Genomic DNA, 46,072 nt, shown 5'->3' on the forward strand with positions numbered 1-46,072 from the left:
AATGAGGCAATCATGTTAACACTCACTTTTTTGGGCACATCAGCAGGGATACCCACCCAACACCGCAACGTCACCGCGCTTGCTGTATCACTCATCAATCCTTATAGCAAAGCAAAAAATGTCCCTTGGATATTGGTGGACTGTGGGGAAGCCACGCAGCATCAATTACTCAAAACCCCATTGTCCGTGATGCAGCTAGAATTGATTTGTATCACCCATGTGCATGGCGACCACTGTTATGGCTTGCCAGGTTTACTGGCAAGTATGGCGATGAGTGGTCGCAAACACCCATTAACCGTCATCGCCCCGCAAGCCATTGCTGATTATCTTGCCGCCGTGCAAGCCACGACAGCGCTGATGATAAGTTTTGACATTAATTTTATCGCCATTGAAAATAGAGTGCAGGGGGATAGTTACCCACCCATCATGCTGGATTTGACAGACGACCATCAGCTACAAATTGACGTGATTGCGCTATCACACCGTATCCCTAGCCATGCCTTTAAATTCACCCAGCGACTATCCAAAAAAACCTTATTGACCCAAAAACTCACCGAGCTTAACGTGGTAGATAAACGGCTATGGGGCAAACTTAAATACGGTATTGACGTCAATCTAGATGATAACACCTTGCTAAAATCCGCGGATTTTGTCACCACCACGCTGCATAAAACTGTGCTGATAGTCGCAGGCGACAATGACTCACCTGAGCTATTAGCCGATGCCATATCAGATACCGATGTGCTAGTACACGAGGCGACCTATACCCAAGCAATCGCTGAAAAACGAAAAGTAGCCCCTAACTATTTTGACCCCATGCATTCAACCGCCAAGCAAGTAGCTGAGTTTGGGCAGTTGTCACAGTTAAAAAACCTAATTTTGACCCATTTTAGCGCGCGTTTTCAACCTTTTGATAAACCTAGCAGTAAAACTTTGAATATGTCACATATTCGGGCAGAAGTGGCTGCCAATTATCAAGGTAATTTTTGGCTTGCGCAAGATTTTGATGAATTTGAAATCGACAATGGCAAGGTTAAAAAACGAAATACGCAAATAAACTAATCCTCAGAAAGCTATCTTGTTAAAAGAAAATTTTGTAAAATTTTTTATTGATAACTTTTTTTTATACGCACCAGTCAAATTTACTTGTTATTCCGCCTAGAATTGTTTTGCATAATTAATTATATTTATGGTAATTTAATTATCATTTTTTTAATTTATAACTGTCTAAGCTAATCGTCAGTTGTGGGTTAAAAATCCCACCGAACCGCTTGAGGAGAGTGTATGCAAATTGGTGTACCAAAAGAAACTGCATTATATGAAAATCGGATTGCGATTACCCCCGATACCATTAAAAAGTTCATCAAGTTGGGTCACAGTATTGTGGTCGAACGCGATGCAGGTAAAGGTTCGTTTATTACCAATGATGCGTTGGAACAAGCAGGGGCACAAATTGTTGAGGATGCGATCTCAACAAGTGATGTGGTGCTCACGGTCAATAGCTTGCCGATTGAAAAAATCAACCAGCTAAAACAAGAAGCGATTGTCATCGGCATGATGAATCCGTATCGCAATGCCAATTTGCAGGACTATGCCAATCGCCACGCCAAAGTATATGCCATGGAGCTATTGCCCCGAACTTTGTCGCGGGCACAGAACATGGACGTGCTGTCATCTCAAGCTAACTTGGCAGGTTATAAAGCGGTGATTTTGGCTGCCAACCAGTTTGGTCGTCCTTTCCCCATGTTTATGACATCGGCAGGTACGGTGAAACCTGCGCGTATTGTCATCCTAGGCGTGGGCGTTGCGGGTCTGCAAGCGATTGCCACCGCGCGTCGTTTGGGTGCCGTTGTAGAAGCCAGTGACTTACGTCCCACCGTGCGTGATCAAGTGGAGTCAGTCGGTGGTAAATGGCTCGATGTCCCCATGAGTGACGAGGAAAAAGCCAAAGCCAAAGACACAGGCGGCTATGCCTGGACACCGTCTGAGCAATATATCAAAGACCAAGCCGCGGTTGTCGATAAAGCGGTCAGCCAAGCAGATATCGTGATTACCACGGCTCAAATTCCGGGTCGCAATGCCCCGCGTTTGATACACCAAGCTACCATCGATAAAATGAAATCTGGCTCAATTTTACTGGATATGGCAGTGGAAACAGGCGGTAACGTAGAAGGCTCAGTGGTCGGACAAAATATCATCACCCCAAACGGTGTCACTATCATGGGTGTGCCCAATATTCCATCAACCTTGGCGGCGCAGTCATCGGCATTGTATGCCAATAATTTATATAACTTTTTTGCAACCTTGATGGATGACAATAAAGTGTTTGCGCTCAATCCAGAAGATGAAATCCAAAAAGCCTTGCTGGTTACTAGCCAAGGTCAAGTATTGTTAGCCAGTCGCTAACCTAATTTTCATTTAATTTTACCTATCGAGGTTAGGAGGTTTTATGTTATTGACCCTATTAGCGTCTGCGACATCTGCCACCCCATTTGTGGCAATCTTTAGTATCTTTGTTTTGGCTATTTTTGTGGGTTATTACGTGGTTTGGGGGGTAACGCCTGCACTGCATACCCCACTCATGGCAGTGACCAATGCATTATCCAGTATTGTCATCGTCGGTGCTATGCTGCAGACCGTCAGCATCGATGGCGATATGTTTACCCCAACAAGTCTTTTGGGGGCGTTTGCGGTATTTTTAGCCAGCATCAATATTTTTGGTGGTTTTTCGGTGACGGAACGTATGCTAGCGATGTTTAAATCAAAAGATAAAAAAGCCAAAGCTGAGCCAAACAAAGAAGGAAATGCTTGATGAATGAGAATTTGAATTGGGTCGCCCAACATGCTGATTGGTTTTATTTGATTGGTGCGGTGCTATTTATTTTAACCTTACGGGGTTTATCAAGCCCAAAAACAGCCATCCGTGGTAACCGATTCGGTATGATAGGTATGGCGATTGCCATTATCACTACCTTTTTCTTGGCACCCAGTCCGGTATTTGTCTTAATTGTTGGCGCGATGGTGCTAGGCGCTGTGGTCGGCACTTGGAAAGCACGTACTGTTGCCATGACGCAAATGCCAGAAACCGTGGCTTTGATGCACTCTTTAGTGGGTCTATCGGCAGTTGCCATTGCACTAGCGAGCGTGTTGCATACAGGCGTCGAGCATAGCACCATCGCGCGGTTTGAGTTGTTTGTGGGCTGTTTTATTGGTGCAATTACCTTCTCAGCGTCAATGTTTGCTTTTGGTAAATTGGCGGCAAAAAGCTGGGCAAAGACGCTTAAAGGCACTTGGGTAAAACCTGTCCAAGCGTTATTGTTCATCGCGATGTTAGCATTTGGTATTATGTATTTTACCACCCAATCCATGCCAGCGTTTTATGCCATGACCATTCTGGCTATTATTTTTGGCTGGATGTGGATTGCGCCGATTGGTGGCGGTGATATGCCTGTGGTGGTATCGCTACTCAACTCATTCTCTGGGTGGGCAGCAGCCGGTATCGGTTTTACCCTTGGCAATTCAATGCTGATTATCGCAGGGTCGCTGGTGGGTTCATCTGGGGCGATTTTGTCCTACATTATGTGTAAAGCCATGAACCGTTCACTGCTCAACGTATTGTTTGGCGGTATGTCAAGCAGCTCAGCCGCCGCGACAGAAGAAGATACGGGACCCAAAACTTACCGTACAGGCTCACCTGAAGATGCCGCCTTTATGATGGAAAACTCTAGCAGTGTCGTCATTGTGCCAGGGTATGGTATGGCGCAAGGCCGTGCCCAAAATGCGGTAAAAGAGCTTTATGAAATGCTTAAAGAAGAAGGCGTGGACGTACGTTTTGCGATTCACCCTGTGGCAGGTCGTATGCCAGGTCATATGAACGTACTATTGGCTGAAGCAGATGTGCCGTATGAAGACATTCTAGAAATGGATGAAATCAACTCGGATTTTGCGGGTACAGACGTTGTGCTGATTATCGGTGCCAATGACGTGGTCAACCCAGCGGCAAAAGACGATCCAAACTCACCGATCTTTGGTATGCCAATTCTTGAAGCAAACAAAGCGCAAACCGTGATGGTCATCAAACGCTCGATGAGTGCCGGCTACGCAGGTCTTGACAATAGCTTATTCTACATGGACAAAACCATGATGATCTTTGGCGATGCCAAAAAAGTGGTAGAAGACATGATTCGTCATATCAATGGCACAGGTCACTAAGTTTTTCTAACTTCAATCAACCCTGACTAATCAGTTTAGTCAGGGTTTTTTATTTGCTATAATCAGGCGGATATCACAAGGAAAATTCATGAATTTATTACTTCGTTATCTTATCTTATGTTTGATGCTAAAATCCGATAAAGCAAAGTCATCTAAACCAAGCTATAGCGATGCGATCGTCCGCCATTATCGGATTTTGCCACATGATATGGGGTTTCGTCACCATGTGCCTAATTATCGCTACTTAAGCTTTATTGAGCTCAATATCCAACAGTGGTTAATGCAGCAACGCCCAACGGACAAGCTAGGTTGGGTGATTGCATCGCAACAATTAACTTACATCAAAGAAAGCTTTTTGTTTGATAAATTGACGCTTCGCAGTCAATTATTGGCTTGGGATAAAAAATACCTGTATTTTCGCCACGAGTTTTGGGTGAAAAATGACTTAAATGTGGTGGCATTGACCAAAATTGTATTGATGCTAGATGGGCAAGTGCAACCGACCAGCGTCATTGTACAGCAAGATGAACAAACTCATCCTGTCATCAAAACCTGGCAAGACAATCTTAACGAAATCAAAAAACTCACCGCCATCAAGTAACTGGAGAAAAAATATGTCCCTCAAATGGAACGACACGTTGGAAATTGCCATTCAACTTTCTGAAAAATACCCTAATGAAGACGTACAATATATTCGTTTTACCGATTTGCATCGGTATGTGACACAGTTAGAAGAATTTAGCGATGACCCAACCAAATCGACCGAAAAGCAACTAGAAGCGATTCAAATGGCTTGGCTAGACGAACTAGATTAAGCTGAATGCTAGATTCTTCTTCATGCTAGCATGCTAGATTGTTAAATGAGCAGCAGCCAAATTAATTTACCCATGAAAAATGACCCGCGTTTGCTTAACGCGTCAGCCAAAAAATAACGGTTTTTGACATCATTTGACTTGGGTAAATAACCATTTGGCTTGGTTAAATAATCATTTGCCAGCCCAACAAAGATTGCTAGCCCAGCAAAATTAGCCGTATCGCTGGGTTATTAGCATGCAGTATTTGGGTTAACAGTATTTAGTTTAACAATAAGTTTTGTAATATTTGCTCATAAATTGCGGCAAGTTTGCCCAAGTCTTCAACTTCTACACACTCATCAATCTGGTGGATGGTGGCATTACGCACGCCAAGCTCAACCACTTCAGGCGACCTATTTTCAACATTCAAGGTTGCGATAAAACGACCATCTGAGGTGCCGCCTGTGGTTGAAAGCTCTGTATCTGTCCCCGTCACGGCTTTAATCGCGGATTGACAGGCGCCGACGAGTTTGCCTTGCGGCGTCAAAAATGGGTTGCCCGATAATTTCCAATTGATGTGATAACTGGCTGCACCGTCTTGAAAATGCTTGTCAAAAATCGCATGGGTGGTCGCTTTAAGTTTCTCATCGTTGGTCTCAGTTGAAAAACGAAAATTAAACTCGGCGCTTAAAGTTGCAGGAATCACATTGTTAGCCCCAGTGCCTGCATGAAGGTTTGAGATTTGCAGGGTGGTCGCGGGAAAATACGCATTGCCATTGTCCCAAGTTTGGCTACAAAGCTCGGATAAGGCTGGCAAAGCGTAATGAATGGGGTTTACTGCCAAATGCGGGTAGGCAACATGGCCTTGTTTGCCTGTCACAGTCAAAACGGCGCCAAGCGAGCCACGGCGACCATTTTTGATGATATCGCCCAAGGTGTGAGTACTAGAGGGTTCGCCAATCAAGCAATAAGTTATTGGCTGGTTGCGCGATTGCAATGTTTCCACCACTTTGACTGTACCGTTGACCGAAGGACCTTCTTCATCAGCGGTGATTAGAAAGGCAATTGAACCGTGATGATTGGGGTGCTTGGCGACAAAGTTTTCAACAGCGACAGTAAATGCCGCAATCGCTGTTTTCATGTCTGCAGCACCACGCCCATACAGTATGCCATCTTTGATAGTAGGTTCAAATGGCGGATAAGTCCATTGGCTGACATCGCCCGTGGGCACGACATCGGTATGTCCTGCAAAACATAATACGGGCGCCTGTGCCTGCCCACGACCTTGACGGATTGCCCATAAATTTTTGACTTCTGCTTCGCGTCCTGTTGCGCCTTTTTCACCAAAGTATAAAAACTCACAATCAAAGCCGAGGTGGTTAAGCCGCTCAGCCAGTATATTTTGGCAGTCAAGGTCAGTTGGCGTCACTGATGGCTCGCGCATCAGCTGTAAACTTAGTGCTAAGGTTTGCGCTTGAAGGTGGTCTAAATCAGTGGCGTTACTGGCATAATCAGTCATCGTCGTTTCCTCAAAATCTCTCAAAAAGCTCGCTTATTTGCGCTGCATATTAGCATAAATTAGCGCCTTAGCGGGTCGCATTGTTCGCAATCGCTCAGGATTTTGGCTACAATACGCTTTTTTTCTCGCTATGCTTTTTTCTTATTGTGCTTTTTTGTGTTTTTTGCGAATGTTACTGGGGACGTGTGATACCGATGAATATCTCTACTTTTTTAATGGGCATGAGCGTGTGCTTTTCGTTAATTTTGGCGATTGGGGCGCAGAATGCATTTGTGCTTAAACAAGGGCTAAAACAACAATTTGTGTTTATCGTGTGTTTGATTTGCGCGTTATCCGATGCGGTGTTGATTACGGGTGGCGTGTTTGGTTTTGGCAAGCTGATTTCGCAATTTCCGCTCATTATCTCCATTGCCAAGTACGCAGGGGCGTTGTTTTTAATTGTGTATGGTGCCCGAAGTTTTATTGCGGCTTATCAATCAGACCAATCGCTCGTGGCGCAGGGTGAAGAGGTGGGTAATTTAAAACAAGTGATTGCCATGTGCTTGGCGTTTACTTGGCTCAATCCCCATGTGTATTTAGATACAGTGATTTTGCTTGGGACGATTGCGTCACAGGTTACCGATAAACTGGCGTTTGCGTTGGGCGCAATTTTATCTTCGTTTATCTTCTTTTTTAGTTTGGGTTATGGTGCGCGTGTGCTGCAGCCGCTATTTGCCAAACCACTGTCTTGGAAAATTCTTGATATTCTCATCGGGATTGTGATGTGGGGGATTGCGGCAAGTTTATTACTGGCTAATTAGCCCATCTTTTCTCATCCAAGTGGCAATGGAGAAGCGTTCACGATGGGTAATTGCGACTTGATGGACTAAGTTACTATTAAAAATCACCAATCTGTTACCTTGGGGCTGTAATTGTTGTTGTCTGTCATGCTGGTCGATGACGACAATTTCACCGCCATCGTGCGCGCCCCAACCTTCATTGAGATAAAAAACTGCCGATAACACACGTTCATCACGCCCTTGCGGGTTGTCTGAATGCCACTGATAACCAAACCCTGCAGGGTAGCGGGCATAATGGGCTTCACTACGGCGAATGCCGGTGTATAAGGTTTGATTAAAAAATTGCGCCAGCTCATTAATCGCTTGTAGATACTGCATACCAATCGGGCAGTGCTCATCAATCCAGCGGGTGCTATCTCCGCGAATGCTAGTGATTCGCTCACCCTGCGTCAAATTGGCGGCTTGGTAATCAATCAGGCCACTCTCTTTTTGTAACGCCTGAAAAAAATTGACGTCAAAACAGTCATCTAGCATGATAAATCCGTCATCAACCAGACCGTCAAGCTGTGCGTCATTTATTTTTTCAAACCAGTTGGGCAGGATAAAATTCAACTCTGGCATATGCGCTGTGTTTCCTCCAGCATTGTTTAAACATTTAACTGGGCAATTTTTAGCAAAAACTTCTAGCAAAAACTTCGCCAATTTTTGATAGCTATGCTACCATACCTGCTAATTTGTTTACGAAAAATTTATTATGAATTATCAACACAGCTACCACGCAGGCAACTTCGCTGATGTGGTAAAACACGTTTTATTACTCCAATTACTTGAGATGATGAGCGCCAAGCCAAAACCTTATTATATTTTGGATGCGTATGGTGGTCGCGGTTTGTATTCACTTGCTAGCGATGAGGCGAAAAAAACTGGTGAAGCCATCCATGGCATTACCAAACTGCTAGCGCAAGACAATAGCCAAGCGCCACAGGCGGTGCAAACTTATCTACAAGATATTGGCTACGCCAAAAAATTCTATGATAAGCATGTGTATCCAGGTTCGCCTTGGTTTATTGCCCATCACATCGAAAAACAACAAGACGCTCACCCAGAGATTAACAATCGCGCTGAAGCGTTTGAATGGAAAGCAAGCGAGTTTGATGCGCTCAACTACCAACTGCACCAATTGCCCATTGGCGTGCAACATCGCAACGCCTATGAAGGGATTTTGGCGGTGCTACCACCGCAAGAAAAACGCGGGTTGATTCTAATCGATCCTCCCTTTGAACAGGAACACCGTGATTTTAGCGCATTGGTAGATTTGTTGGTTAAAGCGCATAAAAAATGGTCAACCGGGGTGTTGGCTCTTTGGTACCCCATCAAAAACAACGATGCGGTTGAGCTGTTTTATAAAAAAATGAAACGTACTGAAATCCGCCGTCAGTTGGTGCTTGAGCTGAATATTTTCCCACCCGATTTGCCGATGGGTTTAAATGGGACGGGCATGTTGGTGATTAACCCACCGTGGCAATTTGATGCTAAAGCCGAAGAGATTTTGCAATATCTACAGCCAATTTTGCAGCATCCTGAAAGCCCACAAATGAGCGTGGAGCAGCGCACCAAAGTACAATGGTTGGTTGGCGAATAATTTCACACTTGGCGGGTTAAGTAGTCATCAAACCCGCCAAATTTCGCAATTTGTTACCGAGCTCGATGCACCTAGCAACAGACGATTTATTACAGACGACCTGCAAGAGACAACCTGCAAGGATAATCAATGAATAACGATAATAACCAACCAACCCTTATCAAGACGCCCATCGACGCATTACAACAGCCGCAACAGCACACTAAAGATATCAATCCAATTCAGCTTGAGCATCAGCGAAACCGTGAATTGGCAGAAACTGATGACTATGATGGGCTCACCTTTGAAGTCATTGAAAATGCGCGTGTCGCTGATAAAACGATTGCGCAAAAAGGCGTTTATTTAATTCCCAATTCATTTACGCTATTGTCGCTGCTTGCGGCATTTTATTCGATTACCCAAAGCGCGTTGGGGGAAGGGCATTATATGCGTGCCTGTGTGGCGATTTTTATCTCGGCATTGCTAGATGGGTTAGATGGTCGGGCGGCAAGGCTGTTCAATGCACAAAGTCCCTTTGGCGAGCAGCTAGACTCGCTAGCCGACTGTATCGCGTTTGGACTGGCGCCTGCGTTATTGATTTATCATTATGCGTTAGAGCCATTGGGGCGTATAGGTATCGCTTGCGCCTTTGTGTATGCTGCCTGTGCCGCGCTGAGACTGGCGCGTTTTAATGTACAAATTGGTGTCGTTGATAAAAAATACTTTGTCGGGGTAGCAAGTCCGTTAGCCGCTATTTTAGTCACGACGTTTGTGATGGTCCATATGGATTGGCAAGTTGAATTGCCGGCGACCAGTCCCGCTTTTCAAATCTTGGCAGCCATTTGGGTGGTCATTGCCGGCTTTTTGATGGTAAGTAATTTAAAATACTATAGCTTTAAAGAGTTTGATAAAAAGCGTGTCCCGTTTGTGGCATTGATTTTGATTGTGTTTGCGCTCGGTATCGTGCTGTATAATATTCCTGCAGGATTGCTCGCGATTAGCGTGATTTACGCCTTATCGGGCCCAGTAACTGCGGTTTGGAGCAAGCTTAAACGCGAACCTGTTTAGCGCTACTTTAGGTTTTTTTGTTTCAGTAGCAAATTTTTTTAGAAACGGATGTTCAAATAGTATAAAAACTGGCATGATGAGTCTATCGCTTTCATGCCCGTTTTTTTTGGGTAACATGATGCGTTGTTCAAGGATATGAACCATTAATTTCCTCATAAGGAGTATGAGATGCACCGTCAGTCTGATTTAATCCACCCTGCTTTTAGCCTAACCAAAATTTTTATCTCGGTGTGGCTGGCTTCAACTTTAGCCGCTTGTGGTAGCGACAATGATTCTGCTACAACGCCACCTACCAAAACAGGCGTTGCCTCACTGCCCACAGGTAATTTAATCAAAGATCCATTAACGACCAAAAATCTCACCGCCAGCGCCTTAACCCAGTTATTTAATACCACAGACCCCGATTTTAGCAAAGTTGCAGCCACGCCCAAGTGCGGTGTACGTGTTGAATACATGCAATATGATACCGTTGATGTCAAAGGTAATAAGACCGATGCGACAGGTGCTGTGTTTATTCCAACAGGCACAGATGCAAGCTGTAGTGGCAATCGACCCATTGTACTCAATGCCCACGGTACGGCAACGACCAAAGCCTATAATTTTGCAGAAGTCGGTAATGCCAATAATGAAGCAGGTCCAGCCGCGACATTGTTAGCGGCTTTGTTTGCAGGGCAAGGCTATGTGGTTATCTCACCCAATTATGCAGGGTATGACAAATCAAGCCTAGCTTATCATCCGTACCTCAATGCCCAGCAGCAGTCACACGAAATGGCAGATGCGTTAAAAGCAGGCAGGGAAGTGGTACGCCGCACCGGCAGTGCAACCAATGTCGCTGACAATGGTAAATTGTTTATCACAGGTTATTCTCAAGGTGGCTATGTCACCATGGCAACCACACGCTATCTTGAAACGCTCAAAGAACCTGTGACAGCCGCGCTACCAATTTCTGGACCCTATGCCATGGAAGCCTTTGGTGATGTGGTATTTGGTGGCAAAGTCATGCTCGGTGCGACGTTTTTTGCCCCGCTGATGGCTCGCAACTATCAAGAGCAGTATGGCAATATTTATGCCAAACCCAGTGACATGTTTGCGCCAGCCAATGCTGATGAGATCGCCTCGCTACTGCCTAGCACCAGTATGACTGATATGCAGCTCATTTTAAGTGGCAAATTGCCTGCCTCAGCGATGTTTCAAAAAGCCCCAACGGGCAATGCAATGCTCGATGCGTTATCACCGTCTGACCCAGCATTTAGCTTTGGCTTTGACACGACGCATTATTTAGTAAAAAATGACTACCGATTAGGGTACTTGGCAGATGCCCAAAAAAATGTCGATTGGGCAGTGCCTTATTTACAAGGTTATACCAACTATAGCCCAGTGCCTGCCACACTGCCTGAACATCCCCTACGTAAAGCGTTAAAAGCCAATGACTTACGCGGCTATTTACCCACAATGCCTGTTATTATGTGTGGTGGTAACCAAGATCCGATGGTTTTCTTTGACGTCAATAGTAGCTTGATGAAAACGCTATGGGACACAGATACTAATAAAACTAGCGCGACCAAGTTAGGTATTATTGATATTGATATCACCAATCGTGCCACGCGTCAAAAACCGGTTTATCAAACGTTAGGTTTTGATACCGTCAACAATAATAGCATCCAGTCTCAATCAGAAAAAATGCAGGCAGGATTTGCTAGGAAAGTGCAAAATATTGCAGCGAATGCTGCCGCCAACGGGGGCAATCCATCACAAGCCGTTGCTATGCAATATCATGGTTTAGTCACGCCGTATTGTATGGGTGTGGCACAGACATTGTTTAGCCAGTTCTAAGTTTAGTCAGTTCTAAATTTGCGATAGCCTGAAACTATAGCCAATTAACCAACACGCACTTAACTGATACCCATTTAACAAAGCCTGTTTATCAACAGGCTTTGTCATTAGACAGTTTATTTTATAGATTATTACAATAGTTGATTAAGATAGCTGGTAAAGTTTGGGCAGTTTACTATGGGGGTAAAATAACACCGGTCAAAGCATGATATTTTGATATTACCGTCGACATTTGGCGGTGAGTTAACTGCTAAATCATGCGTTTTATGCTATAATTATTCCTTTTACTATCCTAAAAATATTACGTCATCTGTGTTACTTTTCTAAAGGTTTTGATTGGGGTTTTTTGCAAATTTTGGTCAAAATTGCGCGTCGCCTTTACATTGCGCAGCGCTTTTAAGTTAGCCATCGCGTTGAAAAGTAAAATAAATAAGATGACTCATATATAAGTAGCTTGATAAAAGGAGGGTGCATGTCCACCGATTCCGTTAGCCCCATTGGCATCGTCGATGAATTAAAACAATCTTATCTCGACTATGCCATGAGCGTAATTGTCTCCCGTGCTTTACCTGATGTGCGTGATGGGCTCAAACCTGTTCATCGCCGTGTGTTATACGCGATGCATGAATTATCGAACGACTTTAACAAACCTTACAAAAAATCGGCGCGTGTGGTCGGTGATGTTATCGGTAAATATCACCCGCATGGCGATACGGCAGTTTATGACGCGATTGTACGTTTGGCGCAGCCTTTCTCAATGCGCTATATGCTTATCGATGGCCAAGGTAATTTTGGCTCAGTGGATGATGACCCTGCCGCAGCGATGCGTTATACCGAAGTGCGCATGCAAAAACTTACCCACCAAATGCTGGGTGATTTGGATAAAGATACCGTGGATTGGGAGCCAAACTATGATGGCTCGGAGCAAATGCCAAGCGTCATGCCAGCGCGTATTCCAAATTTGCTGGTCAATGGTGCCACAGGGATTGCGGTGGGTATGGCGACCAATATGGCGCCACATAATCTGACGGAAGTGATTAATGCGTGTTTGGCCTATGCCGATGACCCGCACATCTCTGGTGAAATGCTCATGCAGTACATCACCGGTCCTGATTTCCCAACAGGCGGTATTATTTATGGTCGCTCAGGCATTGTCGATGCTTATCGCACCGGTAAAGGTCGCCTGCATTTGCGCGGTAAATATCACATCGAACCGATGAGTGAAACGGGCGCCAATAAAGAGCGTGAACGTATTGTATTTACCGAGATTCCATACCAAACCAATAAAGCAAAACTGATTGAAAAAATCGCAGAATTGGTACGCGATAAAAAACTTGAAGGCATTAGCGAGATTCGTGATGAGTCAGATAAAGACGGCATGCGTATCGCCATTGACTTAAGACGCGGTGAAAACGCGGAAGTCATCGTTAACAATCTATTTATCCAAACGCCTTTGGAATCAAGTTTTAGTATCAACATGGTTGCCTTAGATGAAGGTCAACCTAAAATCATGACATTGCGTGATTTAATTGCCGCCTTTGTACGTCACCGCCAAGAAGTTGTGACTCGCCGTACTATTTTTGAACTCAAAAAAGCGCAGGCGCGTGGTCATTTACTCGAAGGACTTACCATTGCCCTTGCCAACATTGATCGCATTATTGACACTATCAAGGCATCGGCAAACCGCCAAGAAGCCCGCGATAACTTACTGACCAATACTTGGCAGTCAGGTGGCGTGATTGCCATGTTAGAGGCAGCAGGCAGTCATTCGATTCGCCCTGATGTGATTGAAGGCGAAGACCTAAACGCCCCATATGGACTGATTGATGACAACCAAAATTATCGTCTATCGCCCGACCAAGTCAATGCTATTTTGGATATGCAGCTGCACCGTTTAACAGGGCTAGAGCAAGACAAGCTACAGCAAGAATTCAAAGAAATCTTGGCAGTCATTGCGCAATTGCAAAGCATTTTGGATAACTTTGACCAATTAATGCAAGTAATCAAAGACGAATTAATCCAAATTCGTGATGATTTTGGCGATGCACGCAAAACCCAAATCGTCGATAGCCGCAGTGACTTTAGCCGTGCTGATTTGATTCCTGAACAAACCGTTGTGTTGACAGTTTCACGTACCGGTTATGCCAAAACCCAGCCTATTAGCGACTATATCGCCCAAAAACGCGGTGGTAAAGGCAAGTCAGCCACTGCCATGAAGGCAGACGATGTCATTGACCATATGGTGGTCACGTCCACACACAACAACGTGATGATTTTTACCGATCGGGGTCGTGTGTTTGGGTTACAAGTGTTTGAAGTGCCTATTGCCAGCCGTGGTTCGCGTGGCCGTCCGATGGTCAATTTGATTGCGCTTGATGCCGATGAAAAAGTCACCGCTATCTTGCCTGTGACCGAAGACAACAAGCAAAATGACAATAGCTATGTGTTTTTTGCAACCGCATCGGGCATGGTAAAACGCGTCCAATTGTCACAATTTAAAAACCTTCGTGCCAACGGACTTCGCGCTGTGGAACTCAATGACGGCGATAACTTGATTGGCGTTGCCATTACCGATGGCGAGCAAGACATCATGTTATTTTCCAATGAAGGTAAAGCCATTCGCTTTAATGAAAGTAAAATCCGTGCGATGGGTCGTACCGCAAAAGGGGTACGCGGTATGCGGGTGACGCTACTGGCCAATCAAGGTATTGAAGACGAGGACGCTGAGCTTGAAGACGATAGTCACGATGACCAAGACAATGACAGTGTCGTTGCGGTTAGCCGTGTGGTGTCGTTGGTTGTTGCCCCACAGCAGGGCGAGATTTTATGTGCTTGTGAGCGGGGCTTTGGCAAACGTACCCCTGTCTCTGATTTCCCTGTCAAAGGTCGGGGTGGTAAAGGCATTATCGCCATCAAAACCACGGCGCGTAATGGCGAGCTGGTGCAGGCATTAGCGGTAACCGATGCCGATGATATTGTGCTGATTTCTGATGCAGGCACGCTGGTGCGTACACCTGTCGGGCAAATCGCGCAAACAGGTCGTAATGCGCAAGGGGTCACCCTGATTCGTATTTCACAAGATGAATCATTGGTATCTATTGCTTTGGTTGAAGGCGGTAGTGAAGACGAGCTGGACGAAGATAGTTTAGAGGCAGCATTGGCTGACAATATGGCGCAAGATGGTACTGATTTATCAGACAGTGCGGGTTTGCAAGACATCGAGTTGTCTGAAGCGCTGCAGCAAGATGGTTTACTAGAAGCCGATGCACAACAGCTAGATGACTAATTTGTAGCCTTGCTATTTGTAACCTCGCTTTATCAAACCAGCTTATCAATCAATAAGCTGGTTTTTTTCGCTGAATTCTACAATTTCGCAACAGCCAACAAGTTTAAAGCCTTATAGAATTTAAAGTTAGCTTGTTCCAACAATCCTATTACATTAAAAGACGAGTATACCCATGTCAAAACTGCATCTACACCACCTTGAAAAATCACGTTCATTCCGAATTCTTTGGCTATTAGAAGAGTTAGAACTGCCTTATCAGTTAACCAAGTACGAACGCCATCATGGTTTGGCGCCCAAGTCTTTGCAAAAAATTCACCCGATGGGTAAGGCGCCTATCCTGCAAGACAATGGAAAAACGCTGATTGAATCTGCCAATATCATTGAGTATTTGATTGATAACTATGATCAGTTAAGCGACCAGCAAGATGCACCATCAATCTTACAACTAGTGCTGAATAAGAATTTTCGCCCGGATTATGGCAGTGAGGCGTATGAACAGTATCGATATTGGCTGCATTTTACCGAAAGCTCGTTGATGCCCTTGCTTATTATCCGACTGGTATTTGCTACCATGATAAAAAAGTCACCGATAGGTATCAAGCAAGTGGCAAAATTACTCAAATCAGGGATAGACAAATCTTATCTGAATCCTTCATTAACTGAACAGCTCAAAATGTTAGATAAGCATTTGGGTAGCAATGAATGGCTTGCTGGCAACCAATTTAGCGGCGCTGATATACAGCTTGAATTTGGCATAAACGCCATGGTAGAAACCCATAGTTTAGAGGCAAAATACGCCAATATTCACAATTGGCTAAAAAAATGCCAAGCTCGCCCAGCTTATCAAAAAGCGGTTGATAAATGTTGATAGTTGACTGTCAAGCGATTTAACGCTTTTATTGCTTTACTTTGTCAATAAATTTACTATTCGGTCAGAAAAAACAGTTGTTTTTTTCACCTTTATTTCATAGCTAAATACCTATTAAAAATTAGCGAAAATACATAAATATTGTTTTCATGTAAAATATTGCTATCGCTATTTATAACAATGTTTTGTGCCTAATAGTTGAATACTTTGAGTCGTTTACAACCTAGCTCCATTCTAGGTTATTTCCATGGATGGATGCCATTGCCAGAAGGAACGAAAAATGCAATATCAGTATTTTAAAGACCCTGATAGTCAAGAAACCCAAGAATGGCTTGACGCCTTTGATTCGGTGATCAAGTCAGTGGGAAAAAAACGTGCCACTTTTTTACTAAAGGCCATCTATGATAAGGCGGTACAAGAAGGGTTACGCGTTAACCGTCTTGACACCGCTTACATCAACACTATTCCTGTAGAAGATCAACCCTCGTATCCCGGTGATTTAACCCTAGAGCGTAAAATTCGCGCTATCATTCGTTACAATGCGGTGGCGATGGTGATGCGTGCCAACAAAAATGACGATGACTTGGGCGGTCACTTAGCGACGTTTGCCTCAAGCGCGACGTTATACGAAACAGGTTTTAACCATTTTTGGCGCGCAGCGAGTGAGAGCTTTGGCGGTGATATGATTTATTATCAAGGTCACGGTTCGCCAGGGATGTATGCTCGCTCATTTTTAGAAGGTCGATTGACTGAAGAGCAGCTAACGAATTTTCGCCGTGAAGTAGGCGGCAAAGGGCTATCTAGCTACCCACACCCTTATTTGATGCCTGACTATTGGCAGTTCCCAACCGTATCGATGGGTTTAGGCCCAATCATGTCGATTTATCATGCACATGTGCACCAATATCTTGAAAATCGCGGCTTGATTCCAAAAGAAGGTCGCAAGATTTGGGCATTCTTGGGTGATGGTGAAACCGATGAGCCAGAGAGCTTAGGTGCTATCTCACTAGCCGGTCGTGAGAATTTAGAAAATCTGATTTGGGTGATTAACTGTAACTTACAGCGTCTAGATGGTCCGGTGCGTGGTAACGGTAAAATCATCCAAGAGCTTGAGTCCGTGTTTCGCGGTGCAGGCTGGCGAGTGATTAAAGTGATCTGGGGCGGTAAATGGGATACGCTACTAGACAAAGACCATACGGGCGCACTCAAACACCGTATGCTTGAGACCCTCGATGGTGAATACCAAGTGTATAAAGCGCGTGATGGTAAATTTGTCCGTGACTATTTCTTTGGTAAATACCCAGAGCTTGCCGAAATGGTCAAAGATTGGACCGACGAAGAAATTCAAAATTTAGACCGTGGTGGTCACGACCCGATGAAGGTATATGCCGCATTTAGCGAAGCCATGAAAGCCAAAGGTCAGCCCACAGTGATTTTGGTTAAAACCGTCAAAGGTTATGGCTTATCTAACCAAAGCCAAGCGGTCAACAAAACCCACCAAATCAAAAAACTCGAAATTGATTCGTTAAAATACTTCCGTGACCGTTTTGATTTGCCATTTACCGATACGCAGCTCGAAGAATTGCCGTTTTATCGTCCTGATGAAAATTCTGCTGAAATCCAATACCTCAAAGGTCGCCGTCAAGCACTGGGCGGACATTTGCCCAATCGCCGTAGTGGTCATATTCCACTCGATGTCCCAGGGTTGGAGATTTTTGACAAATTACTTCAAGGTAGTGCAGGTAAAGAACAATCTACTACCATGGTGTTTGTACGCCTGCTAGCGGCACTGCTAAAAAATAAAGCGCTGCAAGAGCGTGTGGTGCCGATTGTGCCTGATGAAGCCCGTACTTTTGGTCTTGAAGGTATGTTCCGCCAATTGGGTATCTACTCGGCATCGGGTCAAAATTATACCCCTGAAGACCATGAAGCCTTAATGGGTTATAAAGAAGCCAAAGACGGTCACATGCTGGAAGAAGGCATCAATGAAGCGGGCGCGATGAGTGCTTGGATCGCGTTAGCGACCAGTTATTCAACCAATGCATTGCCGATGATTCCTTTTTATATTTATTATTCGATGTTTGGTTTCCAACGCGTCGGTGATTTAGTCTGGGCGGCAGGCGATATGCAAGCGCAAGGCTTCTTGCTTGGCGGTACCGCAGGTCGTACCACACTGAATGGCGAAGGCTTACAGCACCAAGATGGTCATCAGTTGATTTTATTTAACACGGTGCCAAACTGTGTCACTTATGACCCATGTTATGGTTATGAGCTAGCGGTTGTGGTACAAGATGGTCTGCGCCGTATGTATGGTGAAGGCGAACGGGTTTTCTATTATATCACCTTAATGAATGAAAACTACGAGCAACCAGCCATGCCAGCAGGGGTAGAAGAAGGCATCAAAAAAGGCATGTACTTGCTCAAAGATAATGGTTCAAAACAAGTGCAATTGCTAGGTTCAGGCGTGATTTTACGTGAGGTTGAAAAAGCCGCACAAATTCTAGCTGAAGAATTCAATATCAATGCCAACGTGTGGAGTGTTACAAGCTTTAATGAACTCACTCGTGAAGGCATGGCATGTGATGAGTACAATCGTCTGCACCCATTAGATGAACAGCGTACACCTTGGGTTACTGAGCAACTTGCGCAGCATGAAGGTATTGTAGTCGCCGCCACTGATTATATGCGCATTTTCTCCGAACAAATCCGCGCCTACTTACCAGACAGTCGTCCGTATGCTACCTTAGGTACCGATGGTTTCGGTCGTTCGGATAGCCGCAGCCAATTACGTAGTTTCTTTAAAGTGGACGCCGCGCACATTGTGGTAGCAACGCTCAAACTATTGGCAGATGAAGGCGAAGTTGATGTGCGTTTGGTCAAAGATGCCATTAGTAGCTTGGGTATTGATGCCGATGCTTCACCTGCTTGGTATCCTCAAGTACAAATCGACCATTCCCCAGATGCACCAGCGATTTTAGGCGCGCATCCAAAACCTGTACCAACCTTGGTTGAAGAGGATGATGAAGCGATTTCGACAGACGGCAAAGCAGAAGATAAAGCCGATGCGCCAATGCTTAACGACAAACCTGAATAATAGAAATCAATAGTAGGTAATCAGCCACGTATTAGCGGCTGATTACCTACTTAGTAGAAATAAAAATTTAAGGATAAACCCATGGAAATCAAAGTTCCCGACTTAGGCGTTGATAGCGCTGAAGTCAGCGAGATTATGGTCAAAGTCGGCGATGTCATCAATGTGGACGATAACATTGTCTTATTAGAATCTGACAAAGCCTCTGTAGAAGTACCTGCAACATCAGCAGGGACTATCACAGCGATTAATCTTCAAATCGGTGATAAGGTCAAAGAAGGTGATGTGATTCTCACCATCGACAGTGCAGGTAATAGCCAATCAAACACTGCACCTGTAGAGCAGCCTGCGCAACAGACAGACCAACAAGCAGCCCAATCTAGCGAAGCCAAAGAAATTAAAGAAGCTAAAGAAGCTAACGCGAGTTCATCGCAAGCGCCGTCTATGGCTGCGCCAAATCAATCACAGCCCACATCTACATCAGCTGAAGCAACCTATACATTGCCAGATTTGGGCGTCGATACCGCAGAAATTAGTGAGTGGTTGGTCAAAGAAGGCGATACTGTCACTGCTGAACAACCGCTAGTATTGGTTGAATCCGATAAAGCCTCGGTCGAAGTACCAGCACCTGTCAGCGGAAAAATTATCAAATTTTTAGTCAATGCAGGGGATACGGTCAGCAATGGTCAAGATTTTATCGTGATGGCCTCCCAATCAGCTACGCAACAGCCATTAGCCAGTGACGCATCAGAACAAGCCGCCAGTCCAGCCAATTCAGCGACAAACCAAAATGTGCCACCCGCTCAAACGGTATCATCCGCTCAATCATCCACACCCGCTGGTAAACAAACCTTTGGTTTGCCTGATCTCGGGGTAGAGTCGGCACAGATTAGTGAATGGATGGTCAAAGTAGGCGATGAGGTCACAGCCGAACAACCCTTGTTGTTGGTAGAATCTGATAAAGCCTCGGTGGAAGTCCCTTCGCCAGTCGCCGGTAAAGTGGTTGAATTACTGGTTAACGCTGGCGATACCGTTACCAATGGTCAAGACTTTGTTGTGATTGAAGCGGCGGGGTCGGTGCAATCAGCACCAAGTTCAGCATCACAGCCGCAAGCGACCACCAATACTACTCAGCAAGCAGTCGCTAAAACGCAAAATGCCTCATCAACTGCAACCAATAGCGCTACCACGACAGCTAGCCAGTCAAGTTCACAGTCAAAACTGTCTGAAGCGCAAATTAATGCTAAAAACGCCGCGGTTTATGCAGGTCCTGCGGTGCGCAAACTTACGCGCCAATTGGGTGTTGATGTCAGTGAGGTGACTGGCACGGGCGCTAATGGGCGTATTGTCAAAGAAGACGTGTTTGCTTATGTCAAAAATACAATAAAAGCAGTTAGCACACCCGCAGCAGCAAATAATATATCTGCGCCATCATCGGCTCGCTCAGGATTACCTAATTTACCCGATATGAGTAAAACGGAAATTTGGGGAGAAATTGAGCGCCAAGATTTGACCCGTCTACAAAAAGTCTCAATTCCGCAGCTTAATTACAATACCTATTTGCCACAAGTGACCCAGTTTGATTTGGCAGATATTACCGATGTTGAAAAATTGCGTGGCGACCTAAAAGATGAGATGAAAAAAGAAGGGGTGAGTCTAACCATTCTGGCTTTCATCATGAAAGTAACCGCTTACGCGCTGATGCAACATCCAAAATTTAACAGCCATTTAAGCGATGACAATACCCAAATTATCATCCGTAAATCTGTGAATTTAGGCTTTGCCGTAGCAACCGAGGATGGTTTGACAGTCCCTGTCATTCAACGTGTAGAGCAAAAAGGTATCAAACAACTAGCGATTGAAATCGGTGAGCTTGCCAAAAAAGCGCGTGATAAAAAACTATCTGCCAAAGAGTTAACCGGCGCGTCATTTACGATTTCAAGTCAAGGCAATCTTGGCGGTACTTACTTTACGCCACTGGTCAATTGGCCACAAGTTGCGATTTTAGGCGTGAGTGAATCTAGCATTCAGCCACGTTGGAATGAGACAAAAGGCGAGTTTGAGCCACGTTTAATGCTACCGTTGTCATTATCGTATGACCACCGTGTGATTAATGGTGCGGATGCTGCGGTATTTACCCGCTATATTGCAAAATTACTAGCAGATCCACGCCGCGTGTTGTTATAAATTGCAGCGTCAAAAGAACCTAGCGTGTTATATCCATGCTAGGTTTTTTTTGACACCAAAAAAAGCCCTTAGTCAAAACTAAGGGCTTTTTTAATACCAACAAGTTTATTTTTCGGTTTTTGCTAAGAAGAACCAAGTGTCTAACACCGAATCAGGGTTCAGTGAAACAGAAGTAATACCTTGTTCCATTAACCACATGGCTAGGTCTGGATGGTCAGAAGGACCTTGTCCGCAGATACCGATATACTTGCCTTGTGCGTTACAGGCATCGATAGCCATTTTGAGTAGTTTTTTAACCGCTGGGTCACGTTCATCAAATGATTGAGATACGATACCCGAATCACGGTCAAGACCAAGGGTTAACTGGGTTAAATCGTTTGAGCCGATTGAGAAACCATCGAAGTATTGTAAAAACTCTTCTGCCAACAAGGCATTGGTTGGCAACTCACACATCATGATGACGCGTAAACCGTTTTCACCACGTTTAAGACCATTTTTCTCAAGCAGTTCTAGTACCTTACGTGCTTCTTCTGTGGTACGTACGAATGGAATCATAATCTCAACGTTGGTTAAGCCCATTTCATCACGAACACGTTTTAATGCACGACATTCTAATTCAAAGCAGTCACGGAAGTTTTCTGATACGTAACGGCTTGCACCACGGAAACCGAGCATGGGGTTTTCTTCAGAGGGCTCGTATAGTTTACCGCCGATTAAGTTTGCATATTCATTCGATTTAAAGTCAGACATACGTACGATAACTTTCTTATCTTTGAACGCGACGGCTAGGGTTGAAATACCTTCAACTAATTTATCAACGTAGAAATCAATCGGTGAAGCATAACCTGCCATGCGCTCTTGAATTGCTTGTACGATTTCGCGTGGTAGGGTGTTCATGTTAAGCAGTGCCTTTGGATGCACGCCAATCATACGATTGATGATGAATTCTAAACGTGCTAGACCCACCCCTTCATTAGGGATTTGTGCAAATCCAAAGGCGCGGTCAGGGTTACCCACGTTCATCATAATTTTAAATGCCAAGTCTGGCATTGACTCAATTGAGTTGTTTTGGATTTCAAAGTCCAATTGACCTTCGTAGATATAACCGGTATCACCTTCTGCACAAGATACAGTGACGGCTTGACCATCGGTCAATAGGTCAGTGGCGTTACCACAACCTACGATGGCAGGTACGCCCAATTCACGCGCGATAATTGCCGCGTGACAGGTACGACCACCACGGTTAGTGATGATAGCAGCGGCACGTTTCATGACCGGTTCCCAGTCTGGGTCAGTCATATCAGAAACAAGGACGTCACCTTCTTGTACTTTATCCATTTCATGGATTGAGTTTACCACGCGTACAGTACCTGCGCCGATACGTTGACCAATTGAACGACCTTCACAGATGACATCGCCTTTTTCTTTAAGGATGTAACGCTCCATGACATTTTGACTTTCACGGCTTTTTACTGTCTCTGGACGGGCTTGCACAATGAATAATTTGTTGCTATCACCGTCTTTTGCCCATTCGATATCCATCGCATGACCATAATGTTTTTCGATGATTAACGCTTGTTTGGCAAGTTCAACCAACTCTTCATTGCTCAGTGAAAATTGGTTGCGTTCTGCTTTGTCCACTGGGACTATTTTGACTGATTTGCCCGCAGAGTGCTCGTCTGCATAAACCATTTTTTGTTGTTTGCTGCCGAGGTTGCGGCGAATAACCGCAGGTTTACCGGCATTTAATAAGGCTTTTGAAATGTAGAATTCGTCAGGGTTCACCGCACCTTGCACGACCATTTCACCCAAACCATGGCTTGCGGTGATAAATACCACGTCATTAAAACCACTTTCGGTATCAATGGTGAACATCACACCTGAAGTGCCTGTCTCTGAGCGTACCATGCGTTGTACGCCAGCTGATAATGCAACACCTGCGTGCTCAAAACCTTTGTGAACGCGGTAAGCGATGGCACGGTCATTGTATAAAGAAGCAAAGACTTCTTTAATAGCAATCAAGATATTGTCAATACCACGGATATTGAGGAAAGTTTCTTGTTGACCAGCAAAGGAGGCGTCTGGTAAATCTTCAGCAGTCGCTGATGAACGAACCGCAACAGCGATGTCTTCGCCTTGGCTCATCTCGGTAAAGGCATCACGGATTTCTTGTTCAAGATCTTTAGGTAACTCTTGCTCAATAATCATGTCACGGATTTTTTTACCCGTGGCAGTCAATGCCGCAACATCATCCACATCCAGACCTTGGAGCGCGTCTTTGATTTTGTCTTGAAGACCTGTACCGATTAAGAATTTGTTAAAAGCTTCAGACGTTGTTGCAAAACCACCTGGTACGCTTACCCCTAAATCTGTTAGGTGACTAATCATTTCACCTAATGAAGCGTTTTTACCGCCTACTTTGTCAATGTCGTTTTTGCCTAACTTGTCGAGTGAGATAACTTGTGCGTTCAAGGTGATAACTCCGTGAAATAAAGATTATTTTGAAAAGATTATAACGGTATTTCGTAGAAAATTCATCTTAAAAAATCATTTTCTAGCAAAAAATTTATAATTTTAGAAAAACGGTCAGCTATTAACAATTCAACTAAAATTTTGCTTGGATATCTTTGAGTTTAAGGGGATAAAAAACTTAGATAAGCCTTCAATGACAATAACTGATGGCTAATTAAGGCAAATTAAGCATCGATTTGTTAGATTAAAGCCTACAAGTCACGTATAATAACAAACTCTCGACCTGTAAGACAAACGCCTGTGAGACAAACAATAGTGTCTGCGCTGATAACGACATTAATAGATGACATTGATTGCCAAAGACGCAGTGAATGAGTGAGGTTAACCCTCACTGTCAGTTTAAGCCAGTATCAGTTTAAACCAGTGTTAATTTAAATTAGTATGGACGCTTCTTGTCATTTTTTTGGATAATTTTTCATGACCATTGAGCAAATCAAAGCCACGATTCAAAATAAAGACGCCTTAAATTTTGCAAATTCGCAGTCGTTACGAAGTGTGTTTTTTATCTCCGATGGTACCGCGATTACGTCTGAAACCCTAGGTCGCTCTATTTTAAGCCAATTTCCCACGGTACCATTTGAGACCCGGGTTATTCCTTATGTTGATACCCTTGATCGCGCCGATGAAGCGGTCAATCAAATCAATCTTGCCCACCAACGTGATGGGGTAAAGCCGTTAGTCTTTGATACCATCGTTGACCCTGTGATTCGTGAGCGAATCAACGGTGCAGATGCCTTTAACTTAGACATTTATGAAGGCTTAATTAGTAAAATTTCCGATGAAATCAAAGTGCAACCTGCACCGCATACCGGTCATGCCCATGGGGATGTCGATTCTGAGAACTATAAATCGCGTATCGATGCGGTACATTTTGCTTTAGATAATGATGATGGCGCGCGTACCACCCATTATGATGCGGCAGATATTATTTTGATTGGGGTGTCACGTTCGGGCAAAACGCCCACCTCTTTATACCTAGCGTTGCAATTTGGTATTCGTGCGGCGAATTATCCGTTGACTGAAGATGATTTATATGAAAATTCGTTGCCCAAAGCGTTAAAGCCCTACCGTGATAAATTGTTTGGGTTGGTGATTGACACGGATCGACTGGTAAAAATTCGTAACGAGCGCCGTGCAGGTAGCCGCTATGCAAGTTATCAGCAATGTCAGCAGGAATTGCGCGCCATTCAAGGTATCTATATTTCTCAAGGGATTCCAAATATTGATGTATCCACGATGTCGATTGAAGAAATCGCGACGCGTATTCTACAAATGACGGGGTTAAAACGTCGAATTGGTTAATGTAATCTCTTAACATACGGTTAATTTATCGTATTTTATATTTAATTTAAAAATTTTTATTCATTATCTTTTTTATTCATTATCAAGGCTTAAAATATGGGAGCTAATATGCCAAAAAAACAGATTAATGACAAAGTCACTCAAATTCCCCCTACAAACAATGACAATGAAAACATCTGTGATTCCAATACGCAGTCAATTATTGAACCCCAAGAAAATATTACCGAAATTTTGGCAAAACCAACCAAAACCGAAATTTCGGATTCTGATAAAAAAGCCAATACCGTCAGTATCAGTGAAGACGATGATAAGGTCAAACATTTTGATGATGCATCGGTGCATTTTGATTTAATTAGTCCGCTAGATAATACCCGTATCAATTTAAAGCGTTACAAGCGTCAAGATGCCGTTAGCCATGCCTATGATTATGATGCTATTGTGATTGGCGCAGGACCCGCGGGTGAAGCAGCAGCGATGAAAATCGCTAAATCTGGGCAAAAGGTTGCCGTGATTGATCCACGCAAACAAGTGGGCGGTAACTGTACGCACGTAGGCACGATTCCAAGTAAAGCATTGCGTCAGTCCGTGTTTAATATTATTGGTAATCGCCGCGATCCTATCTTAAACCAAGGCATTGACTATCACCAAATCCCACTCAATAAAGTATTAACCAAAGCGCGCGAAGTGGTGCGTAATCAGGTAGAAACGCATACCCGTTTTTATGAGCGCAATCAAATTGACTTAATCAATGGTTGGGCAAGTTTTAAAGATACCCATACCATTCATATTGATATGAGTGATGGTACCGAGCAGGACATTACCTTTGAACAAGCCATTATTACCGTGGGTAGCCGTCCTTATCGCCCTGATTTGTTAGATTTTAGCCATCCTCGCGTGTTTGATTCCGATAAAATCCTACAAATGGATTATGTGGTACAGCGCATTATTATTTATGGTGCGGGCGTGATTGGCTGTGAATATGCGTCTATTTTTACCGGTCTGGGTTATAAAGTAGATTTGATTAATACCCAAGAGCAGTTGCTTAGCTATCTAGATGATGAGATTTCTGACGCGTTGTCGCATGACTTTAGACAATTTGGCGTATTGATTCGCAATAAAGAAGAAATCGAACGGCTAGAAACTTATGATGACTGCGTGATTTTATATCTAAAAAGTGGTAAACGCATCAAGTCAGATGCTATTTTATGGTCAAACGGTCGCTCAGGTAATACCGACAGTCTCAATCTTGCCGCCATCGGACTCACCGCAAACAGCCGTGGTCAACTCAAAGTCAATGAGCATTACCAAACAGATATCCCAAATATTTATGCAGCAGGGGATGTGATTGGTTGGCCATCGCTCGCATCGGCGGCTTATGACCAAGGGCGCTGCGCCGCTGCTTATATGGTGGGCGATGAAAACGCACAACCTGTTCGCAGTGTGCCAACGGGTATTTATACCATTCCTGAAATTTCAAGCATTGGCAAAAACGAACAAGAATTAACCGCCGAAAAAGTGCCGTATGAAGTCGGTCAAGCCTTCTTCAAACACCTTGCCCGCGCACAAATCATCGGTGAGCGTAGTGGGGTGTTAAAAATCCTGTTCCACCGTGAAACCTTAGAGATTTTAGGTATCCATTGTTATGGCAATCACGCCTCTGAAATTATTCATATCGGACAAGCCGTGATGGAAAGTAAGGGCGGCAATACGCTAGAATACTTTGTCAATACCACCTTTAACTACCCAACGATGGCAGAAGCCTATCGCGTTGCTGCACTCAATGGTCTTAATCGGGTGTTTTAATGGCGAAGATTAATGTAAAGCTACAACCTCAGTACCTAAAATTACAGCCGCAGTTGCAACAAGCCCTCTCTGAGTTAAAGTTGCAGCTATTGGATGAGCAGCAATTACAGCTACTGTACTATCTACAGCAGCTGTTATTTTGGAATAAAGCGTATAATTTGACCGCTATCAAAGATGATCAACAAGCGTTAATCAAGCATATCTTTGATAGTTTGTCGATTGTGCCATTTTTGCCAGCCGGTAATTTGCTAGATATTGGGACGGGTGCGGGTTTGCCAGCGGTGATAGTTGCCATTTGTCAGCCACAACGTGCAGTGACAGCGCTCGACAGTAACCAAAAGAAAATTCGCTTTATCAAACAAGTCGCCAGTGAATTGGGGTTAAAAAATCTAACACCGGTTGCCAGTCGTATCGAAGCGCACGCAGGTACTTATCAAGTAATTACCTCAAGGGCGTTTGCATCGCTGGTAGATTTTGTCACCCATAGTCAAAGCAAATTGGCAGACAATGGTATCATTTGTGCCATGAAGGGGGTGGAACCTGTTGATGAGATTCAAGCCCTTCAAAATGAGTGGCAAATTAACACCCAAGTGTTAGCCGTGCCAGAGCTCCATGAATCACGCCATTTGATTTATTTGCAAAGATAAACATCCCATTTCAGCCAGTTTTAGCGGTATTAGGGTTTGAAAAACTGGCTGTTTTTGACTACAATTTTCAACCTTTTTATCAACACATTGCGAGACAGTTCATGGATATTTTAGCCATTGCTAATCAAAAAGGTGGGGTGGGCAAAACCACCACCGCGGTTAATTTGGCAAGTGCACTGGCACATCGCCGCAAAAAAGTTTTACTGATTGATTTGGATGCCCAAGGCAATGCGACCACGGCATCTGGGCTGGATAAACGCGAGTTAGAGTACAGTATCGCTGATGTGCTATTAGATGATTTGCCAATCCATGAGGCGATTGTCAAAACCCCGCATGGGTTTGATATTGTCGGTGCCAACAATGAATTGTCGGGCAGTGATTTGCATTTAAGTCAAAAGCCTGAAAATCATGCAATTTTGTCAAAGGCCATGCAGCAGCTCGCTGATATGCCTACCAAAAACGGCCGCGCGCCAAAACCGTATGATTTTATCGTGATTGACTGCGCCCCGAGTTTAAGTTTACTGACCATCAATGCAATGTGTGCCACATCAGGGGTGATTATCCCGATGCAATGTGAATATTTTGCATTGGAAGGATTGGCGGATTTGTCGCAAACCATTGAGCGTTTGAAGTCGCTAAACCCAAACTTGCACATCCGCGGTGTGCTAAGAACCATGTTTGACCCGCGCAACACCTTGGCAAATGACGTCTCTATGGAATTGATTGAGCATTTTGGTCCGATTTTATTTAATACCATCATTCCCCGTAATATTCGTCTAGCAGAAGCACCGGCGCACGGCATTCCTGCGCTTGATTACGAGATGAATTCAAAAGGCTCACAAGCCTATATTCGCCTTGCCAATGAAATTATCAAGCAAAGTCGCCAATTCCAACTTGCCTAACTTAAGCTGTTTAGGCACTTTCTTTATTAACTTGTTGGCGAGTGCGCACTGGCAAAAGCAATGAAAATATTTTTCAAGCTATGGCGAATCTGCTAAAATAGCCAGTTCAAAAATGGCGGCATTGGTTTAATTTTTTATCAGTCATTTTTAACTATTTAATGGCATTGGGAATTTTGACATGGTTAAAAAGCGTGGATTGGCATCAAATCGAGGACTTGATGCGTTACTCGGCTCAATCAAAACGGAAAAATTGATTACCGGTAATCTAATCGATGCGAGTGTTCGAGCCTCTGTCGATGACGCGAAAAGCGCTAAAAAACCAGATGTCAAGTCAACCGATGATGGGCAAAATGTCTCGGATGATGAATCAGCCGAAGCTAGCGACACGATAGCGGTAGCCAAAAAATCGCCTACAGCTGCGGTAACCCCCAAACCACTCACTCCAAAATCCGCCAAAACACTAACGTCAAATACCCATAACGCACCCATAAATAATGATGCCAATGATAATAGTAATGTGGCTGGGTTAAATTTGATGCATATCAACGTCGCGTATTTGCAGCGTGGCAAGTATCAGCCGCGCATTGATTTGGACGAAGATGCCTTGCAAGAGCTAGCAACGTCTATCAAGCAGCATGGTGTGATGCAGCCCATTGTGATTCGACCTTTAGCCAAAGTATTGCCCAATTCCCCGATTACCCATGAAATTATCGCGGGTGAACGTCGCTGGCGTGCGGCGCAAATTGCAGGTCTAACCCATATACCTGCCATCATGCGCCCCATGTCAGACGACTTGGCAATTGCCTTGGCATTGATTGAAAACATCCAACGGGAAGATTTGAGCGTCATGGAACAGGCTGCCGCATTGCAGCGTTTTCATGATGAATTTGGCATGAGTCATTCGCAAATTGCGGATGTTGTGGGTAAGGCGAGAACAACGGTTTCCAATTTGTTGCGTTTGAACCAATTACATGACGATGTCAAACAAGCGCTAAACGAGGGGCAGATGGATATGGGGCATGCTAGGGCATTATTGTCGCTGTCACCCAAACAGCAGCCGGTTATTGCCAAAAAAATTATACAGGGTCAATTGACTGTTCGTCAGACTGAAGCGTTAGTTAAAGATATTTTAAATCCAAAAGCGCCGACACAAAGCCAAGAAATTGATTATGATAGGCTGCGACTGAACCAACACCTCTCTGAGCAACTTGGTGCCGTGGTAAAAATCAAAGGCTCCTCAAAAGGCAAGGGGAGTATTGAGATATTTTTTCACAACGAAGAAGAATTACAAGCTTTGATTGTGCAGTTCCAGTCGCAACTTGAGCATTAATCTTGCGCATTAGATTAGTTTTCTCAATTTATTAGTCATTGACAGGCAAAGGCAGTATAACGGATGTGGGAATTAGTTAAAGCAGGCGGTTGGTTGATGTGGCCCATTGTCTTATGTTCGATTTTGATGTTGATTATCATCATTGAGCGCGCAATAAAACTTAAAGTCAGTACAGTGACACCCGCCCATCTGCGTGAACAATTGATGCAGCGGCTGATTGAGCAGGGCGATATTGATCGTGAATCGCTTGAGAATGTCAAACTTCATTCGCCTTTGGGTGATATCCTCGCTGCAGGACTCATGAATCGCCAGCATGGGATTGATTCAATGACCATGCATATGGAAAACCGAGCCAGTATCACCATCCACCAATTAGAAAAACATATCAATATGTTAGGTACCATCGGTGCAATCGCGCCATTGTTGGGTTTGTTAGGTACCGTACTGGGGATTATTTCATCCTTCTTAGCCATTACTGAAGGCGCAATGCAAGATCCGACCATGCTGGCAGCTGGCGTATCACAAGCGCTGATTACCACAGCAGGGGGTATGCTGGTTGCGATACCTGCGGTGATGGCGTACCGTATTTTTCAGCGCCGTATCATTGATATCAATGCGGCGTTTGAACAAGAAGCGGGTTTGATGATGCAAGAATTACTGGACAATGGTCTAATCACGCCTCGTTAATGGCATATAGCTTTGTAAAAGAGTCAAACCATGCGATTTCGTAAACCCACGGTCGAACCTTTAGAAATCAATCTTACCCCAATGATTGATTGCTTACTGTTTTTGATTGTTTTTCTACTGCTGTCGACCACCTTTAACCATTTTAGTAAACTCAATATCATTTTGCCGCAAGCAGAGGGCGTACCGATTACCGAGAAAAGCAAACGCATTGAAATCGCGGTGCAAAAAGATGGTAGTTATTTGGTCAATGGCATTGCCTTATCTGGTAATGGTGAAGCTGAATTGACGGCGATGATCCGTCAAGAAGCGGGTGAAGACCGAAAGCAGCTATTTGTTATCTCTGCTGATGCCGATACCAGTCACCAGTCGGTGGTTAAAGTAATGGATATAGCGGGTAAAATGGGCTTTATGAATTTAAATATCAGTACCGTGATACCTGCCACTTCGCTCGATACTAATATTGCCCCAGCACCAGATGCCAAATAATTTTTATTGTTCAATTTACTGATACAATAGCTGTTAAGTCGTTCTTTTATATATTGAGATGCCATGACCGTTTCAAAACCTTCCAATGCTCACCCACGTTGGCAGACCTATCGAAGATTGCTAGGTTATCTCAAGCCGTATTGGTGGGCGATTACCTTCGTAGTTATTGGCTTTACCTTAAATGCAGGCACCGAAGTGGGCATTGCCAAGCTAGTCAAATTCATTATTGATGCAATTAATGATCGTGATCAAGCGCATATCAATCTTTTTCCAGCGTTAATCGTGTTGTTGTTTGTACTGCGAGGGCTTAGCTCATTTTTGGGTAATTACTTTAGCGCAGTGATTTCACGCAATGTCGTCTATCAGCTGCGTATGCAAGTGTTTTCAAAATTGCTCAGATTACCTAGCCAATTTTATCTCAACCACAATGCCGGTCAGATTTCTGCAAAATTAATCTTTGATGTCGAGCAAGTGACTGCGGCGGGTACCGATACGCTCAAAACCTTGTTACGCGATGGTTTGACCGTGATTGGGTTGTTGGCGTTTTTGCTTTACAGTAATTGGAAATTAAGCCTGTCGTTGTTTGTGGTATTGCCACCGATTTTATTGTTAGTCGGTAAGGCCAGTAAACGCTTTCGTAACCTGTCGCGCGGTATTCAAAAGTCCATGGGCGAGGTTAGTCATATTACCAATGAAGTCATCACAGGCTACCAAGTGGTCAAAAATTATGGCGGTCAGCAAAACGAACTGACGCGGTTTAATAACGCCTCTTTAACCAATCTGAAACAAGGGCTAAAGGTGGTGGTGACCAATAGCATCAATACGCCATTAATTCAATTATTGATGGCGTGCGCGATGGCGGTGGTGGTATGGATTGCATTAAGACCGAACGTATTAGGCGATACCACCGCAGGCGAGTTTATCGCTTATATCAGTGCAGCAGGGCTACTGAGCAAACCCGTGCGCTCGTTGACCGATATCAATCAAGGCTTGCAAAAAGGTTTGGCGGCGGCGGATTCTATATTTGAGATGCTCGATGAAGCCGAAGAAAAAGACACAGGCAAGGTTGAAAAAACCCTGAGTGGTAAAATAGTACTTAACAACCTAAGCGTCACTTTTGAAGATGGCAAACAAGCGCTCAATAACGTAAATTTGGTGGTTAATCCCGGTGAAACGGTGGCGTTAATCGGTCGAAGTGGCGCAGGTAAAACCACCCTAGTCAACTGTCTGATGCGTGCACTAGAGCCTACAGCGGGCAATATTTATCTTGACGATGTCGCTATCGAAGATTTGACATTGCATTCACTGCGTAGTCAGATTGCCAGCGTCAACCAACAAGTGGTACTGTTTGATACCTCTATCCACAACAATATCGCCTATGGCGAATTATCTAACCGGACGTCGGAGCAAGTGATTGATGCCGCAAAATCAGCCTTTGCGCACGATTTTATCATGCAGTTGCCGCAGGGTTACCAATCAAAGATTGGCTCACAGGGTTTGCAGTTATCTGGCGGACAACGCCAACGCTTATCCATTGCACGTGCCTTGCTAAAGGATGCGCCTATCTTGATTTTGGATGAAGCCACGAGCGCGCTAGATAACGAATCAGAATTTTATATTCAAAAAGCGCTGGAGCGCGTCATGCATGGCAGAACCACCATCGTTATCGCGCACCGATTAACGACCATCCAAAATGCCGATAAAATCGTGGTCATGGATAACGGTGAAATCATCGAAGTGGGTACTCACGACAGTTTGCTAGCCGCGCAAGGTACGTATGCCAAGTTGTATGAGCGTCATTTTGAAGAGGACATATTGTCAAGCTAATGCAACAGACACTCCTACAGGCGTGGCGCAACAAATCCCTCTGGCTATGGTTGTTATTGCCCGTGTCTTGGTTGTATGGATTGGTTTTTTGGCTCAATAAAACTATTTATCGATTAGGGCTAAAACCCGTTTATTATCCCAACGTGCCCGTCATTGTAGTGGGCAATATCACGGTTGGCGGTAGCGGTAAGACACCGCTAATCATTGCGGTGGTAACCTACTTGCAGCAAAAAGGGCTGACAGTTGGCGTCATCAGTCGTGGCTATGGCGGGCAACCCAATCTCATGCCCTGTATCGTGACAGCAAATTCAAAGCCCAGTGACGTTGGTGATGAACCATGTCTGATTGTCCAGCGTACAGGCGTGCCAATGGCAGTCTGTCCCAACCGCGGTCAAGCAATTGAGTTATTGCTTGAGCAATTCCCCGATATTCAACTTATTTTGGCGGATGATGGACTGCAACATTTTGCCTTAGATAGGGATGAAAACTGGATTGTCGTCGATGCCGATCGCGGCTTTGGTAACCGCCAGCTATTGCCCACAGGCTTTCTGCGCGAACCGATTAAACGCCTGTATCAACCCCATACAACCGTCATATTTCACCAAAGTGATTGGCAGGATACTCAGGCTTTGACCCATTTTTCAAATAGCCTAAGCAAAAATTGTCATAGCATATCACCCGATATTCGTATGCGTTTGCTACAAAAACCATTAGAGCCTTTATTTAAAACGCCTTTATTTAAAACATACTCGCAAGATAGTCTACCTCCCCAACAAGTGATTGCCATGACGGGGATTGGATTGCCGCAGCGTTTTTTTAATAGCCTAAGTCAATTAGGATTTGACATCATACCGATGCCATTGAATGACCATCACACTTATAGTTTGCAAGATTTTACCAACTTGCCAAAGTTACCGATTATCGTCACCGATAAGGATGCAGTCAAATTGCGTGTCATGTTCGCCCAAGGTCATGAAAAAAATGACATTGCATCAAACATATGGGTGTTACCAGTAGAAGCTGAATTATCACCCGCCTTTTATGCATTAATCGACCGACAAATCGGTAAATTGGTTACCCTTGCTGACAATACTGACAATTAAAAAACTTGTAGGAAATACAATATGTTAAAACATTTGGTCATACCAGCCCGTCTAAAAAGTACTCGACTGCCCAACAAACCGCTGTTAGAAATTCATGGCAAGCCGATGATTCTATGGGTGATTGATCGTGCCAATGCGGTGAAATCGGCGGGAATTGCCGATGATATTTTTGTGGCAACAGATGATGAAAGCATCGCTAAACTGTGTCAAGACTATGGGGCAAATGTCATCATGACTGACCCCAATCATGCGTCTGGCACTGATAGGCTTGCTGAAGTAGCTAGGCTTCAGCAGTGGTCAACTGAAGATATCGTGATTAATATGCAAGGCGATGAACCACTCGTGCCTGCAGGGCTCATCAAACAAGTGACTGAGCTACTGCTACAAAAAAAAGATTGCGTGATGGCGACTTTGGCTGAACCCATCCAAAGCGTTGAAGAGTTTTTACGGCCATCGGTGGTCAAAGTCGTCAAAAATGCCCACAAGGAAGCCTTGTATTTTAGCCGAGCGCCGATTCCTTGCGATCGTCATACAGCATTGTTGACCGAACAGCCAATAAGTGGGGAAAATAGCGCGCCAAAAAACGCTTATCGACACCTAGGCATTTATGCTTATCGGGTCAGTTTGTTACAGCAATTTAGTGTTTGGCAGCAAGGCGAGCTGGAGCAGCTTGAATCATTGGAACAATTGCGTATTTTGGAGCAAGGCATGCGTATCGCCATTGATATCGCTTCAGAGTTGTTGCCGCCTGGTGTAGACACGCAAGAAGATTTGGATCGGCTCAATAATTTGACGTTATCAGAATTATTGAAATGATAAAAAAGCCCAAGTTAATCTTGGGCTTTTTTGTGGTTTTTACTTTTGTGATGTTGATTAGCTGTTTAAGCTAAATAAATCAAGCGCTTTGACCAAGGATAATGAATTGAGGCGGGCTTGTTGGTCATAAATATTACAAGTGACAATCAATTCATCAGGGCGGATAGTCTCAAGAAAATGGTCAAGTTTTGGTTTGACACTATCAGGTGTACCGACAAACGAAATTGCCAACGACGATTCAACCATGTATTTCTCTGCAGATGTCCAAAAAGCATCAATATTCTCAATCGGTTTTGGCATTTGTGAGGGTTTACCACGGCGCAAGTTGACAAAACTTTGCTGCGCTGAGGTGAATTGGTAAGCGGCTTCCTCGTCGGTTTCTGCCAATAGCAAGTTACTTGCTACCATCACATAAGGTTGTTGCAAATGGCTAGAGGGCTTGAAATTCTCACGGTACAATGTCACCGCTTGCGATAACATCTGCGGGGCAAAATGCGACGCAAATACATAGGGCAACCCTAATGCAGCAGCAAGACTGGCGCCAAATAAGGACGACCCTAAAATCCAAACCGGGACATTTAAGCCATTAGCAGGCATGGCAGTCACTGTCTGATCATCGAGCGGGTCAAAATAATGCATCAGCTCTTGCACATCTTGTGGGAAGTTTTCGGCATCATTCATGGTGCGGCGCAAGGCACGGAAGGTTGCCCCATCCGTACCAGGGGCACGGCCCACGCCAAGATCGATACGTTCGCCATACAAAGTGGCTAACGTACCAAACTGTTCTGCAACCACTAAGGGTGCATGGTTAGGCAGCATGATACCGCCCGAGCCAATCCGAATCGTTGAGGTGTGAGCGCCAATGTGAGCTAGCAACACACTGGTTGCAGTACTAGCAATGCCGCGCATGTTATGGTGCTCAGCCAGCCAATAGCGGTTAAAACCTACTTGTTCGGCAGTTTGGGCAACAGTCACCGCTTGCTTAAGCGCGTTTTTAGCGTCACTGCCTTCAGGTACAGGAACAAGGTCTAAAAATGAAATAGGGATTTGTTTGGTCATCTTTGTCATCATTGTAGTCATCATAAAAAGAATAGTAGTCCCTTTATAATGGCGAATCCAAAAAAATCAATCACCCAAATTGTTGCTGACAAATATCAATGAAAGCTTTGCCAAAATTACGAATATCCCCATCGACACGGGTGGCTATCCACGTCACATGTTTTCCAAAAATTTTCGTTGGAATTTTGACAAGATTGCGATAATGCTGACCTTCAAATGCCATTTCAGCGATCGTGCCTACGCCCATACCAATACCGACATACGTACTAATCACATCGGCATCCAAAGCAGTAAGTACAATATTGGGCGTCAGTTCTGCCGCGCTAAAGGCTCTATCAATCGCACCACGACCCGTAAAACCGCCGTGATAAGTGATAATCGGATATTTCGCTAAGGTTTGGATATCAATCTCAGTGCGATTCTCAAGCTCATGTCCCACTGGCACAATCACATGATGATACCAATCATAATAGCGAATACAGTGTAGATTATCATGCGCAAGCAGCGATTCAGTTGCGATGCCAATGTCGGCTTGACCTTGTGCCACCATATTGGCAATCGACTCAGGGTCAGCTTGATGCAAAATCAGATGGACATTGGGAAATTGTTGTTTAAAGCGCTGTACCACCCAAGGCAACACATAACGTGCTTGGGTATGCGTCGTAGCAATTGATAACTCACCCTGATGGGGATTTTGAAAATCTAAAGTTAAATTTTCAATCGACCGTACTTCCACAAAGATTTTCTCAATATGCGGCAGTAGCAGCTCACCGATAGGGGAGAGACCCACCAATCGTTTACCCTGCCGCACAAAAACTTCTGCCCGAAGCTGACTTTCGAGCGCGGCAATATGCTTACTCAGACTGGATTGACTGGTGTGTAATACTTTGGCAGCTTGGCTCAGATTGTAATTATTAATCACAGTCTGCCAAACGGTTTCAAGCTGTTTGAGTTGGATTTGTAAATAACGTTGATTGATGACAACATTGATTGCCATAAAATGACCTTAATAAAAAAACGAATAAAAAAACGAAATAAAAATGCTCGCTATAAGCGCTTGATTGAACTTAAAAATTAACAAAACTAGGCATTGCCGCCATACGTGTATTAGACACTGCGCCTGCCATGCTACTATCAATTACAGATATGCTTTCAATATCAGGTACCGTGACATGATAGGCATTATTTTGCTGATAGATAGCAATCGGCTATTGCATAATTTGCCCCAAAGCCGTTAACAGCTAACAACTGACAAAAAGGTTAAAAGTCACCGCAGGGTGTCAAGTATAGCATATTACCATAAAATAGCAGGTTCAAAACCTAGCTGCTTAAGTCAGGCTTATTTAATAGGCTTAAAATTTAAGAAATTGATTAATGTGACAAGTTTGCAGACATTCATTCAGTTATTGATTCAGTTGTATTGCCACCTTGTTTCAGATATCGACGTTTCAGTCAGCCATAATAATTTTAGTTTGTCTAGACCTAGAAAACCGCTACAATAGCAAGATTTTAATAAAGTTTTGTGGTAAATCGTGCGTGATGAGTGAGAGGTAACATGGAAATATCAAAACAACCTGTGTCAAACGACCAAGCGGCGCTACCAAGCGAAAGCTCAACAGGCACAAAAAAGTCTTGGGGCGAAGCCATCAAAGCCTATATGGACAAGCGCGCTTGGGTGATGTTGCTATTGGGTTTTTCTTCAGGGTTACCTTATCTATTGATATTTTCTAGTTTATCAATTTGGCTCAAAGAAGCAGGGTTTGATATCAAAATTATCACCATGTTTAGTTGGGCGATGCTCGGGTACTCGTTTAAGTTTGTTTGGTCGCCTCTCGTCAATGCCGTGCCGATTCCGTTGTTAACCAAAATGCTGGGACAACGCCGTAGTTGGCTAGTTGTGGCACAAATTGTGGTTGCCTTTGCAATTTTTATGCTCGGTAGTTTTAACCCTACCAGTGATGTTGTACTTGATTACATGGCATTTTTTGCCGTGTTGTTAGGTTTTTCAGCGGCGACACAAGACATCGTGATTGATGCGTATCGCATTGAAATTGCTGAAAAATCGCTGCAACCCGTACTCTCGGGTATGTTTATGGCAGGCTACCGCATCGGTCTGATTATCGCAGGGGCAGGGGCGCTGTTCTTGGCAGAATATTTTGGCTCTACCAAAGCCACTTACAACTACGCTGCTTGGCAACAAACCTATTATATTATGGCATCTTTGATGCTCATAGGGGTTGTCACCACACTTTTGATTAAAGAACCCACCGTCACCCGTGAGCAGCATGAACGCCCGATGTCGGATTATTTTCAACTGTTTTTACTATTTTTAATCTCAGTGATTGCGCTGATTGCCAGTTTTATTGTCATCGGTCATGTGCTTCCAGAGACTGAGTCAAAATTTTTGGGCTTTGTTTATGAGAGCATTAAATTTATTGGTGCTGTGGTTATCGCCATTAGCACCGCTTTAGTGTTATTAAAAGCCAAAATCATCAAAAAGCAAGTCGCTGTTGACATGTGGATCGCGCCGATTCAAGACTTTTTCATTCGTTATGGTAAAAAAGCCGTATGGCTGATTTTATTGATAGGCTTGTATCGTATTTCAGATATTGTGGCAGGTACGACGTCAAACTTGTTTTATGTTAATTTAGGCTTTAGCAAAACCGATATCGCCTTGGCAGTCAAAACCTTTGGGATGGGGATGTCAATTGTAGGTGGCATTCTAGGCGGTTTGCTTGCTGAGCGTTTTAAAATCATGAATGCTATGCTGATTGGTGCTATTTTAGCGTCAGCCAGTAATTTATTGTTTGTGATTTTGGCGGGCAAGGGACATGATTTTTTTTACATGTACTCGGCGGTGATGTTTGATAATCTCGCATCAGGTCTAGCAAGTGCCATCTTTGTCGCCTTTTTATCGGTATTGACCAATATTCGCTTTAGCATGGTACAGTATGCACTGCTTAGTTCATTGATGACGTTAACACCAAAAATTTTAGGTGGCTATTCAGGTGCGATGGTAGAAACCATGGGGTATCCTGCTTTTTTCACCTTTACCGCATTGATTGGCATTCCTGTGCTGTTGTTGATTTATATGGTAGATAAGCATGTGATGAGCCAAGATGCGACAAGAGGCGATAACATCACCCATGAATAACCCAATGTCATCTTACACCATTCAATCATTGTTGGCTGTACCAAGCACAGTTGAAAAACACATCCGTAAACAGTTACTGGGTGAGTATCTTCATGTAGGGCAAACTTATCTTATTACCCATGATAGCGAAATGGTAACTGCAGCAATAGCCAAACACTATTTTGCTGCGCTAGATGAGTTGATAGCCGGTAAACCATTCGCTTATGTACTAGGTAAACAAAGTTTTTGGCAGCATGAGTTTTTAGTCAACCAGCATACTTTAATACCGCGTCCTGATACCGAGCGGTTGATAGAAGCAGTGCTTAATCACCATAAAAATAGCCTAAGCAAATCAATGAATATTTTAGATTTAGGCACTGGGTCAGGTTGTATTGCCATCACGCTGGCGGAGGAATTTAAAAATTCATCCGTTAAAGCAGTAGAAAAGTCGCGTGATGCACTGAGCGTTGCGACACACAATGCTAAAAGAATAGGGGTTAATAATATCGCGTTTTTTGAAGGCAGTTGGTATGAACCCTTTATGACAGCCCAGGTAGATGAAAACAACAAATTTGATATCATCGTATCTAATCCACCTTATATCGATCCCAACGATCCCCACTTGGCAGGCTTAACCGATGAACCCATTAGCGCGCTAATCGCGGATAATAAGGGCATGGCGGACATCTGTCATATTGTCAAAACTGCACCACAATTTTTACAGCCTCATGGGTTATTAGCAATTGAACATGGGTATGATCAGGGCGAACAGGTTAGGGGCGTGTTTTTGTCAAATGGCTTTGGCGAGGTAATCACCGTCAAAGACTATGGGGACAATGAACGGGTAACGCTAGGTGTACTAAATTAGTGTACTAAATTAATGGGCTAAAATAGCCTAAGTAAATATGTGAAATTTAAATATTATGTCAAAACAAACAGAATTAACCGATGCAGAAATGCTACGCTATGCCCGTCAAATACTGCTAGAAGGATGGGATATAGAAGCACAAACGCGGCTAAAAAATAGCTGTGCGATTATTATTGGGATGGGCGGGCTGGGTTGCCCACTTGCAGAGACCTTGTGCCGTGCTGGCATTGGCAAGATGCTTATTATTGACGATGATACGATTGATGAGAGCAATCTGCAGCGGCAGTCGTTATTTACCCCTAACGACATCGGTCAATCTAAAGCGCTGGTAGCCAAAGCTAAATTAAATCAAATCAATGCATTTTGTGAGGTTATTGCCATACAAACGCGTTTGACAGCAGATAATTATCAACAAATGGTTGAACAAACCAAAATAAATAGCCTAAGCAAAATAATTTGCGATTGTACCGATAACTTCAAAACACGAGACCTCATTAATACCATCGCTGTCAAGTCAAATTTGTCATTATTATCAGCCTCCGCCATTGCGCAAACCGGGCAACTGGCATTATTTGCGCCGCAGCAGGGTTGCTATCATTGCTTGTTTCAAGGGGCAGGGGATGATGAGCAAACGTGTGCTACTAGCGGCGTACTAGCCAGTACCACCCAAATCATCGGCAACCTTCAAGCCCAAGCGGCTTTAAGTTTTTTGGGACTGGGCATCAATCCTATAGCGCAAACGTTATTGCTATGGAACGGCAAAACTATGAATCTTAGAAAACTTCACTATCGTAAAGACGCTAACTGCGAGATTTGTAGCCAACCATCCGCTATCACAGACGTCATTTAAACTAGAGTCAATCATGCAAAAAAATCACTTTTTTAAAAAATCCTTAAATGTCATTCAGCGGGTCGGGAAGACGGCAACGGTTGCTGGCAAAGCAGGGTTGCGCATCGCCCAAGGTGAAAAAATGACCCCAACGCTGCTGCGCCAAAGCTTTGAAGAGTTGGGAACCACCTATATCAAAATCGGTCAGTTTATTGCCAGTACCCCGTCCATCTTTCCCCGCGAATATGTGACAGTATTTCAAGGCTGTCTGGATCAAACCACGCCCATGCCTTACAGTTATATTGAAGGCGTCTTAAGAGAGGAACTGGAAAAAGATGGGCAGACCTTAGAAGATATTTTTCAAAGTATTGAGGTCAAGCCGTTAGCGTCTGCATCCATCGCCCAAGTTCACAGTGCTATTTTAAGAAATGGCGATAATGTGGTGTTGAAGGTGCAAAAACCTGAAGTAGATACCATTATTCAAACCGATTTAGGGATGATGGTGGGGGTGACTAAACTGATTGATAGTATCGCACCATCGCTAAAATTTGCCAGTATTTCACCCATTATTGATGAAATCCGTTTGCGCATGGCGGCAGAAACGGACTTCTTACAAGAAGCCAAAAACATTGATGATTTCCAAGATTTTTTGAAAAGAACCGACAATCATAAAGTAGTCGCGCCCGATGTTTATCATGATATCAGTACCAAAAAAGTACTTGTCATGACACGGTTTTTTGGGGTATCGATGATTGATGATGCCGCCATGCGTCAATACTGCAAGTACCCAGCACAGGTGATGACAGATACTTTAAACACGTGGTTTTCTAGCTTGATGCTGTGCAATAGTTTTCATGCCGATTTGCATGCAGGCAATTTGATGTTGTTGACCGATGGCCGTATTGGCTTTATTGATTTTGGGATTGTAGGCAAACTTGAACCCAAAGCGTGGCAAGCCAGTATGGGCATGATGGATAGTTTTGCTAAAGAAGACTATCGCGGCATGGCACATTATATGGTTGAAATGGATATGACCCATGGGCCAGAGCAAGTCAATGTCGATGTTCTTGCGCAAGATCTTGAATCAGTGATGAAAAAAATCTTGGCAGATGATAGTTTGTTCATAGGAAAAACCATTGACCAAACCATGCCAAACCGATTAAAAGATCATACTGATGAAATCAACCAAATGTTGCTTGAAATGGTGGAAGTTGGCAAACGCCATGGTATTCACTTCCCAAGAGATTTTGCGCTACTCACCAAGCAACTGTTATATTTTGACCGCTTTATGAAAGTACTTGCCCCTGAGATGGATATGTTTCATGATGCGCAGATTAAAATGGCATAAACACGCGATGAATTAATCCTCTTTACGCTGTAGCCATGTCCTAAGCCAAGTTAAAATCGCTTGGTGGTGTTTGATACATAGGCTCAGCGCCTTTAAGTCTGCTTTTAGGGTTTTTTGTTCGCGCTGTAGGCTTTCTAACATCAGTTGAACCACCAACTCTGTCACCAGATCTGAGATATCATCAATGTTGCGCTGACTCAGTTCTTTAAAAAACCGTGCCCAATGCTTAATAAGTTTGTTTTGCTGCTCTGAAGTCAAGCCCGCCAGTATAAAATGTGCTTTGGCATTAATTCGCTCATAAGTTGACCATTTTGGGTCATCAAATCCCTGCAATCTTGATTGAATGGTTTGAATCCAAGTAATCAACTTCAATAATTCTTCATCGGCAATGGCTTGCCAAGTTAGGCAGCAGCTTTCATCATAGTTTTTGCAGGGCGCATTCATCGCATCCGTGATTACACCAGTAATAACATCAGTGTCGCCAGTTGAATTTTCGTCCAATCGAATAGATGCTGTTGGTTTGGTAGATGGGTGTTTCGGCTTAAAAACATTAGCCGCTTCGCTGCGCTGATAAATATCGCGGATGACAGATTGGCTAATGCGGTTATTTTCCAGACTGCCTAACAGCTCTGGTTGAAACAAAAAACACAGCTGCAGATGCAGTTGTACTGTCAATTCGCTATCAAAATTGAGCAGGGCATCTTGCGCTTGCCGTGCTTGGTTTTTTCGCCCCAATCCCATTTTGTTCTTGATGTCTTCACGCAGCAACCAGCCATAACTGCCTTTTGGCAGTTTTTGGGTCAGCGCAGAGAGTTGCTGCAAAATCTTGCTGCGGTTTTCAGGGGTATTGGTGGGATATTGACGCGTCAGACTTGAGTACAAATAGGCTGATAGGGGAACGGCTTGGGCGATTTGTTGCTGCATCGCTAACAAACCATGCGCTTTGACATAACTATCAGGGTCATGATTATCTGGCAGTGTCAAAAAGTGCAATTCCTTGCCATCAGTAAGCGCAGGCAATCCTACTTCCATGGCACGCCAAGCGGCTTTTTGTCCTGCACTATCGCCATCAAAGCTTAAAGTAAGTATGGGATTAAATTGCAGTAATCTTTCGATTTGTGATTGCGCCAGCGCTGTTCCCATGGAGGCAACTGCGCCATACACACCCGCTTGATGAAGGCTTATGACATCCATATAACCTTCAACCACCAGCCAGTCTTTGGCTTTGGCCTTGCGACCTTCAAAAAGACCATACAACACGGCTTGTTTATGAAATACAGGTGAGTCTGAAGAATTGATATACTTGGGCTGCTCATCATCAGATAGGGTGCGACCGGCAAAGCCGATCACGCGCCCTTGTTGGTCGCGGATGGGAAAAATCACCCGATTGCGCAGCAAATCAAAATCCCGCCCATTTTGTGAAGTGCGCACCAACCCTAAGATTTTCAACCCTTCGATGTCTTGGGGGAAGGCTTCTTCAAGATGTTGCCAACCGTTTGGGGCAAAACCCAAGGCAAATTCTTCGATAGTGTGCGGCGTCAGACCACGTTTGAGCAAATAATGTTGGGCAAAGCTATTTTGCTGTAATTGATGCTGATAAAACTGGCAGATTTGGGTCAGTAAGTCGTATAAACTTGATGAACTATCCTGCGGGGTGTTATTGCCCATGTCATCAAAGGGTGAAAACCCGCCAACACTTGCGTCATCATACTCGCCAAAAGGGATGAAGCTCACATCTAAGTTATCAGACGTTTGAAAATCATCAAAAGTGTCTATCCACAAAGCCGCTGCATCGTCAATAGACGGACGCTCGGCAACATCTGAGTCAGAGAGGGCTTGAGCTAGATTTTGATGCAATGATGCCCTTGCTTGCGATAAAGCAGGTTTGGGTGGAACGGGTGTTTTTTTATAGGTATGCGATTTATTGACAGGCTCTTTGGGCAGTTCAATCCCAGTTTGACGGGACAGTTCTTTGAGCGCTTCACCCGCGGTGAGGTTTTCATACTCTTTTAAAAAGGTGAGCGCATTGCCAGCGACACCACAGCCAAAACAGTTATATAGCCCTTTTTGCGGATTGACAAAAAATGAGGGCGTTTTTTCTCCATGAAAAGGGCAACAACCTTTGAATTCATTGCCCGAACGTTTGAGCTCCACATGCTTGCCAATAATCTTGACGATATCGGCATTGGCAATGATTTGATCAATGATGGCATTGTTACTCATGGTAAAAAGCGCATTTCCAGTTAAAAATTAGCTGATTGAAAAAAAATAGCTAGGATAAACCTAGCTAATGTTAACGGGGTTTATAGATTATTTGACTTGACTGGTATTGTCAGGTGGTAGACCCAAACCAATTGTGGTATCACGTGGTCTGGTTGGTGTCTCATCATTTGCCGTGGTAGCCGGACTTGGCAGGCGCATTGCCGCAGCTTGCTGAATTGAGGTCTGAATCACTTGTGGCTTGGTGTTGCCTGAGTATTGACCCGACTGCTGGGCTAGCCCTTGAACAGCAGCATTTTGTGAGCTTTGACCCAGCACGCCCAATGTGGCTTTATTTAACCAGTTTGAACCGGTACGGCTATTATCAAGTTTGACGTTGCCACGCGCATCAATCAGACCAGGGTAGTTGATACGAAGCAGTTGTTTATATTGATTGGCGGTATCAGTCATTCCCAGTTTGTCATAGCTATAGGCGATGGTTGCAATAGACTCTGGAATCGCTTCGCTTTGTGGATAGTACTGAAATACCCATTTAGCACGGTTGGCAGCTGCCACATAGGCTTTGCGTTTAATATACCAGCGCGCTACATCCATCTCACTTTCTGCCAATTGGTTATAAATATAACGCATACGTAGCGCAGCGTCTGGGGCATAGGCACTATTGGGGAAGCGATTAATCAGTTGCTGAAAGTTATTAAAGGCAATGCGCGAATAGCCCATATCACGGTGTGCAGGATTAAGCTTGGTGTATTTCATCACGCCGCCTGATGCCGCCTGCATATTTGAGATGCCGCGAACATAGTACGCGTAGTCAACTTGCGGGTTCGATGGGTAAGACTGGATAAAACGATCAGCACTGGCAATCGCATCCAAATAGTCACCATGCTGGTACTGCGCATACATCAAGTCAAGTAACGCTTGCTCGCTGTAATCACCCACAGGATAGAAAGTCCGTAAATCGTTCAACTGGCTAATCGCTTTAGCAAGGTTGCCTTTTTTGATGTTATCAGACGCTGCTTGGTAGTAGCCTTGCTCACTTTTTTCAGCTTTGGTCGCAACGACTTCGTCTTTGCCACCCAACAATTTTGAATTTTTTAGCGTTTGACAGCCAGATAAAGTGGTCAAAGCCACAGTAATTGCGGTGACACCCACAACTTTGGAAAGATGATGCATATGAACCTCAAATCTATTGCAAAAATATTTGCCCATCATAATACTTATTGTTCAAAACTGAATGCAAAATATTGTATTAAAAATTTCACTAAGTCTATCACGAAACGTTATACTTTGTGACCTATCCGCGCATATTAATTTTGAAAATCCCTATACTCTAAGTCTGAACTGTTTATGACCACGCCAATCGCCTCACATCCAAACAACTTAAATCCAATCGATTCAAATACTGAATCTATGACGGAATCTATGACTCAAAACAACACCAATCAACTCGAAGAAGAATGGGAAAACCTGTCACAACCATACCCAAGCACTCAAAACCTGCAGACCCACGACGCTGGCAGTCATCGAATTATCCAAAATTATACAGTCACCTCTGAGCAAATAGGGGAGCGCATTGATAAAATTGCTGCCTTGGTGTTTAGCGACTATTCGCGTGAGCAAATCAAAAACTGGCTTGAGTCAGGCGAACTAACCGTAAACGGAATGGCGCAAAAACCCAAATATCGTCTTAAACCCAACGATATGTTAGTGCTTAAAGCGAGTTTGACCGCTCAGCAGCAAGATTTGCCTGAGAATATCTCACTTGATATCTTGTATGAAGATGAGGCGGTGCTGGTCATCAATAAGCCCGTAGGCTTGGTCGTCCATCCTGGCGCAGGCAATGGGTCAGGTACGCTAGTCAACGCGCTACTTTTTCATTATCCTGACAGCCGCACGCTACCTAGAGCAGGATTGGTACATCG

General features: G+C 44.1%; 36 protein-coding genes. 29 read left to right on the plus strand and 7 right to left on the minus strand.

The window, feature by feature from the left end:
• The 6 genes from RT064_RS08465 to iscX all read left to right on the plus strand — a co-directional run.
• Positions 1-1,062 (plus strand): ribonuclease Z (locus RT064_RS08465; RefSeq protein WP_313062822.1); only part of this gene is annotated, 1,062 nt, incomplete at its 5' end.
• A gap of 222 nt (positions 1,063-1,284) precedes the next feature.
• Complete coding sequence (locus RT064_RS08470) at positions 1,285-2,406, plus strand: Re/Si-specific NAD(P)(+) transhydrogenase subunit alpha (RefSeq protein WP_076776181.1); 1,122 nt, start codon at positions 1,285-1,287, stop codon at positions 2,404-2,406.
• Between the two features lie 43 nt (positions 2,407-2,449).
• Entirely contained in the window at positions 2,450-2,812 is a 363-nt protein-coding gene (locus tag RT064_RS08475; RefSeq protein ID WP_204156067.1) for a proton-translocating transhydrogenase family protein, read from the plus strand.
• A gap of 11 nt (positions 2,813-2,823) precedes the next feature.
• Entirely contained in the window at positions 2,824-4,212 is a 1,389-nt protein-coding gene (locus tag RT064_RS08480) for an NAD(P)(+) transhydrogenase (Re/Si-specific) subunit beta (RefSeq protein ID WP_095355761.1), read from the plus strand.
• A gap of 88 nt (positions 4,213-4,300) precedes the next feature.
• Positions 4,301-4,813 (plus strand): acyl-CoA thioesterase, encoded by a 513-nt coding sequence (locus tag RT064_RS08485; RefSeq protein ID WP_313062823.1) that lies wholly within the window; start codon positions 4,301-4,303, stop codon positions 4,811-4,813.
• A 13-nt stretch (positions 4,814-4,826) separates the two neighbouring features.
• Positions 4,827-5,027 (plus strand): Fe-S cluster assembly protein IscX, encoded by a 201-nt coding sequence (gene iscX / locus RT064_RS08490; RefSeq protein ID WP_128677860.1) that lies wholly within the window; start codon positions 4,827-4,829, stop codon positions 5,025-5,027.
• Positions 5,028-5,286: 259 nt separating this feature from the next.
• On the opposite strand, the gene dapE is transcribed toward iscX, so the two are convergent.
• The gene (gene dapE, locus RT064_RS08495) at positions 5,287-6,525 is read right to left on the minus strand and encodes a succinyl-diaminopimelate desuccinylase (RefSeq protein ID WP_313062824.1); all 1,239 of its coding nucleotides are present in this window, start codon (positions 6,523-6,525) and stop codon (positions 5,287-5,289) included.
• A gap of 185 nt (positions 6,526-6,710) precedes the next feature.
• On the opposite strand from dapE, the gene RT064_RS08500 reads away from it, so the two are divergent.
• On the plus strand, positions 6,711-7,325 hold the full coding sequence (locus RT064_RS08500) for a LysE/ArgO family amino acid transporter (protein ID WP_409519553.1): 615 nt from the start codon (positions 6,711-6,713) through the stop codon (positions 7,323-7,325).
• Here RT064_RS08500 and RT064_RS08505 read toward each other — a convergent pair.
• The gene (locus tag RT064_RS08505; protein ID WP_313062826.1) at positions 7,311-7,925 is read right to left on the minus strand and encodes a 2OG-Fe(II) oxygenase; all 615 of its coding nucleotides are present in this window, start codon (positions 7,923-7,925) and stop codon (positions 7,311-7,313) included. The two genes, RT064_RS08500 and RT064_RS08505, sit on opposite strands and share 15 nt — an antisense overlap.
• A 133-nt stretch (positions 7,926-8,058) precedes the next feature.
• On the opposite strand from RT064_RS08505, the gene RT064_RS08510 reads away from it, so the two are divergent.
• From RT064_RS08510 to RT064_RS08540, 7 genes are all read left to right on the plus strand, one after another.
• Positions 8,059-8,946 (plus strand): 23S rRNA (adenine(2030)-N(6))-methyltransferase RlmJ, encoded by an 888-nt coding sequence (locus tag RT064_RS08510; RefSeq protein WP_007116651.1) that lies wholly within the window; start codon positions 8,059-8,061, stop codon positions 8,944-8,946.
• 171 nt (positions 8,947-9,117) lie between these two features.
• Positions 9,118-9,993 carry a CDP-diacylglycerol--serine O-phosphatidyltransferase gene (pssA, locus tag RT064_RS08515; protein WP_409519554.1) on the plus strand — a complete coding sequence of 292 codons (876 nt, stop codon included), beginning with the start codon at positions 9,118-9,120 and terminating at the stop codon, positions 9,991-9,993.
• A gap of 168 nt (positions 9,994-10,161) precedes the next feature.
• On the plus strand, positions 10,162-11,826 hold the full coding sequence (locus tag RT064_RS08520) for an alpha/beta hydrolase family protein (RefSeq protein ID WP_313062828.1): 1,665 nt from the start codon (positions 10,162-10,164) through the stop codon (positions 11,824-11,826).
• Between the two features lie 472 nt (positions 11,827-12,298).
• Positions 12,299-15,112 carry a DNA gyrase subunit A gene (gene gyrA, locus RT064_RS08525; protein ID WP_313062829.1) on the plus strand — a complete coding sequence of 938 codons (2,814 nt, stop codon included), beginning with the start codon at positions 12,299-12,301 and terminating at the stop codon, positions 15,110-15,112.
• Positions 15,113-15,284: 172 nt separating this feature from the next.
• Positions 15,285-15,980, plus strand: coding sequence for a glutathione S-transferase (locus RT064_RS08530; protein WP_313062830.1), 696 nt, complete (start codon positions 15,285-15,287; stop codon positions 15,978-15,980).
• A gap of 280 nt (positions 15,981-16,260) precedes the next feature.
• Complete coding sequence (gene aceE, locus RT064_RS08535; RefSeq protein WP_313062831.1) at positions 16,261-19,074, plus strand: pyruvate dehydrogenase (acetyl-transferring), homodimeric type; 2,814 nt, start codon at positions 16,261-16,263, stop codon at positions 19,072-19,074.
• An 81-nt stretch (positions 19,075-19,155) separates the two neighbouring features.
• Positions 19,156-21,258: a 2-oxo acid dehydrogenase subunit E2 gene (locus RT064_RS08540; RefSeq protein WP_313062832.1), complete on the plus strand. Its 2,103-nt coding sequence runs from the start codon at positions 19,156-19,158 to the stop codon at positions 21,256-21,258.
• Positions 21,259-21,363: 105 nt separating this feature from the next.
• Here RT064_RS08540 and ppsA read toward each other — a convergent pair whose 3' ends face one another.
• On the minus strand, positions 21,364-23,730 hold the full coding sequence (gene ppsA, locus RT064_RS08545; RefSeq protein WP_313062833.1) for a phosphoenolpyruvate synthase: 2,367 nt from the start codon (positions 23,728-23,730) through the stop codon (positions 21,364-21,366).
• Positions 23,731-24,207: 477 nt separating this feature from the next.
• Here ppsA and ppsR point away from each other — a divergent pair, with 477 nt between their 5' ends.
• The 10 genes from ppsR to kdsB all read left to right on the plus strand — a co-directional run bounded on the left by ppsR (position 24,208) and on the right by kdsB (position 34,693).
• A complete protein-coding gene (ppsR, locus tag RT064_RS08550; protein ID WP_313062834.1) occupies positions 24,208-25,092 on the plus strand; it encodes a posphoenolpyruvate synthetase regulatory kinase/phosphorylase PpsR in 885 nt (294 codons plus the stop codon).
• A 108-nt stretch (positions 25,093-25,200) separates the two neighbouring features.
• Positions 25,201-26,895, plus strand: a complete 1,695-nt coding sequence (sthA, locus tag RT064_RS08555; protein WP_313062835.1) for a Si-specific NAD(P)(+) transhydrogenase — start codon at positions 25,201-25,203, stop codon at positions 26,893-26,895.
• Positions 26,895-27,542, plus strand: coding sequence for a 16S rRNA (guanine(527)-N(7))-methyltransferase RsmG (rsmG, locus tag RT064_RS08560; RefSeq protein WP_313062836.1), 648 nt, complete (start codon positions 26,895-26,897; stop codon positions 27,540-27,542). The genes sthA and rsmG overlap by 1 nt, the downstream gene beginning before the upstream one ends.
• Positions 27,543-27,643: 101 nt before the next feature.
• Positions 27,644-28,444, plus strand: coding sequence for a ParA family protein (locus RT064_RS08565; RefSeq protein WP_313062837.1), 801 nt, complete (start codon positions 27,644-27,646; stop codon positions 28,442-28,444).
• A gap of 178 nt (positions 28,445-28,622) precedes the next feature.
• Positions 28,623-29,774, plus strand: coding sequence for a ParB/RepB/Spo0J family partition protein (locus RT064_RS08570; protein ID WP_313062838.1), 1,152 nt, complete (start codon positions 28,623-28,625; stop codon positions 29,772-29,774).
• A gap of 63 nt (positions 29,775-29,837) precedes the next feature.
• The gene (locus RT064_RS08575) at positions 29,838-30,461 is read left to right on the plus strand and encodes a MotA/TolQ/ExbB proton channel family protein (RefSeq protein WP_313062839.1); all 624 of its coding nucleotides are present in this window, start codon (positions 29,838-29,840) and stop codon (positions 30,459-30,461) included.
• A 30-nt stretch (positions 30,462-30,491) separates the two neighbouring features.
• The gene (locus tag RT064_RS08580; RefSeq protein WP_313062840.1) at positions 30,492-30,947 is read left to right on the plus strand and encodes an ExbD/TolR family protein; all 456 of its coding nucleotides are present in this window, start codon (positions 30,492-30,494) and stop codon (positions 30,945-30,947) included.
• Between the two features lie 63 nt (positions 30,948-31,010).
• Positions 31,011-32,774 (plus strand): lipid A export permease/ATP-binding protein MsbA, encoded by a 1,764-nt coding sequence (msbA, locus tag RT064_RS08585; protein ID WP_313062841.1) that lies wholly within the window; start codon positions 31,011-31,013, stop codon positions 32,772-32,774.
• A complete protein-coding gene (gene lpxK, locus RT064_RS08590) occupies positions 32,774-33,877 on the plus strand; it encodes a tetraacyldisaccharide 4'-kinase (RefSeq protein ID WP_313062842.1) in 1,104 nt (367 codons plus the stop codon). Before msbA ends, lpxK begins: the two co-directional genes overlap by 1 nt.
• 21 nt (positions 33,878-33,898) lie before the next feature.
• Positions 33,899-34,693 (plus strand): 3-deoxy-manno-octulosonate cytidylyltransferase, encoded by a 795-nt coding sequence (gene kdsB / locus RT064_RS08595; protein WP_313062843.1) that lies wholly within the window; start codon positions 33,899-33,901, stop codon positions 34,691-34,693.
• A 57-nt stretch (positions 34,694-34,750) separates the two neighbouring features.
• Here the strand turns inward: kdsB and RT064_RS08600 are convergent, their stop codons facing one another.
• Both RT064_RS08600 and RT064_RS08605 read right to left on the minus strand, forming a co-directional pair.
• Entirely contained in the window at positions 34,751-35,752 is a 1,002-nt protein-coding gene (locus RT064_RS08600; RefSeq protein WP_313062844.1) for an LLM class flavin-dependent oxidoreductase, read from the minus strand.
• A 70-nt stretch (positions 35,753-35,822) separates the two neighbouring features.
• The gene (locus RT064_RS08605) at positions 35,823-36,749 is read right to left on the minus strand and encodes a LysR substrate-binding domain-containing protein (protein WP_007115284.1); all 927 of its coding nucleotides are present in this window, start codon (positions 36,747-36,749) and stop codon (positions 35,823-35,825) included.
• 558 nt (positions 36,750-37,307) lie between these two features.
• On the opposite strand from RT064_RS08605, the gene RT064_RS08610 reads away from it, so the two are divergent.
• Genes RT064_RS08610 through RT064_RS08625 form a run of 4 tightly spaced genes read left to right on the plus strand, consistent with a single transcriptional unit; the run spans position 37,308 to position 41,930 of the window.
• Positions 37,308-38,906 (plus strand): AmpG family muropeptide MFS transporter, encoded by a 1,599-nt coding sequence (locus RT064_RS08610; protein ID WP_313062845.1) that lies wholly within the window; start codon positions 37,308-37,310, stop codon positions 38,904-38,906.
• Positions 38,899-39,753, plus strand: coding sequence for a peptide chain release factor N(5)-glutamine methyltransferase (prmC, locus tag RT064_RS08615; RefSeq protein WP_313062846.1), 855 nt, complete (start codon positions 38,899-38,901; stop codon positions 39,751-39,753). Before RT064_RS08610 ends, prmC begins: the two co-directional genes overlap by 8 nt.
• A gap of 55 nt (positions 39,754-39,808) precedes the next feature.
• The gene (locus tag RT064_RS08620; RefSeq protein ID WP_313062847.1) at positions 39,809-40,603 is read left to right on the plus strand and encodes a HesA/MoeB/ThiF family protein; all 795 of its coding nucleotides are present in this window, start codon (positions 39,809-39,811) and stop codon (positions 40,601-40,603) included.
• 13 nt (positions 40,604-40,616) lie between these two features.
• The gene (locus RT064_RS08625; protein ID WP_313062848.1) at positions 40,617-41,930 is read left to right on the plus strand and encodes an ABC1 kinase family protein; all 1,314 of its coding nucleotides are present in this window, start codon (positions 40,617-40,619) and stop codon (positions 41,928-41,930) included.
• 12 nt (positions 41,931-41,942) lie between these two features.
• Here RT064_RS08625 and RT064_RS08630 read toward each other — a convergent pair whose 3' ends face one another.
• Both RT064_RS08630 and RT064_RS08635 read right to left on the minus strand, forming a co-directional pair.
• Complete coding sequence (locus tag RT064_RS08630) at positions 41,943-44,153, minus strand: DNA primase (protein ID WP_313062849.1); 2,211 nt, start codon at positions 44,151-44,153, stop codon at positions 41,943-41,945.
• Between the two features lie 87 nt (positions 44,154-44,240).
• A complete protein-coding gene (locus tag RT064_RS08635) occupies positions 44,241-45,323 on the minus strand; it encodes an outer membrane protein assembly factor BamD (protein ID WP_224053965.1) in 1,083 nt (360 codons plus the stop codon).
• A gap of 249 nt (positions 45,324-45,572) precedes the next feature.
• Here RT064_RS08635 and RT064_RS08640 point away from each other — a divergent pair.
• The coding region (locus RT064_RS08640; RefSeq protein WP_313062851.1) for a S4 domain-containing protein at positions 45,573-46,072 on the plus strand (500 nt) is incomplete at its 3' end.

It is taken from the genome of Moraxella sp. CTOTU49097, assembly GCF_032064105.1.
In the GTDB taxonomy this organism is placed as follows: Bacteria; Pseudomonadota; Gammaproteobacteria; order Pseudomonadales; family Moraxellaceae; genus Faucicola; species Faucicola osloensis_B.

What these genes read in the sequence shown, in the direction of transcription:
- RT064_RS08565 (WP_313062837.1), top strand. Translation starts at nt 27,644, where the DNA reads ATGGATATTTTAGCCATTGCTAATCAAAAAGGTGGGGTGGGCAAAACC.
- RT064_RS08600 (WP_313062844.1), bottom strand. Translation starts at nt 35,752, where the DNA reads ATGACCAAACAAATCCCTATTTCATTTTTAGACCTTGTTCCTGTACCT.
- RT064_RS08575 (WP_313062839.1), top strand. Translation starts at nt 29,838, where the DNA reads ATGTGGGAATTAGTTAAAGCAGGCGGTTGGTTGATGTGGCCCATTGTC.
- gyrA (WP_313062829.1), top strand. Translation starts at nt 12,299, where the DNA reads ATGTCCACCGATTCCGTTAGCCCCATTGGCATCGTCGATGAATTAAAA.
- rsmG (WP_313062836.1), top strand. Translation starts at nt 26,895, where the DNA reads ATGGCGAAGATTAATGTAAAGCTACAACCTCAGTACCTAAAATTACAG.
- RT064_RS08505 (WP_313062826.1), bottom strand. Translation starts at nt 7,925, where the DNA reads ATGCCAGAGTTGAATTTTATCCTGCCCAACTGGTTTGAAAAAATAAAT.
- RT064_RS08570 (WP_313062838.1), top strand. Translation starts at nt 28,623, where the DNA reads ATGGTTAAAAAGCGTGGATTGGCATCAAATCGAGGACTTGATGCGTTA.
- aceE (WP_313062831.1), top strand. Translation starts at nt 16,261, where the DNA reads ATGCAATATCAGTATTTTAAAGACCCTGATAGTCAAGAAACCCAAGAA.
- RT064_RS08630 (WP_313062849.1), bottom strand. Translation starts at nt 44,153, where the DNA reads ATGAGTAACAATGCCATCATTGATCAAATCATTGCCAATGCCGATATC.
- RT064_RS08620 (WP_313062847.1), top strand. Translation starts at nt 39,809, where the DNA reads ATGTCAAAACAAACAGAATTAACCGATGCAGAAATGCTACGCTATGCC.
- dapE (WP_313062824.1), bottom strand. Translation starts at nt 6,525, where the DNA reads ATGACTGATTATGCCAGTAACGCCACTGATTTAGACCACCTTCAAGCG.
- RT064_RS08635 (WP_224053965.1), bottom strand. Translation starts at nt 45,323, where the DNA reads ATGCATCATCTTTCCAAAGTTGTGGGTGTCACCGCAATTACTGTGGCT.
- RT064_RS08510 (WP_007116651.1), top strand. Translation starts at nt 8,059, where the DNA reads ATGAATTATCAACACAGCTACCACGCAGGCAACTTCGCTGATGTGGTA.
- RT064_RS08485 (WP_313062823.1), top strand. Translation starts at nt 4,301, where the DNA reads ATGAATTTATTACTTCGTTATCTTATCTTATGTTTGATGCTAAAATCC.
- RT064_RS08625 (WP_313062848.1), top strand. Translation starts at nt 40,617, where the DNA reads ATGCAAAAAAATCACTTTTTTAAAAAATCCTTAAATGTCATTCAGCGG.
- RT064_RS08475 (WP_204156067.1), top strand. Translation starts at nt 2,450, where the DNA reads ATGTTATTGACCCTATTAGCGTCTGCGACATCTGCCACCCCATTTGTG.
- ppsR (WP_313062834.1), top strand. Translation starts at nt 24,208, where the DNA reads ATGACCATTGAGCAAATCAAAGCCACGATTCAAAATAAAGACGCCTTA.
- RT064_RS08520 (WP_313062828.1), top strand. Translation starts at nt 10,162, where the DNA reads ATGCACCGTCAGTCTGATTTAATCCACCCTGCTTTTAGCCTAACCAAA.
- kdsB (WP_313062843.1), top strand. Translation starts at nt 33,899, where the DNA reads ATGTTAAAACATTTGGTCATACCAGCCCGTCTAAAAAGTACTCGACTG.
- RT064_RS08530 (WP_313062830.1), top strand. Translation starts at nt 15,285, where the DNA reads ATGTCAAAACTGCATCTACACCACCTTGAAAAATCACGTTCATTCCGA.
- prmC (WP_313062846.1), top strand. Translation starts at nt 38,899, where the DNA reads ATGAATAACCCAATGTCATCTTACACCATTCAATCATTGTTGGCTGTA.
- iscX (WP_128677860.1), top strand. Translation starts at nt 4,827, where the DNA reads ATGTCCCTCAAATGGAACGACACGTTGGAAATTGCCATTCAACTTTCT.
- RT064_RS08610 (WP_313062845.1), top strand. Translation starts at nt 37,308, where the DNA reads ATGGAAATATCAAAACAACCTGTGTCAAACGACCAAGCGGCGCTACCA.
- RT064_RS08580 (WP_313062840.1), top strand. Translation starts at nt 30,492, where the DNA reads ATGCGATTTCGTAAACCCACGGTCGAACCTTTAGAAATCAATCTTACC.
- RT064_RS08470 (WP_076776181.1), top strand. Translation starts at nt 1,285, where the DNA reads ATGCAAATTGGTGTACCAAAAGAAACTGCATTATATGAAAATCGGATT.
- msbA (WP_313062841.1), top strand. Translation starts at nt 31,011, where the DNA reads ATGACCGTTTCAAAACCTTCCAATGCTCACCCACGTTGGCAGACCTAT.
- sthA (WP_313062835.1), top strand. Translation starts at nt 25,201, where the DNA reads ATGCCAAAAAAACAGATTAATGACAAAGTCACTCAAATTCCCCCTACA.
- lpxK (WP_313062842.1), top strand. Translation starts at nt 32,774, where the DNA reads ATGCAACAGACACTCCTACAGGCGTGGCGCAACAAATCCCTCTGGCTA.
- RT064_RS08605 (WP_007115284.1), bottom strand. Translation starts at nt 36,749, where the DNA reads ATGGCAATCAATGTTGTCATCAATCAACGTTATTTACAAATCCAACTC.
- RT064_RS08540 (WP_313062832.1), top strand. Translation starts at nt 19,156, where the DNA reads ATGGAAATCAAAGTTCCCGACTTAGGCGTTGATAGCGCTGAAGTCAGC.